Source organism: Phenylobacterium sp. SCN 70-31 (assembly GCF_001724605.1).
Taxonomy (GTDB): Bacteria; Pseudomonadota; Alphaproteobacteria; order Caulobacterales; family Caulobacteraceae; genus Phenylobacterium.
This window is the reverse complement of sequence record NZ_MEEX01000022.1, coordinates 1-55,543: the sequence shown is the minus strand read 5'-3', so window position 1 is coordinate 55,543 and position 55,543 is coordinate 1. Positions and strand designations below refer to the sequence as shown.

General features: G+C 69.2%; 56 protein-coding genes, 3 tRNA genes and 1 pseudogene (1 of these 60 cut by a window edge). 42 read left to right on the top strand and 18 right to left on the bottom strand.

The window, feature by feature from the left end:
* On the bottom strand, window positions 1-1,101 hold the 5' portion of the coding sequence (locus ABS78_RS16150) for an alpha/beta hydrolase (protein ID WP_293381501.1). Its footprint begins 729 nt before the window's first position; 1,101 of the gene's 1,830 nt are visible here — the first part of the coding sequence; its start codon is at window positions 1,099-1,101; its stop codon lies off the left edge, out of view.
* A gap of 123 nt (window positions 1,102-1,224) precedes the next feature.
* Here ABS78_RS16150 and ABS78_RS16145 point away from each other — a divergent pair, with 123 nt between their 5' ends.
* Genes ABS78_RS16145 through ABS78_RS16135 form a run of 3 tightly spaced genes read left to right on the top strand, consistent with a single transcriptional unit; the run spans window position 1,225 to window position 3,250 of the window.
* Window positions 1,225-1,494: a hypothetical protein gene (locus ABS78_RS16145; protein ID WP_293381499.1), complete on the top strand. Its 270-nt coding sequence runs from the start codon at window positions 1,225-1,227 to the stop codon at window positions 1,492-1,494.
* A gap of 10 nt (window positions 1,495-1,504) precedes the next feature.
* Complete coding sequence (locus ABS78_RS16140; protein ID WP_293381496.1) at window positions 1,505-2,413, top strand: glutathione S-transferase family protein; 909 nt, start codon at window positions 1,505-1,507, stop codon at window positions 2,411-2,413.
* Between the two features lie 12 nt (window positions 2,414-2,425).
* The gene (locus tag ABS78_RS16135; RefSeq protein ID WP_293381493.1) at window positions 2,426-3,250 is read left to right on the top strand and encodes a crotonase/enoyl-CoA hydratase family protein; all 825 of its coding nucleotides are present in this window, start codon (window positions 2,426-2,428) and stop codon (window positions 3,248-3,250) included.
* Window positions 3,251-3,428: 178 nt separating this feature from the next.
* Here ABS78_RS16135 and ABS78_RS16130 read toward each other — a convergent pair whose 3' ends face one another.
* Window positions 3,429-3,707 (bottom strand): hypothetical protein, encoded by a 279-nt coding sequence (locus ABS78_RS16130; protein WP_293381490.1) that lies wholly within the window; start codon window positions 3,705-3,707, stop codon window positions 3,429-3,431.
* A gap of 284 nt (window positions 3,708-3,991) precedes the next feature.
* The gene (locus ABS78_RS16125; protein WP_293381487.1) at window positions 3,992-4,747 is read right to left on the bottom strand and encodes an SDR family oxidoreductase; all 756 of its coding nucleotides are present in this window, start codon (window positions 4,745-4,747) and stop codon (window positions 3,992-3,994) included.
* Window positions 4,748-4,812: 65 nt separating this feature from the next.
* Between ABS78_RS16125 and ABS78_RS16120 the strand changes: the two genes are divergently transcribed.
* Window positions 4,813-6,813 carry a TonB-dependent receptor gene (locus tag ABS78_RS16120; protein ID WP_293381484.1) on the top strand — a complete coding sequence of 667 codons (2,001 nt, stop codon included), beginning with the start codon at window positions 4,813-4,815 and terminating at the stop codon, window positions 6,811-6,813.
* 72 nt (window positions 6,814-6,885) lie between these two features.
* On the opposite strand, the gene ABS78_RS16115 is transcribed toward ABS78_RS16120, so the two are convergent.
* Window positions 6,886-8,094, bottom strand: a complete 1,209-nt coding sequence (locus ABS78_RS16115; RefSeq protein ID WP_293381481.1) for an LLM class flavin-dependent oxidoreductase — start codon at window positions 8,092-8,094, stop codon at window positions 6,886-6,888.
* Window positions 8,095-8,180: 86 nt separating this feature from the next.
* Window positions 8,181-9,212: a DNA topoisomerase IB gene (locus ABS78_RS16110; RefSeq protein WP_293381478.1), complete on the bottom strand. Its 1,032-nt coding sequence runs from the start codon at window positions 9,210-9,212 to the stop codon at window positions 8,181-8,183.
* 66 nt (window positions 9,213-9,278) lie between these two features.
* Here ABS78_RS16110 and rlmJ point away from each other — a divergent pair, with 66 nt between their 5' ends.
* From rlmJ to ABS78_RS16080, 6 genes are all read left to right on the top strand, one after another.
* Window positions 9,279-10,106: a 23S rRNA (adenine(2030)-N(6))-methyltransferase RlmJ gene (gene rlmJ, locus ABS78_RS16105; protein WP_293381475.1), complete on the top strand. Its 828-nt coding sequence runs from the start codon at window positions 9,279-9,281 to the stop codon at window positions 10,104-10,106.
* Window positions 10,107-10,175: 69 nt separating this feature from the next.
* Entirely contained in the window at window positions 10,176-10,835 is a 660-nt protein-coding gene (locus tag ABS78_RS16100) for a hypothetical protein (RefSeq protein WP_293381472.1), read from the top strand.
* A gap of 40 nt (window positions 10,836-10,875) precedes the next feature.
* Complete coding sequence (locus ABS78_RS16095; protein ID WP_293381566.1) at window positions 10,876-11,436, top strand: sugar transferase; 561 nt, start codon at window positions 10,876-10,878, stop codon at window positions 11,434-11,436.
* Window positions 11,437-11,491: 55 nt separating this feature from the next.
* A complete protein-coding gene (locus ABS78_RS16090) occupies window positions 11,492-13,585 on the top strand; it encodes an AsmA family protein (RefSeq protein WP_293381469.1) in 2,094 nt (697 codons plus the stop codon).
* Window positions 13,586-13,643: 58 nt separating this feature from the next.
* Window positions 13,644-14,147 (top strand): cytochrome c, encoded by a 504-nt coding sequence (locus ABS78_RS16085; protein WP_293381466.1) that lies wholly within the window; start codon window positions 13,644-13,646, stop codon window positions 14,145-14,147.
* Between the two features lie 2 nt (window positions 14,148-14,149).
* Complete coding sequence (locus ABS78_RS16080; RefSeq protein ID WP_293381463.1) at window positions 14,150-14,836, top strand: cytochrome b/b6 domain-containing protein; 687 nt, start codon at window positions 14,150-14,152, stop codon at window positions 14,834-14,836.
* On the opposite strand, the gene ABS78_RS16075 is transcribed toward ABS78_RS16080, so the two are convergent.
* Window positions 14,833-15,165, bottom strand: coding sequence for a hypothetical protein (locus tag ABS78_RS16075; protein ID WP_293381460.1), 333 nt, complete (start codon window positions 15,163-15,165; stop codon window positions 14,833-14,835). The two genes, ABS78_RS16080 and ABS78_RS16075, sit on opposite strands and share 4 nt — an antisense overlap.
* Before the next feature lie 176 nt (window positions 15,166-15,341).
* On the opposite strand from ABS78_RS16075, the gene ABS78_RS16070 reads away from it, so the two are divergent.
* From ABS78_RS16070 to ABS78_RS16055, 4 genes are all read left to right on the top strand, one after another.
* A complete protein-coding gene (locus ABS78_RS16070; protein ID WP_293381457.1) occupies window positions 15,342-16,103 on the top strand; it encodes a hypothetical protein in 762 nt (253 codons plus the stop codon).
* A 56-nt stretch (window positions 16,104-16,159) separates the two neighbouring features.
* Window positions 16,160-17,302 carry an L-lactate dehydrogenase gene (locus ABS78_RS16065; protein ID WP_293381454.1) on the top strand — a complete coding sequence of 381 codons (1,143 nt, stop codon included), beginning with the start codon at window positions 16,160-16,162 and terminating at the stop codon, window positions 17,300-17,302.
* 182 nt (window positions 17,303-17,484) lie between these two features.
* Window positions 17,485-17,667: a hypothetical protein gene (locus tag ABS78_RS16060; RefSeq protein WP_293381451.1), complete on the top strand. Its 183-nt coding sequence runs from the start codon at window positions 17,485-17,487 to the stop codon at window positions 17,665-17,667.
* Window positions 17,668-17,708: 41 nt separating this feature from the next.
* A complete protein-coding gene (locus ABS78_RS16055) occupies window positions 17,709-18,419 on the top strand; it encodes a phosphatase PAP2 family protein (RefSeq protein ID WP_293381448.1) in 711 nt (236 codons plus the stop codon).
* Window position 18,420: 1 nt separating this feature from the next.
* Here ABS78_RS16055 and ABS78_RS16050 read toward each other — a convergent pair whose 3' ends face one another.
* Complete coding sequence (locus ABS78_RS16050) at window positions 18,421-19,716, bottom strand: amidase (RefSeq protein ID WP_293381445.1); 1,296 nt, start codon at window positions 19,714-19,716, stop codon at window positions 18,421-18,423.
* Window positions 19,717-19,756: 40 nt separating this feature from the next.
* Between ABS78_RS16050 and ABS78_RS16045 the strand changes: the two genes are divergently transcribed.
* Both ABS78_RS16045 and ABS78_RS16040 read left to right on the top strand, forming a co-directional pair.
* On the top strand, window positions 19,757-21,175 hold the full coding sequence (locus ABS78_RS16045) for an AMP-binding protein (RefSeq protein ID WP_293381442.1): 1,419 nt from the start codon (window positions 19,757-19,759) through the stop codon (window positions 21,173-21,175).
* Window positions 21,176-21,216: 41 nt separating this feature from the next.
* Window positions 21,217-21,987 carry an SDR family oxidoreductase gene (locus ABS78_RS16040; protein ID WP_293381439.1) on the top strand — a complete coding sequence of 257 codons (771 nt, stop codon included), beginning with the start codon at window positions 21,217-21,219 and terminating at the stop codon, window positions 21,985-21,987.
* 10 nt (window positions 21,988-21,997) lie between these two features.
* Here the strand turns inward: ABS78_RS16040 and ABS78_RS16035 are convergent, their stop codons facing one another.
* Complete coding sequence (locus ABS78_RS16035) at window positions 21,998-22,402, bottom strand: hypothetical protein (protein WP_293381436.1); 405 nt, start codon at window positions 22,400-22,402, stop codon at window positions 21,998-22,000.
* Between the two features lie 155 nt (window positions 22,403-22,557).
* On the opposite strand from ABS78_RS16035, the gene ABS78_RS16030 reads away from it, so the two are divergent.
* The 3 genes from ABS78_RS16030 (at window position 22,558) to ABS78_RS16020 (ending at window position 26,669) form a co-directional block, all read left to right on the top strand.
* On the top strand, window positions 22,558-23,376 hold the full coding sequence (locus tag ABS78_RS16030; RefSeq protein WP_293381433.1) for an acyl-CoA thioesterase domain-containing protein: 819 nt from the start codon (window positions 22,558-22,560) through the stop codon (window positions 23,374-23,376).
* Window positions 23,377-24,168, top strand: coding sequence for an RNA methyltransferase (locus ABS78_RS16025; RefSeq protein WP_293381431.1), 792 nt, complete (start codon window positions 23,377-23,379; stop codon window positions 24,166-24,168).
* 74 nt (window positions 24,169-24,242) lie between these two features.
* Window positions 24,243-26,669 (top strand): ATP-binding protein, encoded by a 2,427-nt coding sequence (locus ABS78_RS16020; RefSeq protein WP_293381428.1) that lies wholly within the window; start codon window positions 24,243-24,245, stop codon window positions 26,667-26,669.
* A 106-nt stretch (window positions 26,670-26,775) separates the two neighbouring features.
* On the opposite strand, the gene ABS78_RS16015 is transcribed toward ABS78_RS16020, so the two are convergent.
* Genes ABS78_RS16015 through ABS78_RS15990 form a run of 6 tightly spaced genes read right to left on the bottom strand, consistent with a single transcriptional unit; the run spans window position 26,776 to window position 34,644 of the window.
* A complete protein-coding gene (locus ABS78_RS16015) occupies window positions 26,776-27,807 on the bottom strand; it encodes an ABC transporter ATP-binding protein (RefSeq protein WP_293381425.1) in 1,032 nt (343 codons plus the stop codon).
* Window positions 27,804-29,399 (bottom strand): iron ABC transporter permease, encoded by a 1,596-nt coding sequence (locus ABS78_RS16010; protein ID WP_293381422.1) that lies wholly within the window; start codon window positions 29,397-29,399, stop codon window positions 27,804-27,806. Before ABS78_RS16010 ends, ABS78_RS16015 begins: the two co-directional genes overlap by 4 nt.
* Before the next feature lie 12 nt (window positions 29,400-29,411).
* On the bottom strand, window positions 29,412-30,458 hold the full coding sequence (locus tag ABS78_RS16005; protein WP_293381419.1) for an extracellular solute-binding protein: 1,047 nt from the start codon (window positions 30,456-30,458) through the stop codon (window positions 29,412-29,414).
* 29 nt (window positions 30,459-30,487) lie between these two features.
* On the bottom strand, window positions 30,488-31,594 hold the full coding sequence (locus ABS78_RS16000) for an alpha-hydroxy acid oxidase (RefSeq protein WP_293381416.1): 1,107 nt from the start codon (window positions 31,592-31,594) through the stop codon (window positions 30,488-30,490).
* Window positions 31,591-32,271, bottom strand: a complete 681-nt coding sequence (locus ABS78_RS15995) for a Fe2+-dependent dioxygenase (protein WP_293381413.1) — start codon at window positions 32,269-32,271, stop codon at window positions 31,591-31,593. Before ABS78_RS15995 ends, ABS78_RS16000 begins: the two co-directional genes overlap by 4 nt.
* 51 nt (window positions 32,272-32,322) lie before the next feature.
* Window positions 32,323-34,644, bottom strand: a complete 2,322-nt coding sequence (locus ABS78_RS15990; RefSeq protein ID WP_293381410.1) for a TonB-dependent siderophore receptor — start codon at window positions 34,642-34,644, stop codon at window positions 32,323-32,325.
* 94 nt (window positions 34,645-34,738) lie between these two features.
* Between ABS78_RS15990 and ABS78_RS15985 the strand changes: the two genes are divergently transcribed.
* Together ABS78_RS15985 and ABS78_RS15980 are read left to right on the top strand one after the other, a co-directional pair.
* A complete protein-coding gene (locus tag ABS78_RS15985; protein ID WP_363083424.1) occupies window positions 34,739-35,503 on the top strand; it encodes a response regulator transcription factor in 765 nt (254 codons plus the stop codon).
* Between the two features lie 3 nt (window positions 35,504-35,506).
* Window positions 35,507-36,826, top strand: coding sequence for an ATP-binding protein (locus ABS78_RS15980; RefSeq protein ID WP_293381407.1), 1,320 nt, complete (start codon window positions 35,507-35,509; stop codon window positions 36,824-36,826).
* A gap of 29 nt (window positions 36,827-36,855) precedes the next feature.
* Here ABS78_RS15980 and ABS78_RS15975 read toward each other — a convergent pair whose 3' ends face one another.
* Both ABS78_RS15975 and ABS78_RS15970 read right to left on the bottom strand, forming a co-directional pair.
* Entirely contained in the window at window positions 36,856-37,086 is a 231-nt protein-coding gene (locus ABS78_RS15975; protein WP_293381404.1) for a helix-turn-helix transcriptional regulator, read from the bottom strand.
* Between the two features lie 424 nt (window positions 37,087-37,510).
* Window positions 37,511-37,585, bottom strand: a tRNA-Thr gene (locus ABS78_RS15970).
* Window positions 37,586-37,919: 334 nt separating this feature from the next.
* On the opposite strand from ABS78_RS15970, the gene murA reads away from it, so the two are divergent.
* The 17 genes and pseudogenes from murA (at window position 37,920) to ABS78_RS15885 (ending at window position 50,909) form a co-directional block, all read left to right on the top strand.
* The gene (gene murA / locus ABS78_RS15965) at window positions 37,920-39,215 is read left to right on the top strand and encodes a UDP-N-acetylglucosamine 1-carboxyvinyltransferase (protein ID WP_293381401.1); all 1,296 of its coding nucleotides are present in this window, start codon (window positions 37,920-37,922) and stop codon (window positions 39,213-39,215) included.
* 2 nt (window positions 39,216-39,217) lie between these two features.
* Window positions 39,218-39,643 (top strand): DUF2948 family protein, encoded by a 426-nt coding sequence (locus ABS78_RS15960; protein ID WP_293381398.1) that lies wholly within the window; start codon window positions 39,218-39,220, stop codon window positions 39,641-39,643.
* A 70-nt stretch (window positions 39,644-39,713) separates the two neighbouring features.
* Window positions 39,714-41,000 carry a histidinol dehydrogenase gene (gene hisD / locus ABS78_RS15955; protein ID WP_293381395.1) on the top strand — a complete coding sequence of 429 codons (1,287 nt, stop codon included), beginning with the start codon at window positions 39,714-39,716 and terminating at the stop codon, window positions 40,998-41,000.
* 64 nt (window positions 41,001-41,064) lie between these two features.
* Entirely contained in the window at window positions 41,065-42,312 is a 1,248-nt protein-coding gene (locus ABS78_RS15950) for a mechanosensitive ion channel domain-containing protein (protein WP_293381392.1), read from the top strand.
* A gap of 93 nt (window positions 42,313-42,405) precedes the next feature.
* Complete coding sequence (locus ABS78_RS15945; RefSeq protein WP_293381390.1) at window positions 42,406-42,975, top strand: SH3 domain-containing protein; 570 nt, start codon at window positions 42,406-42,408, stop codon at window positions 42,973-42,975.
* Window positions 42,976-43,115: 140 nt separating this feature from the next.
* Window positions 43,116-43,595 carry a UPF0262 family protein gene (locus ABS78_RS15940; protein ID WP_293381387.1) on the top strand — a complete coding sequence of 160 codons (480 nt, stop codon included), beginning with the start codon at window positions 43,116-43,118 and terminating at the stop codon, window positions 43,593-43,595.
* Between the two features lie 5 nt (window positions 43,596-43,600).
* Complete coding sequence (locus tag ABS78_RS15935; protein ID WP_293381384.1) at window positions 43,601-44,068, top strand: low molecular weight phosphatase family protein; 468 nt, start codon at window positions 43,601-43,603, stop codon at window positions 44,066-44,068.
* Window positions 44,069-44,185: 117 nt separating this feature from the next.
* Window positions 44,186-44,404, top strand: a complete 219-nt coding sequence (infA, locus tag ABS78_RS15930) for a translation initiation factor IF-1 (protein ID WP_111458197.1) — start codon at window positions 44,186-44,188, stop codon at window positions 44,402-44,404.
* A gap of 18 nt (window positions 44,405-44,422) precedes the next feature.
* Window positions 44,423-45,007 carry a Maf family nucleotide pyrophosphatase gene (locus ABS78_RS15925; RefSeq protein ID WP_293381381.1) on the top strand — a complete coding sequence of 195 codons (585 nt, stop codon included), beginning with the start codon at window positions 44,423-44,425 and terminating at the stop codon, window positions 45,005-45,007.
* On the top strand, window positions 45,004-46,044 hold the full coding sequence (locus ABS78_RS15920; protein WP_293381378.1) for a ribonuclease E/G: 1,041 nt from the start codon (window positions 45,004-45,006) through the stop codon (window positions 46,042-46,044). The genes ABS78_RS15925 and ABS78_RS15920 overlap by 4 nt, the downstream gene beginning before the upstream one ends.
* Entirely contained in the window at window positions 46,041-46,220 is a 180-nt protein-coding gene (gene yacG / locus ABS78_RS15915; RefSeq protein WP_293381375.1) for a DNA gyrase inhibitor YacG, read from the top strand. The genes ABS78_RS15920 and yacG overlap by 4 nt, the downstream gene beginning before the upstream one ends.
* A 74-nt stretch (window positions 46,221-46,294) precedes the next feature.
* Window positions 46,295-46,370: transfer RNA gene (locus ABS78_RS15910), tRNA-Phe, on the top strand.
* Window positions 46,371-46,851: 481 nt separating this feature from the next.
* Complete coding sequence (locus ABS78_RS15905) at window positions 46,852-47,739, top strand: MotA/TolQ/ExbB proton channel family protein (RefSeq protein WP_293381372.1); 888 nt, start codon at window positions 46,852-46,854, stop codon at window positions 47,737-47,739.
* Window positions 47,740-47,744: 5 nt separating this feature from the next.
* Window positions 47,745-48,176 carry a biopolymer transporter ExbD gene (locus ABS78_RS15900; RefSeq protein ID WP_293381369.1) on the top strand — a complete coding sequence of 144 codons (432 nt, stop codon included), beginning with the start codon at window positions 47,745-47,747 and terminating at the stop codon, window positions 48,174-48,176.
* Window positions 48,177-48,185: 9 nt separating this feature from the next.
* Window positions 48,186-48,890 (top strand): energy transducer TonB, encoded by a 705-nt coding sequence (locus ABS78_RS15895; RefSeq protein ID WP_293381366.1) that lies wholly within the window; start codon window positions 48,186-48,188, stop codon window positions 48,888-48,890.
* A gap of 383 nt (window positions 48,891-49,273) precedes the next feature.
* Window positions 49,274-49,350, top strand: a tRNA-His gene (locus ABS78_RS15890).
* Window positions 49,351-49,970: 620 nt separating this feature from the next.
* Window positions 49,971-50,909: pseudogene (locus ABS78_RS15885) on the top strand (IS481 family transposase).
* Here ABS78_RS15885 and ABS78_RS15880 read toward each other — a convergent pair.
* The gene (locus ABS78_RS15880) at window positions 50,906-52,237 is read right to left on the bottom strand and encodes a GAF domain-containing protein (protein ID WP_293381363.1); all 1,332 of its coding nucleotides are present in this window, start codon (window positions 52,235-52,237) and stop codon (window positions 50,906-50,908) included. The pseudogene ABS78_RS15885 and the gene ABS78_RS15880 sit on opposite strands and share 4 nt — an antisense overlap.
* A complete protein-coding gene (locus ABS78_RS15875) occupies window positions 52,234-52,704 on the bottom strand; it encodes a pyridoxamine 5'-phosphate oxidase family protein (RefSeq protein WP_293381360.1) in 471 nt (156 codons plus the stop codon). Before ABS78_RS15875 ends, ABS78_RS15880 begins: the two co-directional genes overlap by 4 nt.
* 122 nt (window positions 52,705-52,826) lie before the next feature.
* On the opposite strand from ABS78_RS15875, the gene ABS78_RS15870 reads away from it, so the two are divergent.
* The 4 genes from ABS78_RS15870 to ABS78_RS15855 all read left to right on the top strand — a co-directional run bounded on the left by ABS78_RS15870 (window position 52,827) and on the right by ABS78_RS15855 (window position 55,347).
* Window positions 52,827-53,525: a hypothetical protein gene (locus ABS78_RS15870; RefSeq protein ID WP_293381357.1), complete on the top strand. Its 699-nt coding sequence runs from the start codon at window positions 52,827-52,829 to the stop codon at window positions 53,523-53,525.
* A 40-nt stretch (window positions 53,526-53,565) separates the two neighbouring features.
* Entirely contained in the window at window positions 53,566-54,132 is a 567-nt protein-coding gene (locus ABS78_RS15865) for a PEPxxWA-CTERM sorting domain-containing protein (protein ID WP_293381354.1), read from the top strand.
* A gap of 181 nt (window positions 54,133-54,313) precedes the next feature.
* Window positions 54,314-54,742: a hypothetical protein gene (locus ABS78_RS15860; RefSeq protein ID WP_293381351.1), complete on the top strand. Its 429-nt coding sequence runs from the start codon at window positions 54,314-54,316 to the stop codon at window positions 54,740-54,742.
* A gap of 158 nt (window positions 54,743-54,900) precedes the next feature.
* Complete coding sequence (locus ABS78_RS15855; protein WP_293381348.1) at window positions 54,901-55,347, top strand: carboxymuconolactone decarboxylase family protein; 447 nt, start codon at window positions 54,901-54,903, stop codon at window positions 55,345-55,347.
* The last annotated feature ends 196 nt before the right edge of the window (window positions 55,348-55,543 follow it).

Sequence of the window (55,543 nt, the reverse complement as noted above, 5' to 3'; positions counted from 1 at the left end):
CACCAGGCCCCGGTCCAGCAGACTGCCGGTCGTGGCGCTATGAAACAGGAGGACGGGATCGCCGCTGGCGGGGCCGAAATCGGAAAGGGCGATCCTGCCCGCGCCGCCGGGACGGTTGACGAAACGCAGCGGCCGCAGCGCGCCCCAGGAGGCGCCCACCGTCACGTTCGGGTTGCCGGCCAGGCCCATCAGGACCACGGCCTCGGTGGTCAGCCGGCTGAGATCGGTGGCGCTGCGCAGGTCGAAGCGGCCGAACAGGAGCTTCAGTTCGTCCTTGATCGTATGTTCGCTGATCCGCAGCGTCGCCGCCGCTTCGTTCCGGGTCAGCCCCAGGGCCATGAGGACGCAGGTCGAGGCGGCGCGTTCCGAGAGGCCCAGCGCCGAGGACAGGCCGATCGCCTGGCTGAGTTGCAGGTCGCCGCCGCCGACGGCGGCGTGCAACAGGCGCACAAGGTCTGTCTGCCGCGCCGCGCCGGCCTTGCGCAGCGCGAGCTTGAGCGCCTTTCTCGCGGTCTCGTATCCGCAACCGGCCCGCCGGGCGGCCTCGACCAGGTCTCCGCCCGAGATCAGACCCAGCATCACCCGGGCTTCAAGCGGCGTGAGACGCCAACTGTCGAGGGCGCGCCCCGCCACGTGACGATCCTCGAACGGGCGATAGCCGATCATGGCGAAGCCGCCGGGCGGTGAGGTCGCCAGGATGGCCCGGACCTCGTCGGGCAGGGGCCATGCGAGGGAGGTGTCGACCGCGGTGGCGAGGACGACGGTCGTCGCGCCGTCAGCGGCGGTCAGGGGGGCGAGTGCGGGGCCGCCGCTCCGCAGAGCCTGCGAGGCCGCTTCAGACGCCTCGTCCGCGTCGAACCAGCCGGCGAAACGTGCGTCCCGCGCCGCCAAACCGCCCCGGCGATCGAACACCCCGACGGCGAGGGCTCGCGCGGGAAGCGTGATCGGCGCCCCGCCGATCCGCGGCTGCGCGGGTTCGATGGACCGGTCGACGGCGCGGAGGAACCGTGCGGCCTCCGCGTCGTCGGATTCGAGATCCGATGCTGTCCGCGCCATGTCCGGGATATTGGAGCGACCCACGGGGTTCAGTTCAAGGAGCATCGCTCCCTGCGTGCAAGACGGGCGCCGCTGGGGCAGGCGTCTCGGTCCGTTGACGTGGCGTCGTCGTTGAACCCGGGCGCGGTTGGCCTAGGGTTGGCGGCGAACCGACAAGGGAGGATGGGCATGAGCCCCGCCGACGATCACGCGGCCCCCGCGGCCGGCGAGATGCCGCCGCCCTTCAGGACGCTGCCCCGGAAGACGCGGGACGTGTCGGTCGGGACCAGGGCCGATTGGACGCACGACATCCGCTCCAACCATCCGCCGGGCGAGAGACCGCGCTTGATCGCGCACCGGCTGGCCGAAAAGCGCTATGTGAACCAGCGCGCCAAGCTGGAGCGGCGGCAGGCCCTTGTGGACGACTCCACGCGGATCCGCCCGGACCGGGCCTGGTGATGGTGTGACGATGCCGGAGCTGATCCTACACCACTACGACACCTCGCCTTTCTCGGAGAAGGTGCGGCTGATGCTCGGGATCAAGGGGCTGGCATGGCGTTCGGTGATCCAGCCGGTGATCATGCCCAAGCCGCACCTGATCCCGCTGACGGGCGGCTATCGGCGGATACCCGTGATGCAGATCGGGGCGGACATCTACTGTGACAGTCAGGTGATCCTGGCCGAGATCGAGCGCCGGTTCCCCGATCCGCCCACGGTGCGCGGGGCCGACTGGGCGGTGAACCTCTGGGCCGACCGCCTATGGTTCCAGGCCAGTGTGGCGGTGATCTTCGCCGAGATCGGCGATGCGATCCCCAAGGCGTTCGCCGATGATCGCGAGAAACTCTCCGGGCGGCCGTTCGATGTGAACGCCATGAAGGCCGCGGCGCCCCTCATGCGGAATCAGTGGCGCGCCTACGCCGCCTGGATCGACGCGGGGCTGAAGGATGCCGACTTTCTGGGTGGGGCCGCGCCGGGGCTCTCGGATGTGGCCGCCTGGATGAACGTGTGGTGGCTGGCCGGCGCTTCGGCGCGCAGCTTCGACGATCTCACCGCCGACCTGACCCGCCTGCGGGCCTGGCGCGAGCGGGTCCGGAGCCTGGGCCACGGCCGGCGCTCGGAGCTCGATCCCGCCGAGGCGACGGAAATCGCCCGCGCCAGCGCGCCGGCAGGCAGGACAGGTGTCGATATCGACGACCCGTCGGGCTTCGTCGCCGGCGACGCCGTGGTCGTCCAGGCCGACGACTACGGTCGTGATCCCATCGAGGGTGTGCTGGCGGGCCTGACCCACGATCGCATCGTCATCGCGCGCGACGCTTCGGACGCGGGCGCCGTCCACGTGCATTTTCCGCGCGCCGGCTATGTGCTGGCCCGCCGCTAGAGGAAGACAACCATGAATGACCGGGTTCAGATCGACATCGTCGACGGTGTGGCCGACGTCCGCCTCGTGCGGGCCGACAAGATGAACGCCCTGGACAACGCCATGTTCGACGCCCTGATCCAGGCCGGCGAGCGCCTGAAGGGCGAGGCGGCGGTGCGCGCCGTGGTGCTGTCGGGCGAGGGCCGGGCGTTCTGCGCCGGGCTGGACACCTCGAATTTCGGTGCGATGGCGTCGGGAGAACGCTCAGGCGGGCAGGGGACGGCCGGTGCCCTGGTCACCGACAACCGCACGCCGGGCGGCTCGAACCGGGCGCAGCATGCGGTGATGGTCTGGCGCGAGATTCCCGTGCCCGTGATCGCGGCCGTTCACGGGGTGGCCTACGGCGGCGGCTTTCAGCTCGCCCTGGGACCGGACATGCGGTTCGTCACTCCGGATGTGAAGCTGTCGGTCTTCGAGATCCGCTGGGGCCTGGTGCCGGACATGGCGGGCCTGGTGCTGATGCGCCAGCTCGTCCGAGACGACATCGCCCGCGAACTGACCTATTCGGGCCGCATCTTCGATGGGGAAGAGGCCGTGCGCATCGGCATGGCCACCCGCGTCATGGCCGATCCGCGCGCCGAGGCCCTGGCGTTCGCCCGGGAGGCGGCCGGCCGCAACCCCCACGCGATGCGCGCCGCCAAGCGGCTGCTGAACCTGGCCGCCGAGGCCGATCAGCGCGAGATGCTGATGGAGGAGAGCCGCGAGCAGACGGCTCTCATCGGCTCGCCCAACCAGGTCGAGGCGGTGCGGGCGAACATGGAGAAGCGCGCGCCCAGCTTCAGCGAGGCTGAAATCTAAGGGGCCGTTCGCTTCGGAAAAGGCCGAAGTCCGCCCAGCACGTTGGCGGGGCGGACGACCCTGGGCCCATCGGGCGGGGCGCGATACGCCGCGTTCCCGCCCGACGCCGGATGGCGTCCCACCAAGTGGGTTTCGCCATCACGCGGGCCTCGTCATCCGGGACGTCCGGATCGGGCGTTCAGTTGGCGGCCATCTGCGAGCCGGCGACGCGGGCCAGGGCCGGGTCGTTCACCGTGTCGACGGCGGTCCTCACCGCATATTTGTAGCAGGACGCATACATTTCGCGCGGGAACGAGGCGCCGACGACGGCCCGGTTGCAGACCTTCTTTGCGGCCTTGGCGATGTCGGCGTGGAGTTGCTCGGGGGTCTTGCCCTCGGTGGAGACTTTCATCGATTGGGCAGTGGCCGGGCCGGCGATCAGCGCGGCGGCGGCGGCGATGGTGAGAAAACGGATCATGTCTGGTTTCCGGTGCAGGGGGTTTCAACAACCCCTTTCCGGCGTTCCTCTCAGGCTGCGGCCGGTGACTGACGCCCGGGCTCGCCGCTTGTGATCCCAGAGATTCCGCGATCCTCCAGCGCGCGCAAGTCCAAATTTGTGGCGTCGCAGCAAGAATGTTGCGGCGCAAAACAAATGATCAGTTATCGCCGTTCAGTCAGGTGGCGCTGGTCCCCTGGAGCTGACGCCCTGGCGCAGTGGCGGGTGCGGCCTGCCTACCTGCCGGGTCTTGTCCCCGAGCCGCGTCACCCGCGTCCGACGAACGGCATCTGGGTGGCCATGACGGTCATGAACTGGACGTTGGCCCCGAGCGGCAGGCCGGCCATGTATAGTACCGCGTCGGCCACGGCCTTCACGTCCATGACTGGCTCGGGCTTGAGCGTCCCGTCGGCTTGCGGGACGCCTCGGGCGATCTGCCGGGTCATGTCGGTCGCAGCGTTGCCGATGTCGATCTGGCCGCAGGCGATGTCGTAGGCCCGCCCGTCCAGCGACGTGGACCGGGTGAGGCCGGTGATGGCGTGCTTGGTGGCGGTGTAGGCGATGGAGCGCGGCCGAGGCGCATGCGCCGAGATCGAACCGTTGTTGATGATGCGGCCGCCGCGGGGGTCCTGGTCCTTCATCAGACGGAAGGCGGCGCGGGTGCAGAGGAAGGCGCCGGTCAGGTTCACGTCCACCACCCGCTTCCAGTGTTCGAGGCTATGATCCTCCAGGGCCGTCGCCGGCGCCCCGGTTCCGGCGTTGTTGAACAGCAGGTCCAGGCGGCCGAATCGGGCCTTCGTCGCGGCGAAGAGAGCGTCCACCGAGCTCTCGTCCGAAATGTCGGTGGCGTGGACCTGGCAGGGTGCGCCCTCGCCCAGGGCGGCGGTGGCGGCCAGTTCGGCCTCCCGGCGGCCGGCGAGCGCGACGTTCCAGCCCTCGGCCATCAGCGCCGCCGAGACGGCCCTGCCGATCCCGCTTCCGGCTCCGGTGACGATCGCAACCCTGGCGGCGACCTTTGGCATTGCGCTCTCTCCCTGCGCTGTTAAGCCCCGGCTTCCCGTTCGCCCACCAAGCTCTGCGAGGCGCCATGAGCGATTTGCCGCCCCCGCCGCCGGAAGTCGAGGTGGTCATCGTCCGAGCGCCCCGGTTGGCGCCGCTAGGCGGCGAGGCGGCGTTCAGCGCTGTGCAGATCGGCCCCGAGGCGCTGCGGACCGAATCCCGACTGGACGAGGCGCTGAAGACGGCGCCCGGGGTGTCGCTGTTCCGCCGAACGGCCAGCGGCGCCGCCAATCCGACCACCCAGGGCCTGTCGCTCCGCGCCATCGCGCCGTCGGGGGCGGGGCGTGCCCTGGTGACCCTGGACGGTGCGCCGCAGAACGATCCGTTCGGCGGCTGGGTGATCTGGAGCGGGTTGCCCGCCGAGGGGCTCGATGGCGCCACGGTAGTGCGCGGGGCCGGCGCGGGTCCGTACGGCGCCGGCGCGTTGACCGGGGTGGTGGCCTTGCAGGAGCGGGCGACGCCCGACGGGATCGCGGCCTTCGAGGTTTCGGGCGGCCAGCGCGACAGCTACCGGGCCGCCGTGGTCGCCGGAACGCCGGGTGTTCTGGCCACGGTGGCGGCGTCTCGAACCGATGGCTACCATGCCGTACGCGGGCTCCGGCAGGGTGCGGCCGACACGCGCTTGCGACTGGACGACGCCTCGGCGGCGTTGCGGGTTCAGGGCGACCTGGGCGGGATTCAGGCGGCGGCGCGGGTCGCCGCCTACCAGGTGAACCAGGAGGCCGGGCTCCGCGGAGCCCGCTCGAACGCCACCGGCCAGTCCGCGTCGGTCACGCTGGCCCAGCCGGCGATGATTGGTGTCGGCGGATGGCGGGTTCAGGGCTGGCTCCGGCGCAGCGACCTGGAAAACAGCTCGGTGGCCGTGGGCGTGGGGCGGGCGACCACGACGCCGGCCAACGACCAGTACGCCACCCCCGCGACGGGGTATGGCCTCAACGCGGCCGTGCAGGGTTTGAGCGGCGCGGTGGCCTGGGAGGCCGGCGCCGACGTGCGCCTGACCGACGGCAAGGTGCGCGAGCGCTTCCGCTTCATGAACGGCGAGTTCACCCGAGACAGGGAGGCTGGCGGCAAGACCCTGGTGGCCGGAGCGTATGTGGAAGGCGTACTGGACGACGGCCCGTGGCTTCTGACCGGTGGAGTGCGCCTGGATCGGTCGCGGGCCTACGACGCCGTCCGGCGCGAGATCGACACGACCAATGGCGCAGTGGTGCTGGACCAGGGCGGTCCGAACCGCGCCGACACCACGCCGACCGGTCGTCTGGGCGTGCGCTATGCCCTGGCCGAGGGTCTCTACCTGCGTGGAGCGGCGTATTCCGGCTTCCGGCCACCGACCCTGAACGAACTGCATCGTCCGTTCCGTGTGGGCAACGACATCACGGAGGCCAATCCCGCCCTGAAGCCGGAGACGCTCCAGGGTCTGGAGGCTGGGCTGATGGGCGAAGCGCCGTTCCGCTGGAGCGCAGGCGTGTTCTGGAACCGGCTGAAGGACCCCATCACCAACGTCACCGTCGGGATCGGGCCGGGGACCTTTCCCACCGCGGGCTTCATCCCCGTCGGCGGCGTGTTGCGCCAGCGCCAGAACGCCGGCGAGATCGAGGCCTGGGGCCTGGAGGCGGAAGCGGGCGGCGACGCCGGTCTGGCGACGGCCTGGCGGCTGGCCGCCGGCTATACCGACGCCGAGGTGGACGGCGGAACGGGCGCGCCCCAGCTCACGGGCCTGCGCCCGGCCCAGACGCCGAAGTGGACGGTGACCGGGGGCGTGACGATCCGGCCCGCGCCGCGCCTGGTCCTGAACGCCGACGCCCGCTACGAGAGCGCCCGCTGGGAGGACGACCTGAACACGCGACGGCTGTCGCCCGGTGTCCAGGTCGACCTGCGCGCCGGCTGGCGGCTGACGGCCCACGGGGAAGTGTTCGTCGCCGCCGAGAACCTGTTCGACGCGAAGCTGGAGGTCGGCGAGACGGCGGACGGGACCGAGAGCTTCGCGGCCCCCCGTACGATCCGCGTGGGCTTCGCCTGGCGACGCTGACCCGTTCCGCGCTTCCGTGCTTCTCCCCCGGTCGAGTTCGAAGGGACGCGCCCGCGTCCGCGGTGCGAGCGGCTATTGGGGCTTGGCCGCCGCGCCGCCCAGCATGGCGGCGATCTCGGGACGGATGTCCTTGGCGCCCTTCTCGGCGATGTGCTGGGCGATGCGGGCGCCCATGGCGGCCATCGTCTGGCCGGTGAACTCGGCCTTCTTGCCGCCGACCCAGGCGATGGAGGCTTCGCGGTTCTCGTTGAGCTGCTGGAACTTCGGCGCCACGTAGCGGGCGATCAGCTCGTAGCTCAGCTTCTTCTGCGCCCAGGGCGCCCAGTTGTGGTCCATGAACAGGAAGGCGCCGAAGCCGCCGCTCTCGTCCGCGAGCTGCTGGATGCGCCGCACCGCATCGTCGGGCGTGCCGATCACCGCCGTTCCGCTCTCGACCAGGGCCTTCACCGGATCGGGCCCGTCGGGCACGACCGGCAGGTTGGCGATCTCGCGGAAGTAGTAGATCCACTTCTCCAGGCCGAACCGGCAATCCTCCATCGCCTGCTCGCGCGTCGGGGCGATGTGCATGGGGCCGACCAGGCGCCAGCTCTGGCGATCCATGGCCTTGCCGTTGTCGGCGGCCAACTCGGTGGCGATGTTCCAGTTGGACGCCAGGGCGTTGAAGGCCGCCGTGCCCGTCGCGCCAAGCGACAGCAGGCTCAGGCCGTGCCGGCCCGCCGCGCGCGCGCCGGTGGGCGACACCTGATTGGCCACGGCGATTTCGACCGAGGGGCGGGAGTAGGGCGTCATCTGGAGCCGCGCCTGCCACAGCTCGAACCAGTCCGACTTGTGGGTGACCTCCTCGCCGCGCAGCAGGCGCACCAGCACCTCGAGGGCCTCGTCCATGCGGTCGCGCTGAGCCTCGGGCGGTATCCCCATCATCCGCGCGTCCGAGATCAGGGCGCCGGGTCCGACGCCGAACATGACCCGGCCGCGGGTCATGTGGTCGAGCTGGTTGATGCGGTCGGCCAGCATCAGCGGGTGGTGATAGGGCAGGGACGAGACGCCCGTTCCCAGGCGGATGTGCTTGGTCCGCTCGGCCGCGAAGGCGATGAACAGCTCGGGCGAGGCGATCAACTCGTAGCCGGCTGAGTGATGCTCGCCGATCCAGGCCTCCTCGAATCCGAGGGCGTCCAGATGCTGGACCAGCTCCAGGTCGCGTTCGAGCGCGAGCGTGGGGTTCTCCTCCACCGGGTGGAAGGGTGCGATGAAGGCGCCGAAGCGCAGGCGCGGGTTGAGCATCGGATCCTCCGGCCGCGCGGTTTGTCCGCACGTTGTCGGCGCTCACGATAGCGCCGCCGCGCATGCGCTGCGAGGCCGACCCCGCGTCAGCCGCGCCCTCTTTCCAGCTGACGCAGGACGGCAAGCTCGAAGCGGCGGCCATCGAGGTTGGAGAGGTCCAGCCGCCCCGCTTCGTACGCCTGAAGGATGGCGGGGTGGATGTAGGCGCTGCGGGCGACGGCGGCGGTGTTGCCGAGGAGTCGCGCCACGGCCTTGACGCAGGTCTGGACGTTGCGCCGTCCTTCGGCGTCGCTGGTCCCGCGGCCGCAGATCACGAGAGCCCGTGCGGCTGCGACCGTACCGGCCCAGGTGCGGAAGTCCTTGGCCGAGAAGTCCTCGCCCATCGCCTCGCGGATGTAGGCGTTGACGTCGGCGCTCTCCACCGCATGCCGGCCGCCGGTCTCGTCGACGTACTGGAACAGCCGCTGGCCGGGCAGATCCTGGCAGGCTTTCAGAACCCGGGCGAGCCGGCGGTCGCGGAAACCCGTGACGTGAACCTTGCCGCTCTTTCCGCGGAACTCGAAGACCGCCCGCTCGGCGCCGATCTTCGCGTGCCGGTCGCGGAGAGTGGTGAGCCCGAAACTGCGATTCTGGCGGGCATAGGCCTCGTTTCCCACACGGATCAGCGTGCGCTCCATAGTCCGCACGATGGCGGCCAGCACCTTCTCGCGCGGCAGGCCACGCCGCGAAAGGTCGGCTTCGACCCGTCGGCGCAGGCGAGGCAGGGCCCGGCCGAAGGCGACGAGGCGGTCGTACTTGTCGCCGTCGCGCGCCTCACGCCAGCGAGGGTGATAGCGATACTGCTTCCGGCCGCGGGCGTCGCGGCCCACAGCCTGGATGTGGCCTCGTGGACGGGGACATATCCACACGTCCGTCCAGGCCGGGGGGATGGCCAGCTTCCGTATGCGTTCCAGGGTCACGGCGTCGCGCACCCGCGCGCCGTCGGCGTCGACATAGTCGAAGCCGTCAGGGGCCGCGAGACGGCCTAGGCCGGGTTCGCTGTCGTTGCACCAGATCAGACCGGGCGGCGGCTTCCCGTCGGCGGCCCCTGACATCTCGACCGGCAAGTCTCTGGCCATCGGCCCCTCCACGCGCGGCTCGGCAACGTGGTATGCGGCGCACCGGTTCCGCCCGGGGAGATCCGCTTGAACTACCGCCACGCCTTCCATGCGGGCAATTTCGCCGACCTGGTGAAGCACGCGGCCCTGCTCGAGGTGCTGGCCGGCCTGACCGCGGGCGGTGGTCCGCTCACGGTGATCGACACCCATGCGGGAAGAGGGCTCTACGACCTGTCGGGCGAGGAGGCGAGGAAGTCCGGTGAAGCCGAGGCGGGGATCTCGCGACTGATGGCGGTCGAGGATGCGCCGGCCGTGTTCGCACCGCTGGTCCGGGCGGTGTCGATGTTGAACGGGGGCGGAGCGGTCGGGCGCTATCCGGGCTCGCCCTGGCTGATCGCCGGGGCTCTGCGTTCCGGCGACAGCTACCTGGCCTGCGAACTCCGGCCCGACGAGCATGCGGCGCTCGCCCGGACGCTGAAGGGGCGGCCCGGCGCGCGGACGCTGAACGCCGACGGCTATGAAGCGGCGGTGCGGGAATGTCCCGCGTCGGGCCGCGTCCTGGCCCTGATCGACCCGCCTTTCGAGCGCCCCGACGACTACGGACGCATCGTCGAGACCCTCGCGCGGCTTCGGCGGCGCAATCCGGCCGTCCAGGCCCTGGTCTGGCTGCCGATCAAGGACCTGGAGACTCTGGACTCGTTCCTCCGCGACATCGAGGATGAAGTCCCGGCTCCGATGCTGGTCGCCGAGGCGCGGGTCCGGCCGCTGGACGACCCGATGAAGATGAACGGCTGCGCCCTGGTGATGATGGGCGGCCCGGACCTTTCGTCTGCATTCGCCGCCATCTGCGGCTGGGTCGCACACACTCTGGGCGCCGGCGGGGCGGCGCGGACCTATCGGCTGTCGCCACAATAATTTTGCAAACGCGAAGGGTCTGGGGCGTGGTATGTTGCGATGCACAATCCGCCGCAGAGGATATCCGAAATGGCGACCTTCGACCTTCCAGACCTCCCCGAACCTCGCGTGTCTCCGGCCCTGCTCGTCGGCGCGGTCTCGCCGCTGTGGAGCTACTTCGGAGCGGTGGCCGCCGGCGGTGTGGCCTACTGGTGGATGACCCGCCTGGCTCGTCCCGTGAATCTGGAGGCGCTGTTCGCGGCCGCCGACACGCTGGCCGCGCCGGTCGAGGCCGCCCTGGAGCCGGCCGTCGAGCTGGTCGAAGCCGCCGCCGAGGCCGTGGAGACGATGTGCGAGGCTGCGACCGGTGCGCTCGTCCCGGCCACGGCCGTGGGCGGGGAGGCCGCGCCGATGAGTCCCCTGGCGGTGGCCCAGCCGCCGCCGGAGGCCGAGTTGGACGCGCCTGCCGCCCCGCCGTCGGAACCCGTCGCGCTGGCGGTTGTCCCCGAGGCGGCGACCGAGGTTCTGCCTGCGGAGTCCGCGCCGCCCAAGTCTGTCCTGCCCAAGTCCGTCCTGCCCGAGCCTGTCTTGCCCGAGCCTGTCTTGCCCGAGTCCGCACTGATCGTCAGTCCCGAGCCGGCGCCGGTCGTCGAAGCGGCGGACACGGCATCGGAGCCTACCCTCAAACCCGTCAGGACCCGGGCGAAGAAGGCCGCCGCACCGGACGAGCCCGGAGCCGGCGAAGCCTGACGTGGCGCGCCCGCGCGCCCGGCGCTAACAACAGGTGGTGCTGAAGCGGGCGTTCGACATCGTCGTCTCGACAGTGGGGCTGGCCGTGGCCTGGCCACTGCTGATGGCGCTCGCCCTGGCGGTGCGGCTCGACAGCGCCGGCCCCGCGATCCACTGGTCGCGCCGCGTGGGACAGGGGAACCGCCTCTTCGCCATGCCGAAGTTCCGCACCATGCGCATCGACACCCCCGACGTGGCCACGCATTTGCTGGAAGATCCCGGCCGTTGGGTGACGCCGCTTGGCCGCTTCCTGCGCCGGTCGAGCCTGGACGAGCTGCCTCAGCTCTGGAGCGTGCTCAGGGGTGACATGAGCCTGGTGGGACCGAGGCCGGCGCTGTTCAATCAGGACGACCTCGTGGCCCTGCGCACCGAGGCCGGTGTCCACGTCCTGCGGCCGGGCGTGACCGGCTGGGCGCAGATTAACGGACGCGACGAGCTGCCGATCCCCGACAAGGTGCGACTGGACCTGGAATACCTGGAGCGCGCGAGCATCCTGTTCGATCTGGCCATCATCGCGCGCACGGCTCGCGCCGCGCTCAGCGGGCGCGGGGTGAGCCACTAGGCTCCGCCGCAACGGACGCCCGGCCGGCGCGTTTTCCTGCGCCGGAGACGTGATCATGAGCCAGGAGCCCGTCAGACCGCTATCGCTTCGCCGGCGCCCACCCGCCATGCGCGATCTGGCGGCCCGCGCCCGCCGACGCTTCGCCCAGCGGCCGGCCCGCCACCCGCCCACGGCCACCGAACGGCCCCGCCGCCGCCTGATGTGGGCCGGGGGCGTTCTGGCGCTTCTGGCCATCGCGATCGCCGTGCTGATCGCAGTCTGGGACTGGAACTGGTTCCGCGGCCCATTGGAGCGAACCGCCTCGGCGCGGCTGGATCGCAGGGTGACGATCTCGGGCGATCTGCGCGTCGACCTGTTCTCATGGCGGCCCACGGCGACCGTCGACGGCATCACCATCGCGAACCCCGAATGGGCGGGGACGGCCCCGATGGGCACGATCGACCGCCTGCGCGTGCGCGTTCGCCTGGTTCCGCTGCTGTGGGGAAAGACCGACCTGCGCGTGCTGGCGGTGGACCGGCCGAACTTCCGCCTGCTGGCCGACGGACAGGGGCGCCGGAACTGGGACTTCTCCCCCGGCCGCCAGGATCCTCCAGCCGACTTCCCGCCGATCCAGAATTTCGTGATCCGCGAAGGGCGGCTCGAATACTCGGACGCCCAGCGAAACATCCGCTTTCTGGGCGTGATCGAAGCGCGCGAGCGCCTGGGCGTCGGGAACGCCGGCTTCCAGCTCACCGGGGATGGAACGATCAACGGCCAGCCGTTCCGCGCCGAGATCACCGGCGGGCCGCTGGTGAACATCGAGCGCGACGAGCCCTACCCCTTCGACGTCGACCTTCGCGCCGGCCGTACGCAGGTGACCGCCAACGGGGCGATCCCCCGGCCATTCGACCTGGGTCGATTCCAGATGAACGCCACGGTCCGGGGCCCGGACCTGGCCGATCTTTTCCCGATCACCGGCGTGGCGCTGCCCAATACGCCGCCCTACGCGCTGCGGGGCCGGCTCTCGCGCGACGGGTTCCTCTGGAAGGTGGACGGCCTGGCCGGCCGGGTGGGCGACAGCGACCTTTCCGGTACCCTCGCGGTGGAGACGGGGCGGGAGCGGCCGCTGCTGAAGGCGGCCCTGATGTCCCGCAGCCTCGATTTCGATGATCTGGGGGCGGTGTTCGGCGCCGCACCGAAGGCCGGCCCCGGCGAGACCGCTTCGGCCGAGCCGGCGGCGCGCCAGGTCGCCCAGCCGCGGCTCTTCCCCGACACGCCGCTCGACGTCCGCAGGATTCGGGCCATGGACGCCGACGTGACCTACCGCGCGACCTCCATCCGCGACACCCCGATCCAGCTCAGCGCCGCCTCGGTGCGGGTGCGGCTGGACGACGGCCTGCTGCGGGCCGATCCGCTGAGGCTGGACCTCCCGCACGGCCGCCTGGAGGGCCATGTCAGCCTGGACGCTCGTGGCGGAACCCCGTCGACCACCCTGGATCTGCGGCTGAGCAACGCGCGCATCGAGGGCCTGGTCCCCGTGACCTTCCAGGGTTCGACCCCGTTCGAAGGCGCGCTGGTGGGCCGGGCCCGCCTGGCCGGTCGAGGGGACAGTGTCCGCAAGACCTTCGCGACGGCGGACGGAGAGGTGGTCGTTGTCGCGCCGGGCGGCGAGATCCGCCGGTCCGTGGCCGAACTGATGGGTGTCAACGTCGTCAAGGGGCTCGGCCTCCTGCTCTCGAAGGACACCACGACCACACCGATTCGCTGCGGAGTCGCCCACTTCCAGGCTCGGAACGGTGTGATGCGAGCCGACAATATCGTGCTCGACACGGGGCCCGTCCTGGTGACGGGGCGCGGTGAGATCGATCTGCGCTCGGAGCGCATGGACCTCCGCGTGCGGGGTCAGGACAAGTCGTTCAGGCTGGTGCGCGTGCTGGTCCCCGTGACCGCGAAGGGGTCTCTGACCGCGCCCAGAATCGGTGTCGAATCCGGTCCGGCTCTGGCGCAGGGCGGTGTCGCGGCGGCGCTTGGAACCCTATTGTCACCGTTGGCGGCCATCCTGCCGTTCGTCGATCCCGGCCTGGCCAAGGACGCCAACTGCGGCGCCCTGATCGCCGAAGCGGCGCGCGATGGCGCGCCTGTGAAGGCCGCCGCGGTCGCCGCCCGTTGACGGGTGAAGCTTCCGCCGCTCAATGTCCCCACCATCCACGGTCTTGGAAGGTTCAAGCATGACGTCGACGTTCAACAGGCTGACGGCCGCGGCGGTCGCCATCGGCGTGGGGGCGGCCGTGGCCGCCGGCGGTGCGTTCGCCCACGACGACAAGATGCCGGCGAACGCCAGCGCGGCGACAAAGACCGCCTACGTCCGGCACGAGAACTTCGAGCGCCTCGGCGCGGCCTTCAAGAGCCTCAACGACGAACTGCGCAAAGGTTCGCCGGACAAGGCGGTGGTGGCCAGAAGCGCCGCGACCATGAACCAGCTCGTCACCGCCCTGCCCACATGGTTCCCTCGCGGCAGCGGCGTCGAGGCCCGGCCGATGAGCGAGGCCAAGGCCAACATCTGGACCGACGCGGCAGGGTTCACCGCCGCAGCCACGGCCAGCCGCACGGAGATCGGCAAGCTGAACGCCGCCGCCGCATCGGGCGACATCAATGCAGTGAAGGCGGCGGTGCGGCCGGTGGGCGGCTCGTGCAAGGCCTGTCACGACAAATATCGGCAGCAGAAGAGCTAGGCGTGGCCGATGCTCCCCTGTCGACGCCGGTTCGGATCTGGGACGGGCCGACGCGTGTCGTCCACTGGCTACTCGTGGCGCTGCTGCTGTTCTCTTGGTGGTCGGCCGACGACTACCTGACCTGGCATCGCTGGAGCGGGTACGCGATCATCGGCCTGCTGGTGTTCCGCCTGTATTGGGGTTTCGCCGGAGGCGAGGCTTCGCGTTTCGCCCATTTCGTAAAGGGACCAGGCGCCGTCCTGGCGTATGCCCGAACCCTGGGCCGGCGCGAGCCGTCGACCACCGTGGGCCACAACCCGCTGGGCGCGCTCAGCGTGCTGGCGATCCTGGCGTCGGTGCTGGCGCAGGTCGGCACGGGCCTGTTCGTGGTGGACATCGACGGCTTCGAGGGCGGCCCGCTCTCGTTCATGGTCAGCTTCGAGACCGGCCGGCGGATGGCCGACATCCACGAACTGAGTTTCCGGGTGCTCCAGGCGCTGGTCGCCCTGCACCTCGCGGCCATCGCATTCTATGCCGTCTGGAAGCGGACGAACCTGGTGGGCGGCATGGTCACGGGGCGACGCACGCTTCCCGGCGACCCGGGACTGGCCCGGGCGCCCCTGTTCCGGGCCCCGCTGTGGCGGCTGGTGGTTGGGATCGCGCTGGCGGCCACCGCCACCTGGGCCGTCTCGAAGGGCTTCTGGCTCTAGCTGCGGTCGGCCGCGTCGCGCAGCGAGGTGAGCCAGGCTTCCTCGCGAAGCTTTTCGGCCTCGCGCAGCTTCGTCTCGGCGTCGCGGACGCCGGCGTCATGCTTGCGCCATTCCGCCACCGCGCCTTCCCGCGCCGCGCGCGCCGACTCCAGCGTCGGATAGCGGGCCAGGATCGCACGGGTGGAGTAGGTCACGGGGGGGCCGACCGTCTCGCGGTCGGGATAGAAGCCGGTGATGGAATCGGCCGTCTCGCTGTCGATGTGGAACACGTCCGCCCAGCCCGCGTGGTGACGCATCAGGGCCCAGGGCCGTTCGATCCGGTCGCTCACCAAGTGTCTCCGTCGATGGTGTCCGATTCCGCAAGCGCGCGGTTGATCCCTTGCCTTTAGCGCGCCCGGGCGCCGCGTCCAACGCCGTGATGATGGAATCTGGCTTCCCTTGCGTGGCGTCAGCATGGGAAAGCGCCCGGATTGTTCTGTTCTTTCGACGTACGGGTTCCTTCCTTTTGAGCATTCTCCAGATCGGCCGCCGGTTCTGCGGCCCGCCCAATTCCGGCAACGGCGGCTATGTATGCGGTCTTCTCTCGCGTGAGGTGGAGGGACCGACGACGGCCGTCCTGCGCGCGCCCATCCCGCTGGACACCGACCTGAATCTTGCGCGCGCGGACGGCGGCGCCGCGCTGATGAACGCCGATGGCGGCCTGATCGCCCAGGGCGGTCCGGCGCGACAGGATCTGCCCGAGCCGCCGCTGACGCCGACGCTGGACCAGGGGCGCGCCGCGGGTGAGCGACATCTGGGCCATACCCAGCGTATCCATCCCATCTGCTTCACGTGTGGCCCGGAACGCGAGACGGGCGACGGGCTGCGCGTGTTCCCAGGCCAGGTCGAGGGCGCGGCGACGGGCGTCGTCGCCTGCACATGGACGCCGCATCCGGATTTCGCCGACGCCGATGGCACGATCGGCCCCGAAATCGTCTGGGCGGCGCTGGATTGCCCCGGCTATTTCGCCTGGGTCGAGGGCGAAGGGCGTCACGGCGCACTGCTCGGAACCATGACCGGCGAGGTCGAGGCCCCTGTGCTCGCAGGACGGGAATATGTGGTCCTGGCCTGGCCGCTCGCCCGCGAGGGCCGCAAGGAGACATCGGGCGTCGCGCTGTTCGACGGCGATGGCCGTCGTGTCGCCCGCGGACATCAGGTCTGGATCACCCTGGCGCCGGGCGGCTTCGGCCTCCGACCCCGGGCTGCGGCGGCCACGGCGGGCGGCTGAGGCTTGCACCCGGCCGCCGCGGGCTCCAAAACCTCTCGCTGACAGGGGAGGGGACGATGCGGGCGGCTTCGGTCTCGGACTATCGTGAGCTGGCGCGGCGCCGGCTGCCGAACATCTTCTTCGAATATATCGACGGCGGCTCCTATGCCGAGGTCACCCTTGGCCGGAACGTCGACGATCTGGAGGCCATCGCGCTTCGCCAGCGGGTGATGCGCGACATGACCCGCCTGGACATGACCGTCGAGACCCTGGGCCAGAGCCTGAAGATGCCGGTGGGCCTGGCTCCCGTCGGTATGGCCGGCATGTACGCCCGTCGCGGCGAAGCCCAGGCGACCCGCGCTGCGACCCGGGCCGGCGTGCCGTTCTGTCTCTCGACCGTCGGTGTCTGCTCGGTCGAGGAGGTGGCCGCCGCCGGCGCGCCCCCCTGGTTCCAACTCTACATGCTGAAGGACCGCGGCTACATGCGCGAGTTGCTGGCGCGCGCGAAGGCCGTGGGGTGCCCCGTGCTGGTGTTCACGGTCGACCTGCCCCTGCCAGGCTCCCGTTATCGCGATATCCGCTCGGGCTTCAGCGGCGCCGGCGCGCTGGAGGCGGCGCTGACCCAGGCGTGGGACGGGGTGACACATCCGGACTGGACATGGGACGTGTTCGTAAAGGGCCGGCCTCACACCCTGGGCTCGGTCCAGGCGGCCGTCACCGAGGGACGGCGGGTCAATGACTTCCTGTCCTGGATCGCGCGCAACTTCGACCGCTCGGTCACCTGGAAGGATATCGACTGGGTCCGCGAGAGCTGGGACGGCCCCATCGTCATCAAGGGCGTGCTGGACGCCGACGATGCGCGGGCGGCCGCGAAGGCCGGCGCCCAGGGGCTGGTGGTCTCGAACCACGGAGGGCGCCAACTCGACGGGGTGAAGTCGTCGGTGGCCGCCCTGCCGCGCATCGCCGACGCCGTGGGCGGCGACCTGGAGGTCTATATGGACGGCGGGGTCCGCTCGGGTCTCGACGTGCTCAAGGCGTTGGCCCTCGGCGCCAAGGCCTGCTTCGTCGGCCGCCCCTGGGCCTGGGCGCTGGGCGCCGGTGGCGAGGCGGCGGTGGCGAAGATGCTCGACACCCTGCGCGCCGAACTGGCGGTGGCGATGATCCTCACCGGATGCACGGATGTGCGCGCGGCGGGCCGGGAACTGCTCGATCTCGGTTAGGTGGTCGCGGCGGGCGCGCGGCGTACGGGCGTTCAGCCGAGGCGTCTACGGAATGCTCGAAGTCGCCCTGCGTATCTGCTCCAGATTTTGCGCATGCTCGCCCATCACGCGAATGCGATTGTGCAGTGCGAAACCAATCGGCTTTCCTTCGGGTTAAATCCGCCGAGTAACGGAGGACGGGTATGCCGCAAGGTCGCGCGCTCGCGTATTCGCTCAGTCACGACGCCGAGGTCTGGCGTTGGTGCGTCTACGACGAGGATGGCGAAACGGTCGCCGATGGAGCCCATCCCACGCAGGACGCCGCCCAGGCGGCGGTGGACCTGACCCTTCGCCGCGCGGGAGGCGATCGACGCGTTACGGCCTGAGCCGCGTTGTCCCGAGCGCCTTCAGGCCCTAGCTTCGTCACATGTCGTCGATGACCCGTGGCCCCTGGCGGCAGCTCTGGACCTATCTCCGCCGCTTCGAGGCCCGCGTCCTGATCGGGCTGGCCCTGGCGGCCGCCATCCTTTGGGGCTTCGTGGCGCTGGCCGGCGCGATGGCCGGTGGAGATACTCACGCCATCGACTCGCGCCTCATCCTGGCGCTACGCGAGTCCGGCGACCTGTCGGACCCCCTCGGCGGCCGCAACATCGAAGAGGCGGTTCGCGACATCACCGCTCTTGGCGGCACCACTCTGGTCGCGTTGACGACCCTGGTCGCAGTGCTGGCGTTCGCTTTCCACCGGCGGCCCGTCCATGCGCTGGTGATGGGGGGGGTCGTCCTGGCCGCCTGGGCGTCGAGCAGTGGGACCAAAGCGTTCTTCAGTCGGCCGCGGCCCGATCTCGTCCCGCACGAGGTGCACGTCTACACGGGCAGCTTTCCAAGCGGGCATTCGACCATGTCGACCGCGTGTTTCCTCGCCCTCGCCATGTTGATCGCCAGCCTGGAATCGCGGCGCCGCAGCAAGACGCTGGTCTATGGGCTCGCGGCCCTGGTGGTCGTGGGAGTGGGATTCAGCCGCGTCTATCTCGGGGTCCACTGGCCCAGCGACGTGCTGGCCGGCTGGTGCCTTGGCTCCGCATGGGCGCTGGTGGGGTGGGTGGCGCTACGGACGCTGGGCGGGGCCACGCGGGGCTAGTTCACCGTGGGATCGGCGCCTGAGCGGCGAACCCCGCAAGGTCGGGCGCCCGGCCGTTCCACCGCGACACACGTTCGAAAGCGGCGCCGATGGCGACCACACCCGCTTCGTCGCCCGGCCGTCCCAGGATCTGGAGGCCCACGGGCAAGCCTGGGCTTGTGAGGCCGCACGGCACGCTGATCCCCGGGAGATCGAGGTAGTTGGCGGCGCGAGTCAGGCGGCTGAGAGGCGAGACCGTCTCGTCCACATCGGCGAAGGACGCGGCGGGGATCGGGCAGGTGGGCGAGACGAGGCCGTCGAAACCAGCCATCCAGCGGTGAACGGCCGCCTGGCTGGCCTCCCGCTCGTGATGCGCGCGTTCGAGGCGCTCGTCGTTGATCTCGCGGCCCACCTCGAAGCGGCGGACGATCCAGGGGTCCATCTCGTGGGCCAGCGCCGCGATCCGCGCGCCCCAGATCCGCCAGCCCTCGCCGGCCATCAGGAGGCCGTTGGACGTGAAGGACTCGTCGAAGGCGGCGGGCGGCGGCGCTTCCACGACCTCGAAGCCGGCTTCGCCCAGTCTGTCCAGCGCCTCGCGGTATAGCCGCGCCACGTCGGGATCGAGGGGATCCAGCGCCGACCGTGGCATCGCGGCGAGCCGGAGGCCGCCAGTCGCCCGGCTCAGCGCAGCCTCCGCGTCGAACGGATCGCGCGTGGCGGCCGCGCCGTCCGGACCCGAAACGATGGCCAGGACATGGGCCGCTGTCGCGACATCCCGCGCCAGGACACCGACCGTGTCGAGCGAGGGGCTCAGGGGATGGACGCCCAGGAGGCTGACCAGGCCACGGCCGGGCTTCAGTCCCACCACGCCGCAGGTCGCCGCGGGGATGCGCACCGAGCCGCCCGTGTCGCTGCCGAGCGCCGCATCGCAGAAGCCGACGGCCACGGCCACCGCCGATCCCGAGGAGGAGCCGCCGGCCACGCGTCCGACCTTGGCGTCCCAGGGATTTCGCGGCGCGCCGACCGCCCGGTTCGTACCCCATCCGCCGTAGGCCAGTTCGACCGTCTGGGTCTTGCCCACGGCTGTCCAGCCGGCGTCGAGCAGCCGTTGCACCGCGACGGCGTGATGGTCCGGAGAGGGGGCTAGCGGGGTGCGCGCCCCGCCGCCCGTGGGAACGCCGGCCACGTCGAACAGGTCCTTGATCGCAAAGGTCGGGCCCCCGCCGCCGGCCGACAGCGGGGTATCGAACACCCGCGCGAACGCCCTCAGAGCGTCATCGTAGCGGCGAATCCGAGGCAGGACTTCGGATGGCGTCATGGGGCGACAATCGCAACGGAAAATGAGCTAGGGAAGGCCCATGACCGCTCCAATTTCCGCGAACCTCTACGATCTTCTGGCCGCCCGCTTTCCGGCCGACCGGAGAGCGTCCTGTTTCATCCTGAGCAACGGGACGACCGTCAGCTACGGCGAACTCGAGGCCGGGGCGGCCCATGTGGCGGGTCGACTCGTGACCGAGGGCGTGCGGCCGGGCGACCGCGTGGCGCTCCAGGCCGAGAAGAGCCCCGAGTCGATCATGATCTATCTGGGCGTGCTGATGGCGGGCGCCGTCTACCTGCCGCTCAACAGCGCATATACGCCCGCCGAGGTGGAGTATTTCCTGGGCGACGCCGAACCTGCCGCCTTCGTTACCGACCCACCCACCTGGGTGGACGAGGCCCGCCGCCACACGCCGCTGAGCGCCGCGGTCGCGCGAGAAGCCTCGGACCTTGCGTCCCTGATCTACACCTCGGGCACCACGGGTCGATCGAAGGGCGCGATGCTGACGCACGGCGCCCTGGCCGCCAACGCCCTGGCGTTGCATGAGGCCTGGGGTTTCACGTCCGACGACGTGCTGTTGCATGCCCTGCCGATCTTCCACGTCCACGGCCTGTTCGTCGCGTTGCACTGCGCCCTCCTGTCGGGCTGTCCGATGGTCTGGCTGCCGAAGTTTTCCGACGACGAGGTGCTGGCGGGGCTCGGGCGGGCCACGGTGATGATGGGCGTGCCGACCTTCTACACCCGCCTGCTGGCCAATCCGGCCTTCACCCGCGAACGCGCGGCGGCGGTCAGGCTGTTCATCTCGGGCTCCGCGCCCCTGCTGCCCTCGACCTTCGCCGAGTTCGAGGCGCGCACCGGCCAGCGCATCCTGGAACGCTACGGGATGAGCGAGGCGGTGATCATCACCACCAACCCGCTGGATGGCGACCGGATCGCCGGCTCGGTGGGCTATCCATTGCCGGGGGTGGAACTGCGGATCGGCGGCGGGGAGGCCGCAGGCGTCATCCAGATCCGCGGGCCGTCGGTGTTCTCCGGCTACTGGCGCATGCCCCAGAAGACGGCCGAGGAGTTCACCGCCGACGGTTTCTTCCTCACGGGCGACGTGGGCCACCGCGACCCCGATGGCCGGGTCTGGATCTCGGGCCGGGCCAAGGACCTGATCATATCGGGCGGCTACAACGTCTATCCGAAGGAGGTCGAACTGGTTCTCGACGAACTTCCAGGCGTCGTGGAGAGCGCCGTCATCGGCGTGCCGCACCCGGACTTTGGCGAAGGCGTGGTGGCGGTGGTCATGGGAACCGGCGACGAGGCGGCGATCGTCGCCGAGGCGCGGCGCCAGCTGGCTGCCTACAAGGCGCCCAAACGGGTGATCTTCGTGGACGAACTACCGCGCAACACCATGGGAAAGGTCCAGAAGAACCGGCTGCGCGAGGCGCATGCCGGCTTGTTCGGCGCCTAGGCCTTCGGGCAAGGTCCGCCCCCACAAGACAGGAGGACGGGATGGACCTGCAACTCAGGGGCAAGACGGCGGTGGTGACCGGCGCGACGCGCGGCATCGGCCGGGCCATCGCCGCGGCGTTCGCGGACGAGGGGGCCAATGTCGCCATCTGCGCCCGCAACGCAGGGCAGGTGACCGAGACGGTGCGGGCCCTGGAGGCGAAGGGCGTCAAGGCGTTCGGCCAGGTCGTGGACATTGCCGACGGCCCGGCGCTGAAAGGTTTCGTCACCGCGGCCGGAGAGGCTCTGGGCGGGGTGGACATCCTGGTCTCCAACGCCAGCGCCCTGGTGAACGGTGCGGGCGAGGACACCTGGCGCGCCATGTTCGAGATCGACATCCTGGGGGCGGTGCGAACGTTCGAGGCGGCGAAGCCGCTGCTGGAGAAGGCGGCGGCCGACAGGGGCGACGCGGCGTTCCTGATCACATCGTCCATCTCGGCGGCCGAAGCCGACCGACCCGACGCCTATGGAGCGATGAAGGCCGCGCAGATCCATTTCGCCAAGGGCCTGGCGCGGGAGAACGCCCCGAAGGGGATCCGCTGCAACGTGGTGTCGCCGGGGACGGTGTTCTTCGAGGACGGTGTCTGGGGCCGGGTGAAGGCCGGGATGCCCGCCTTTTTCGAACAGATGATTCAGAGAAATCCCACCGGCCGGATGGCGACGCCCGAGGAAGTCGCGGCGGCGACCGTCTTCCTGGCCAGCCCACGCTCGGCTTTCACGACCGGGATCAACATGGTGGTGGACGGCGCGATCAGTCGCCGAGCCAATTTCTAGGGGCGAACGCCTAGCGGCGGAGTTCCGAGGCGCGACGTCCGGCGGGCCGGACGTCGCCCTGCATCACCTGTCGCAGCCGGGCGAGATAGATCGGTCCGGTGGCCATGAGAACGCCCAGGGCGTCGGCGGTCACCTTGACCGGCGATATCAGTTCGCCGGCGACGCAGGGCGCGAGTTCGCTGACGAGAATGACCCAGGCTGCGACCAGCGGGATGTCGCCGCGGCGCACATAGGGCATCAGGGCGTAGGCCAGGGCGGTTCCGGCGTAGAACAGAAGCAGGCGCGGGACGAACACGTCGAAGAACGGCGTCATCGACAAGGCCAGCACCATCCCGCTGAGCACGAACGCCAGCGGCATGTAGAACGGCCGCCGCAGGACCGTTGCGCCGAGTTGCGAGAGCGGAGGGCTGATCATCGCAGGCGGAGACTAGGCGCACGCCTCTGACTTCACGCTTAATTTTGTTGGTTCAGGCTTGGTGAACGATTTCTCGCAAAGCGTGTGTCGGCGGCAATCTCGCGTCACCGACACGCCTCTTGCGCTGCCGTCCGCGACACGCTTTCAGATGGCGGATGCACAAGCTCTTCTTCGACCTGCGCGCCACCCACAATCCGCATCGCTGGTACTTGCCGGTCGAGCCGAACATCAGCGTCGGCCCGCCCGGAGCGATGTTCATGTTCGGGGGCGTGGGTCTGGCTTCGGCGGTCTCGGCGATGGAGCGCACCTGCGACCGGCCGGTGATCTGGGCGACGGCGCAGTATCTGTCGTACGCGCGCCCCGGAAGCGTCGTGGACCTGGACGTCTGGACGCCTGTGGAAGGCAAGTACAACACCCAGGCCCGGGTCATCGGCCATGTGGGCGACAAAGAGATCCTGACCGTCAACGCCGCCCTGGGCGCTCGCCCATCGGACCTTTCGGAGCAGTGGGTCCAGATGCCGGACGCGCCGCCGCCCGAGGACTGCGAACCCGCTGCGCATTGGCGCCACGTGCAGGAGGGCCTCCACAGCCGCTTGGAGGTCCGCCGCGCGAAAGGCCGCTATGGCGCCGATCGGGTGGGCCATCCGGAAGCCGATGGGCGCTCTATGATCTGGGTGCGCCCGCGCGAGGGCTTTCCGATCGATACGGCGATGCTGGCGATCATGGCGGACCTGGCGCCCTCGGGCCTGGGCGCCGCAATGGGGCGCAACGCCGGCGGCAACAGCCTCGACAACACCCTGCGCATCCGGCGGATCGTTCCGACCGAATGGGTGCTCTGCGACATCAGCATGTCGGGGATGCACGGCGGCTTCGCGCACGGCTCGATGCATCTCTTCGCACAGGACGGCGAACTGATGGCGATCGCCAGCCAGTCCATGATCGCGCGAATCCGCGACAACGCGACGGATCGCTGAGTGATCGTCGAGGTCGACGATCCGGAAGATCCGCGCCTGGAGCCTTATCGGCATGTCAGGGACCGCGACCTCGCGGGTCACGGCGGACGCTTTATGGCCGAAGGGCGGGTCGTACTGGAGAAGGTGGTCCGCGCCGCGCCCGACATGTTGGAGTCGGTGCTGATCGCCGCTCACCGCGTGGAGAGCCTGTCTGACCTCATCTCCGCTTTGCCGGGCGAGATTCCGATCTACGCGGCCGGGCAGGCGGCGATGGACAAGGTGGTGGGGTTCCCCATCCACCGCGGCGTCCTGGCCGTAGGGCGCCGGCCTCGACGGGACGCCGCCGCGCTGCTGACGGGTCTGCCGCCGCGGGCTCTGATCGTGGGCCTCGTCGGCGTCGCCAACCACGACAACATGGGCGGCGTCTTCCGCAACGCCGCCGCCTTTGGGGCCGATGCGGTGCTTCTGGACGACACGTGCTGCGACCCTTTTTACCGGAAAGCGATCCGCGTCAGCGTGGGCGCCGCCCTCACGACGCCGTTCGTGCGGGTGGGAAGCGGGGAGCAGATGGCGGACGCGCTCATCGAAGCCGGCTTCGAAACGGTCGCGCTCTCGCCGGCCGGCGCCGAGAACCTTCAGGACGTCCGCCTCAGGGGTCGGGTCGCCGTGTTGTTGGGCGCGGAGGGACCCGGGTTGCCCGAGACGGTGCTGGCGCGGACCAGGACCGTTCGCATCCAGATGGAAGGCGGCTTCGATTCGCTCAACATGGCGACCACGAGCGGCATCGTACTGTACACGCTCACATTGCGTTAAGCCCCCATTCAACGGCTATGGATCATAATGCTGGCGGGGGAGACGCTGCGAAGAGCGCGCCTCGGGGGAAGTCGATGTCGAACGCGCTTGGCGCAGCCGCGGAAGAGATGCCGCCCGGCCTGGAGAATTCCAGGCCTGTCTTCGACCGCGCGACCCGGCTCGCCCGCGCCCTGTTCGGCCAGGTCGAGGCCCAGATCACCCTGGTGACACCCGAAAGCGTCTGGCGCAGCCGCCGAAACGAGCGGGACCTGGGCGCCGCCGCTGGCGTCCGCGAGGTGATCCGCTCCGGCGAGTTGCTCTGGCTCGAGGACTGTCGGCTCGATCCTCGGTTCCGCGACGATCCGCTGGTCAGGGGCCTCCCGGGGCCGCTGTTCTACGCGGGCGCGCCGATCCGGCTGGAGGATGATACGACGCCGGGCGCGCTTTGGGTCGCCGGTCCGGGCGCCCGAGCCTACGATCCGGCCCTGGCGCGACGATTGCAGGACCTCGCCGACTTCGCCGCCGACGAATGGACCCGCGCCCAGGCTGCCCGTGTCAAGGCGGGCTCCGAACGGACCGTGTCGGCGATCGTGGACTCGATGCCGGTGGCCATGGTCCTGACCGATCGGGACATGCGGCTCCTCTACGCGAGCCCGCAGTGGGTCAAGGCCCGCGGTCTCGAGGGGCGCGAGGTCATCGGCAAGACGCTGTTCGAACTGCGCCCGGACATGTTCGATCAGTGGCGCGACGGCCTGGCCTGGTGCCTCGAGGGTCACCGGCATTCGATCGAGCGGCTCCAGATCCCTGCGACGGACGGAGGCAAGGCGTGGCTGCGGCTGGAACTCACCCCGTGGCGCGATCACCGAGGCGAGGTGGGTGGCCTCATCATCAGCTCCTACGACATCACCGAACTCGTCGAGGGGCTGGAGCGCGCCGAGCGCTCCGAAGAGCGCCTGAAGCTGGTCCTGGAGATTTCGGACCTGCATGTCTACGAGATGGACTATGTGCGCCAGGAACTGATCAAGGTCGGCGCCGAAGACACGTTCTTCGAGCGGCCCATGACCTACGCCGACATGGCCGAGGACATCTATCGCGGCATCGATCGTCGCGACGTCGGAGGGGTGAAGGCCGCGTGGCAGCGTCATATGCGCGAGGGCGCGCCGTACAGGCCGGAACATCGGATCGCGCGCTCGGACGGCCAGGAGATCTGGGCCTCCGGTGTGGCCCGGTTGATCGCCGACGAGACGGGGCGGCCCGTGCGGCTCGTCGGCGCGCTTCGCAACATCACCGCCCAAAAGGCGGCCGAACGTGCGCTGGTCACCGCGAAGGACGAGGCCGAGGCGGCGAACCGGGCCAAGAGCGCCTTCCTGGCCACCATGAGCCACGAGATCCGCACGCCCCTGAACGGGGTCCTCGGCATGGCCCAGGCGCTGGCCTCCGACGCGCAGCTCACCGAGGTGCAGCGCGAGCGGATCGACGTGATCCGCCAGTCGGGCGAGAGCCTGCTCGCGATCCTGAACGACGTGTTGGATCTTTCGAAGGTCGAGGCCGGGAAACTCGCGTTGGAGACGGCCCGCTTCGAGGCGGGCGCCCTCGCGAAGACCGTCCACGCCACCTTCCAGGCGATCGCCGAGGCCAAGAACGTGTCGTTCGAGCTGACCGTCGACCGCGCCGCCCAGGGTGTCTACGAGGGCGACGAGGTGCGGGTTCGTCAGATCCTCTGGAACCTCGTCTCCAACGCGCTGAAGTTCACCGAGCAAGGCGGGGTGAAGGTGCGGATCGGCTGCGAGAAGGGTGCGCTTTCGCTGACGGTCATGGACTCCGGGATCGGCATGACCCCGTTCCAGCTCGCAGGTCTCTTCCGCAAGTTCCAGCAGGCGGACGCCTCGACCACCCGTAGGTTCGGAGGCACCGGGCTGGGCTTGGCCATCTGCCGCGAACTGACCGAACTGATGGGCGGCGAGATCTCCGCCACCAGCGCGCCCGGGATGGGCTCCACCTTCACGGCGCGCTTGCCGCTGAAGAAGGTGGCTCGCGCTGCGCCGCGTCCGAGACCGACGCGTCAGAAGCCTGCACGCAAGATAACTTCCCGGCCGGCGGAGACGGTCTCCGTACGGCCGCTGCGCGTGCTGGCGGCCGAGGACAATGCGATGAACCAGCTCGTCCTCAGGACCCTGCTGGCGCAGGTGGGGGTGGAGCCGGAGGTCGTCGCCGACGGCCGTCAGGCGGTGGAGGCGTGGGAGCGCGAGGCGTGGGACGCCATCCTGATGGATGTCCAGATGCCGATCATGGACGGCCCCACAGCCACCGCTCTGATCCGGACGCGGGAGCGTTCCGAAGGCCGGGCCCGCACCCCCATCATCGCCCTGACCGCCAATGCGATGAGTCACCAGATCGCAGAGTATCTGCAATCGGGCATGGACGCCTTCGTGGCCAAGCCCATCGAAGCCGGTCGTCTCTTCGAGGCGCTACAGGCGGCGGTGAGCGACGACGCCCACGACATCGAGACCGCGGCCGCCTGAGCGAAGATCCGGCCGCCTCGACGGCCTCAAGCCCAAGCGCGACGCCTGGAAGACGGAGCCCTGGCGCACCTGCTGGCGCCAGACCAACTCACATCCGGACCGAACACTAAACGATGGGCGTCACGTGGGCTCGATCCGCGCTCAGTGCAACCGTGACCGGTGTGTCGGGCCCGGCGGCGCGATCCGTGGTGCGCAGCCGCAGCGTCAGACCGTCGACGTCCAGGACCAGTTCGCGCACGGCCCCGGCAAAGCGGGCGGCCACGACTTTCGCCGGGGCGCCCGTCGCCGCCAACTCCAGCGATTCCGGACGAACCAGGAGAACGGCTTGGCCGTCGGCGATCCCGGGCGCGGGAGTCGTGCCGAAGGGAGTCTCGGCCTGGCCGGCCCGGACCACGACAGGAACCGCATTGACGTCGCCCAGCATGCCGGCGGCCTCGCGGGAGACCGGTTTCAGGTAGCAGTCTTCGGGCGTCCCGCGCTGGATTACCGCGCCGTGGGACATCAGCGCCAGATCGTCGGCCATGAGCAGCGCGTCCTCGGCGTCATGGGTGACGATCAGGACCGCCGCGCCCGCATCGCGCAGGGCGGAGAGGACCGTGGCCCTGACCTCGGCGCGAAGATGCGGGTCGAGACCTGAAAACGGTTCGTCCATGAGGACCACGGATGGCTCCCGGGCGAGTGCGCGGGCGAGGGCGGCGCGCTGCTGTTCGCCACCGGAGAGGGTGTGGGGCCAATCGCCGGCGCGGGCGCCCAGGCGGAGTTGTTCGAGCAGGGCCAGCGCACGTCCCCGACGCTCGACCGCCGGTCGGTCGCGCAGGCCGAACATCACATTCTGAAGCACGTCGAGATGCGGAAAGAGGGCGTAGTCCTGGAAGACGAGGCCGACGCTGCGCCGTTCGGGAGGGATGAAGGTCCCCGGCCCAGCCAGCAGGGTCTCGCCGGCCAGGATCCGCCCCTCGTCCGGGACTTCAAGGCCGGCGATGAGACGCAGCAATGTGCTTTTTCCGCAACCCGACGGGCCGAGCAGGGCGGTGATGCGGCCGGGCCGGAGTTCGAGGTCGATCCGGTCCACCGCCGTGCGGTCGCCATAGCGCTTCGTCACGTTCTGCACGCGGATATCGGTGGGGCTCAGGCTCACGGTGTGTCCTCTCCGGGCCTGGAGACGGTGATGCGGCGGGTCAGCCAGACGACCACCGGCAGCGCTGCGGCTACGACCAGCAGCGCAGGCCACCCGGCGTTGGCGAGGCGTTCGTCGCGCGCGTAATTGTCGGCCATCACCGCCAGCGTGTCGAAGTTGAACGGCCGCAGGATCAGGGTCGCGGGCAGCTCTTTCAGCACGTCGATGAACACCAGGAGAAGCGCCGTCAACAAGGCTCCGCGAGCCACCGGCGCCTGGACCGCGAGAGCCGCGCCCACTTCGCTTCGCCCCAGGTTGCGGGCGGCTGCGACCATCGACGGCGTCACCCGTGAGAGACCGGCTTCGATGGGCTCCAGCGCTGCGGCCATCAACCGGGCGGCGTAGGCGAAGATGAGCAGCGTGAGGCCGACCCAAAGGCTTGCGCTGCCGCCCGGCGCGATTTTCCAGAACACGGCGGCGGGCGCCAGGAGACCGATGGCCATGACCGCGCCCGGCGTGGCGTAGCCCAGGCTCGCCAGACGCGCGGTCACCGGCAGGCGGCCGGCGCCGAGGGCCAGGAGCGCGGCCAGGAACACCGTGGCCACGGCGCCTGCCGAGGCCAGCGCGACGGAGTGGCTCGCGGCGCGCAGCAGCCGCGGCCATTCGGGCGTGACTCCCATGGCCGCCAGGCCAAGCCAGGCCGCAGGCAGGAGGAAACCGACGGTGAGGAGCGTCAGGCAGAAGCCAGTGGCGACCAGCGCCCGGGGGCCCTTGAGCGGCGAGGCTTCGAGACGTCGCCAGCGGACATTGGCGCCGTCGTGCGAGCGACCGCGCCGACCGCTGCGTTCGATCCACAGGAGCACGGCGGCGGCGGCCATCAAGGGCAGGGCGAACTGAGCCGCCGATGTAAGCGAGCCGTAGACGAACCAGGCGCGAACCACGCCGGTGGTCAGGGTCTGGACACCGAGGAACTGGACCGCCCCGTAGTCGGCCAGGGTTTCCATCACCGCCAGGGCGACGCCCGCGGCCAGGGCGGGTCGACAGAGTGGCAACGCTGCGTGAAGGACGGCTTGCCCCGGCGAGCACCCCAGCATCCGCGCCGCTTCCAGCGCCTGTACAGACTGGTTCATGAAGGCGGCCCGCATGGCCAGATAGACATAGGGATAGAAGGCGCAGGACAGCACGAAGGTCGCGCCGCCGAGGGTGCGCATGTTGAGGGGCAGGTCCGTCCCCCAGGCGCCGCGCATCCACGTCCGCAGGTCGCCCGCCACGTCCAGAAAATCGGCGTAGGCGTAGGCCACCGAGAACGCCGGGATCGCCAGCGGCAACGCCAGCGCCCACGCGAAGAGATCGCGCCCGGGAAAGCGGTGCATGGCGACCAGCCAGGCCGCTACGGTCCCCAGGACGGCCGTCGAGAGCGCCACGCCCGCGGAGAGGGCGATCGACGACAGGGCGTATCGCGACAGATCGCGCGCGGCGATGTCGGCGGTCGCCTGGCCGGAGAACGCCGCCGCTACGACCCCGGCCAGAGGCAGTATGGCCAGGGCCGCAGCCAGCAGCGCCAGGAGCCGCAGCGGCGATCCGGAGACGCCGCTGCGCCAGACTTGCGTCACGACCTTACGCGCCTAGCGCCAGCCCGCTGCGCTCATCAGGGACTGGGCTTCGGATTGCCTCGGGCCATAGGCCGACACGGACATCGGATTGGCCGTGAAGCCCGCATAGGCGTCCACCGGCGCCGGGGCCGGTACGGCCGGGTTGGCGGTGAACTCGCTGTTCTTCTCGGCGACGATCTTCTGGGCTTCGGGCGAGGCCAGGAATTCCAGGAATCTCACGGCGTTCTCGCGGTTGGGGGCGTTGGCGGCCACCCCGCCGCCCGAGATGTTCACGTGCGCGCCCTGACCATCAAGGGAAGGGAACGCCAGCTTCACCTTGTCGGTCACTGCCTTGTCCTTCACGTCGCCGCCGCCGGCCATCCGGATGTAGTAGTAGCTGTTGGTCAGCGCGATCTCGCAGACACCCGCGCCCACGGCCCGAATCTGGTCGCGGTCGCCGCCCTCGGGGGGACGGGCCATGTTGGCCACCACGCCCTTCACCCAGTCGCCGGCCTTCTGTGGCCCCCAGGCTTCGATCAGCGCGCCGACCAGCGACAGGTTGTAGACGCTGTCGGCCGAGCGCACGCAGAGCTTCTTGCGGAAACGCGGAGAGGCGATCTCCTCATAGGTGTCGATCTCCTCGGGCCGCACCTTGGCCGGGTCGTAGGCGACGATCCGCGCGCGGCGCGAGAAGCCGAACCAGCGGCCTTCGGGCTCGCGCAGATTCGCCGGGATGGCCGCCTCGAGGGCCGGCGACGAGGTGGGTTGCAGCAGATTGGCGTTCTGCGCCCGCCACAGCGCTCCGGCGTCGGCGGCGAGGAATACGTCCGCAGGGCTGGACGCGCCTTCGCTGGTCATGCGCGCGATGAGCTGATCGGGATTGCCCTCGATGCGGTTGACCTTGATGCCCGTCTCCTTGGTGAAGAGCTCGTAGAGTGCGAGATCGGCGTCATAGTGGCGCGCGGTGTAGAGATTCAGCTCGCCCGAACCGGCCGGCGCGCCGGCCTTCTCCGTATTCGATGGGCTACAGGCTGAAAGGGCCAGTACGGCGGCGGCGGCAAGAGGAATGGAACGGATCATGGGGCCTCCTTGGGGGCAGGAAGTCTGCGTCAGCATCTAACCGCAGTGCGATCGATCTCGGAGAGCCTGCGCCGGCCGGTGAGCGCCATTGTCGCTTCCAGTTCGGCGCGGAGCATATGGATGACGTGCGAGACGCCGACGGCGCCGGCGGCGGCCAGGCCCCAGATGTAGGGCCGCCCTATCAGGACGGCGCGAGCGCCCAGCGCCAGCGCCTTGAAGACATCGCCGCCGTTGCGAACGCCTCCGTCGAAGAGGACGGGAGCCCGATCGCCGACGAGGTCGTAGATCTCGGGCAGCACATCGAGACTCGCGGGCTGTCCGTCGAGCACGCGGCCGCCGTGGTTGGAGACGACGACGCCATCCGCGCCCTCATCCAACGCACGGCCGGCGTCCTCGGCGGTCATCACCCCCTTGACGAGGATCGGCAGCGACGTCTGGCTCCGGAGCCAGGCGAAGTCGCGCCAGGTCGCCGCGGCCGCCAGCAGCGGGCTGCCCAGCAGCAGGGGTTGGCCCGCGCCCGCGGTATGGGTGAGCGGCGGCGGCGCGCCGCGCAGGTTGGCCGCTTCGATCTCCGGAGGCAGGCGGAAGGCGACGCGCTGTTCGCGCGGCCGGAAGCCGCTGATCGGGGCGTCTGCGGTGACGACGAGAGCCCCGTAACCAGCGGCCTCGGCTCGGCGAACGAGGCTCAGCGTGACGTTGCGATCGGGCTGGATGTAGAGCTGGAACCAGAGCGGGGTCGCCGCCTGGTCGGCCACCGCCTCCAGCGTGATGCTGGCCTGGGTGCTGACGACCAGCCCGGCGCCGCCTGCGGTCGCGCCCAAGGCGGTCGCCAGTTCGCCGTCGGGATGCGCCAGCCGGTGAAAAGCCACGGGAGCGAGAAGGATCGGGAGGCCGAAGCTCCGACCGAAGAGCTCCAGGTTCGTGTCGCCCTCTGCGAGGTCGGCGAACACCCGGGTGCGCAGGCCCAACTGCGAGAAGGCGCGGGTGTTCCGGGCGAGTGTGACTTCATCCGAAGCGCCGCCCGACAGGTACGCCCAGGCGGATTCGCTCACCCGTTCCCGCGCGGCGATCTCGTAGTCGCCGACGGTCGCGATCGTATGGGGAATCGCCTGAAGCTTCGGCAGCGGGTTGCTCACGTCTGCGCCCACGCCCGCAGCAGGTTGTGGTAGAGACCGGTCAGCCGCACCACCGACGGGTGATCGGGCGTATCGATGCGCAGCGCGCGGATCGCGTCGTCCAGCTCCAGAAGCATCTCGCGCCGCTCGCCCTCGCGGACCAAACTCTCGATCCAGAAGAAGGCGGCCAGTCGGGCGCCCCGCGTCACGGGCGTCACCCGATGCACGGTGCGGGCCGAGTACAACGCCAAGTGTCCCGCGGGCAGCTTGATGGCGGAAACGCCGAATTCACCCTCTATCATCAGCTCGCCGCCGTCGTAGTCGTCAGGCTCGCTCAGGAAGAGCGTCGCCGACAGATCGCTGCGGAGCCGGTGCGGGGAGCCGGGAACGGAAAACACCGCAGCGTCCACATGGTCGCCGTAGGTCCCGCCGTCCGCATAGCGATTGAACCGCGGCGGCAGCACCTTCAGAGGCAGGGCGCCGGCGATGAAGCGCTCGTTGTGGGCGAGTCGCTCCAGGACCAGTCCACCCAGGCGCGCAGCGACCGGATCGTCGTCGGCCAGTTGCTGGTTGGCCTTGACCCGTTCCGCGACGGATCCGGCGGTCGCGCGTCCGTCGCGCCAGGAAGCGCCTTCGAGATCCTGGCGAAAGACGCAGACCTCTTGCGGAGAGAGGACCGCGGGGATCGCCAGAATCATCTTCAGGACACTCCTCTGCGTCGCCGCCGAATGGCGGCCGGACGCCGTCGGTCAGAAACGAAATGCGGCGGTCATCAGGAAGGCTCGGGGCGTGCCGAGAGTGGCGCGACTGCCGTTCCAGTTGGTCGACACAGCATGCTTCTCATTGGTGAGGTTGTCGATGTTCAGCCGCAGATCGATCGTCTCGTTGACCTCGTAGGACGCATAGCCGTGGAGCAGCGTGTAGCTGGGCAGCTTGCCGAACATCCCGTTCGGGATGATCCGGTTGGCGTCGTCCGGCCGCCCAAGGAAGGACGAACCGACGTGCTGGACCCCGCCGCCCAGCGTCAGGCCGAAGGGGAAGCGATAGGTCGTCCAGAGGTTGGCGGTCACGTCGGGCGTGAAGGCCAGCTTGTCCCCGCTGGCGCGGAGGAACGTCCCGTAGTCGGCCGGATTGGCCCGCCGGCGCACTTCGTCCAGATAGGCGCTGTGCTTGCGTTCGCTGTCGATCCACGCGAGGCCGCCATAGACTTCCCAGGCTTCGGTGATCCGTCCGGAGACGCCGATCTCGACCCCCTGGACGATCTGCTTGCCGTAGCCCTTCAGGCTATCGACGGTCTCTCCGACGTCGCGACCGGTGATCGGCGCGTTGCGTTTGACGGTGCGGAAGACCGCGGCCGTCGTCGAAAGCCGACCGTCGAACAGGTCCCACTTCAGGCCGACTTCGTAGTTGTCGGATCGTACGGTCTTGGCGCCGGCGACAAAGCCGGGAAACGCATTCTCGCCCGTACGCGAAATGTCGGGGTTGGAAAGGTACGAGCCCGGCGGCTGCGCCGCCGTGCCCACCGAGGCGTAGAGGCTGGCGTTGGACGCAGGTTTGTAAACCAGGCCGATCTTGCCGCCCCAGTTGGTGTCCGACAGCTTGAAGTTGCCCAAGGCCCCGGCGGGCGCGCCGGCGGCGGTCCGGCTCTGGATCGCCGCATCGTAGCTTTCGAGGCGGACGCCGCCCGTGATCTGCCATTGCTCGCCGATTTCGATGGTGTCGTAGACATAGGCCGCCACGGTATCGACCTTGACCTGGGCGCGTTCGGTGGGCGCAAGGACGGCGCCCGCCGCCCGATCCGGGTTGGGGTCGCGCAGGCTGGTGACCGGCGGATTGACGGTTCCGAGCCGGTCGGAGTCCGACTTCTCGCGCGTGAACTCCACGCCGGCGGCGATGCTGTGCGACAGGGCGCCGGACCCGAACCTTGCCGTGAGGTTGGTGAAGTTGGTGAGGGTCTCGTTCTTTCGGCGGTAGAACTGGGTCTGGGTCGGGACCACAGACGTGGCGGCGGTAAAGCCGGTGGGAACGGTGAAGCGCGCGTCCCGATCCACCTCCGAGAACCGGGTCTGATTCGTGACGCGCAGGCCCTCGGCGAACTGCCCTTCGAAGCGCAGGAGCACGGCGTCGCTCCGCGTGTCGTCGAAATCCGAGCGCAGGCCGTAGAACGCATCCCGAGGCGCATCGGCCGTCAGCGGATTGTAGGCGGCCGTCCCCTTGATCGCGGCGCCCGGCACGCCCCATTCGGGCCGGTCGTCCTGGCTGACGTGCTCATAGGCGAGGATCGCCCGGAGGTTGGGCGAAAGCGTCGCGGCCAGCGAAGGCGCAATCCCCCAGGTTTTCTTACGGGCCAGTTCGCGCCCCGGGACGCCACTGTCCTCCAGGACGGCGTTCAGACGCACCGCGAGGTTGTCGGCGAGCACGTGGTTGATATCGGCCAGCCCACGCTTGCGGGTCTTCGAGTCGTACTGGTCGAAGCCGAAGCTGACCGCGCCCGAGACGGCGTTCTCGTTCCCTGGGCTCTTGGTGACGATGTTCACGTAGCCGCCGGGGCCGCCCCGGCCGTTGTCGGCGGCCGGCCCTTTGACCACCTCGACGCGTTCGACGTTGAACACGTCACGCGCATAGCTGCCCGAATCGCGCGAGCCGTCGATGAACACCGAGCCGCTGACGTCGAACCCGCGCATGCTGAAGTTGTTGGTCGAGGTCGAGAAGCCGTTCTCGCCGGCGTTGAAGCTGATGCCCGGCGTGTTGCGCAACACCTCGGTCAGGTTGCGCGCGCCTCTCTCTTCGATGATCTGCTGAGGGATGACCGAGACGGTCTGAGGCGTATCGAGCAGCTTGGCCGTGCGTTTGGGCGCGTCCGCGTCGGTTGCGCCCAGGACTTCCACCGCGCTGACCGGGGTGCCTTGGGCGTCGTCGAAGGCCTCGGCGATGGCCGGGCTCGATGACGCCAGCGCGCCGACCAGGGCCACGAAGGCCGTTCCCGTGGGCCCCGCCACGACCTTCCAGCCAGCTTCAGCGCTCTTCGTTCTCTTGTCCACGTCGGTCACACCCATCAGAATGATAGTCACTCGCAGTCGCGCTTTGCGGAGCGCCGGGAACGAGTGTCAATGGGCGAGGCTGTCAGGGCGTTCGGGGCAACACTTTGAAATGATTCAGCGACACATTCGACATGATGCGGGGCCGAATCCGGGCCCGATCGTTCGTCAGCCATCTCCGCCCGCGACGATCCTCGTCGTCGATGACGATCCCGCGATGCGGATCCTTCTTGCCGACCTGCTGCGCAAGAACGGCTTCCACGCCCGCGGCGTGGCCAGCGGAGCCGAGGCCTGCGACGACGTGGCGACCGGCGACGTGGACCTCATCCTGCTCGACGTGATGATGCCCGGCATGAGCGGCTTCGACGTCTGCCGTGCGCTGAGACGCGATACGGACGGCGGCCCGCCGATCATCATGGTCAGCGCGCGAGGAGAAGAGGCAGATCGTGTCGCGGGGTTGGAACTGGGCGCCGACGACTACATCGCCAAGCCTTTCGCCCAGAGCGAACTTCTGGCCCGTGTCCGCGCGGTCCTTCGGCGAGGAACATCGGGGCGTGCGGCGGGGTGGGGCCGGCCCCAGCGCCTGACATTCCTGGGCTGGATCGTGGATCTGCGTCGGCGGGAGGTCTTCACGCCCTCTGGGGCGCGGGTCGATCTGTCAGGCGCAGAATTCGATCTTCTCGTGGCCCTGCTGGAACGCCCGCAGCGGGTGATCGGCCGAGCCGCGCTCCTGGAAATGTCGCGTGTCCGGTTGGGAAGCCCGTCGGATCGGAGCGTCGACGTGCTGATCAGTCGACTCAGGGGCAAGCTCGAAGGGGAAGACGCGGGCGAGTTGATCCGAACCGTGCGGGGCGCTGGCTACATGTTCGTGCCCGACGTCGAGCAGGCCTAGCGCGTGCTGAGCCGGATCTGGCCCGACAGCCTGGTGGCGCGCATCGCCGTGGTGATGTTCCTGGCGCTGTCGATCGAGTGTCTCGGAGGGGAATGGCTGTTTCAACGGGCGGAGACCGAGCGGGTCGCCGACGCCCGGTTGCGCAGGCTGGCGGAGCATCTCGCGGTCGCCGACCGTATCGCGTCGGACCTGCCGCAGGCCGCTCGCGATCCCTATCTGCGGCGCCTCTGGCCAGATGACCCGAACCTGCGGTGGACGTCGGAGATGAATGGGGGCGTGACTGGTCTCGACGCCGCCCAGATGGAAGAGGTGCGATCCGCCCTCGATCGGGTGACGCCGGCGTTGTCGTCCCGGAACATGCGGCTGTCGGCCGCGTCTCCGCAAGGCCGGCTGTCAGGCGCGATGCAGTTGCAGGACGGCTCATGGCTTCGCTTCGAGACCCGGGATGTGGCGCTCGCCCAGCCGATTCTCGAACGCTTGTGGGGGCCGCTGCTGACCCTGCTGGCGGGCGTCAGTATCGCGACCGCGGGCCTTGCCGTGATGGTCGCGCGTCCCCTCCGGCGGCTGGCCGCGGCGGCCGACCAGGTCGGACGGGCGGAAGACCCTGTCGTCGTTCCGGAGGAGGGGCCGAAGGAGGTCCGGCTGGTGGCTGGCGCTTTCAACGCCATGCGCGACAGGCTGTTGCAGCAGGTCGACGAACGCATGCAGGCCCTGGCGGCCGTCTCGCACGACCTCAGGACCCCCATCGCCCGCCTGCGCCTGCGGACATCCGAAATCCGGCCCGCGAAGGTTCGTTCGGGCGTGCAGCACGACGTCGACGACATGGATCGTTTCGTGACGTCCGTTCTCGACTATCTGCGAGGCGGCGACGCCGAGCCGCTTCAGGCCGTGGACCTTGCGACCATCGTCCAGACGATCGTGGATGAGGCTCAGGACGCGGGCGCCAATGTTTCCTACGAGGGACCTCGGCGGCTGGAAGCTTCCACACGGCCGGTCAAGTTGCAGCGCGCCGTCCTGAACCTCGTTCAGAATGCGGTTCGGCATGCGGACACGACGGTCGTGTCGTTGAGTCGTGAATGCGTGAGCGCGATCATCGTGGTCCAGGACGATGGTCCGGGAATTCCAGACGACAAGCTCGAGGACGTCTTCCAACCCTTCTACCGAATCGAGGATTCCCGGAACCGGGTGACCGGCGGCGCCGGTCTAGGGCTTTCGATCGTGCGGCGCGCCGCCGCGCGGCTACAGGGGCAGATCTCGCTTGTGAACCTGAAGGACGGCGGATTGCGGGCGACGCTGGTCATCCCTCTCGAAGCGTCGTCTTGAGGAGCGCCCCGGCGCAGGGCTCCATCCCCTTATGTGCGGCGGGTCGGAGGGGCGAATCCGACGGGCAGGTAGCCGCGCAGGAACGCTTCGACCGCCACCGAGACCGGACCGGAGATCGGCCGCTTCCCGGCCTCCATTTCGAGGATACGGCTTTCGCCGTGCTTGTCGGCGGAACTGAAACGAAGCGCGCGGGCGAGATCGGCGGGAGACCAGCCCATGGCCTCTCGCGCCTGGCGCAGATGATCGCCCGTCTCAATCACAACACGGCTCCGACGCTAAGCCAGGCCTGCGATCGCCCGCCGATCCGGCCAGAAGACACCTTCATACAGAGTTCCGTTTAAAAATATGGGATCAGCCTTCGACCCGGTCGAGCGCGGATGTTCCTAGGCCAGTCACCGTCCCAGCTCCAGGCTCTCTGACTGAATTGAGCCGGTCCGGTAGGGTCATGCCGCGACGACGGGGCTGCGGCGGGGACGCGAGGCCGCCGGGGGACATTGATATCCGCGAGGTCTCGCGGGTCCATGTGTGACCGCTCACGATGACGCCTCCGCGTGGCGGAAGGCCGAGAACGGGCGCCGAACGAGTCCCCGAGATTTCCCCGCGGTGGAGCGGAGTGCTTGCGAGCTGTTCTGGAGAATTCCCGGTGGGGAGCGGGATGATCTCATCCCGCTCCCCTAGGAAGAATGGTGCCGCCGGGCAGGATTGAACTGCCGACCTCAGCCTTACCAAGGATGCGCTCTACCACTGAGCTACGGCGGCGAAGGCGGGCGCTATAGCGGGAGCCGGGCGTCGCGTGAAGCCTAAATTGACGTCGGAGGCGCTTGACGGGGGAGACCCAGCGCCGCAGGTGGAGGGGATGGCGAAAGGCGACGACGAGGGGCGGGGGCCGTCCGATCCGCGCGAGGCGAAGCTGGCCCAGGCGCTGCGGGCGAATCTTCGTCGCCGGAAGGCTTCGGGGGCGCCTGCGCCGGCGCCGAAACCACAAGGCTCCTCCACGGATTGACCGCTTGGCGCGTCCGCAGCGCCCAGGCTAGATACCCCCGGAGAGGCGCCGCGACGGACTGCGACGCCATGTGCGTCGTAAGGATACCGATTGGATCGCATCGCCATCACGGGCGGCGCGCGGCTGCAGGGCGAGATCCCGATCAGCGGCGCCAAGAATTCGGCCATCAAGCTGATGGCCGCCAGCCTGCTCACCGAAGAGCCGTTGCGCCTGACCAACATGCCCCGCCTGGCGGACACCCGGTTTCTGGGGAATCTGCTTCGGCGCCTGGGCACGGAGGTGGTCGAGAGCGACGGGCCGGACGGACCCGAGACGCTGCTGACCACCCGCGAGATCGTCAGTGGCTTTGCGCCCTACGATCTGGTGCGCCAGATGCGGGCCTCCTTCAACGTACTGGGGCCGCTGCTGGCGCGTTCGGGGCAGGCCAAGGTCTCGATGCCCGGGGGCTGCGCCATCGGCGCGCGGCCGGTCGACCTGCACCTCAAGGCGCTCGAAGCCCTGGGCGCCGAGATCGATCTGCACGAAGGCTATGTCTACGCCCAGGCGCCCCGCGGCCTGCGGGGCGGGGAGGTGGAGTTTCCATTCGTGTCGGTCGGCGCCACCGAGCACACCCTGTTGGCCGCCGTCCTGGCCGATGGGGTCACCGTGATCCGCAACGCGGCCTGCGAGCCCGAGATCACCGACCTCGCGGACTGCCTGAACAAGATGGGCGCCAAGGTCACGGGCGCCGGAACGCCCACCATCCTGATCGAAGGTGTCGGCCGCCTGTCGGGCGCGACCCATGCGGTCCTCCCCGACCGGATCGAGACCGGCACCTATGCGCTGGCCGCCGCGATGGCAGGAGGCGAGGTGCGGCTGACCCGGACGCGGAGCGATTTCATCCAGGCCCTGATCGACAAGATGGTCGAGGCTGGGGTCGAGGTGATTCCGCACAACGACGGCCTGACGGTGCGCCGGAACGGCGGCCGGCTGCGCGCGGTCGAGGTGACGACCGACCCTTATCCGGGCTTTGCGACCGACCTCCAGGCCCAGTTCATGGCGCTGATGACGCTGGCCGATGGCGAGAGCGTGTTTCGCGAGACCATCTTCGAGAACCGCTTCATGCACGTTCCCGAACTGGCCCGCCTGGGCGCCGACATCTCGGTTCATGGCGGAGAGGCGCGGGTGCGCGGCGTGGCGGCGCTGCAAGGCGCCCAGGTCATGGCGACCGACCTCCGCGCCTCGGTCAGTCTGGTGATCGCCGGGCTGGCGGCGCGCGGCGAGACCGTCGTCAATCGCGTCTATCACCTGGACCGCGGCTTCGAGCGGCTGGAGGAAAAGCTGGGCGCCTGTGGCGCGCAGGTCCGCCGACTCAAGGGCGAAGGGGTTGCAGAGGAAATCGAGTAGGCATGTCTCAGACGGCGCCGCTGCAGCTCCTGGCTATCGATCCCGACGATCTGGCCGTGCTTTCCGCCGCGCTCCAGGATGCGGTGGCCAGGGTGGGGGACATCGCCTACGAGCCGAAGGCGCGCCGCCTTACGATCGCCTTCAACCGCTATCGGTGGGAGGCGGGGCAGCGCCAGCGGGTGCGGTCGGCCCTGCAGGTGGGCGGGGTGATGGGCGTCCAGACCCGCCGGATCCGCCGCGAACGTCGGGATGCGGTGGTGGAGCTGTTGTCCCTGGACTTCAAGGCCGGCGAGGCGCCGGGCGGCGTGCTGATGCTGACCTTCGCGGGGGGCGGCGACCTCCGGGCGCAGGTGGAATGCGTCGACGCGGTTCTGGCCGATGTCTCGGCGCCCTGGCCCACGCCCAGGACCCCACAGCACGAGCCCTGAGCGCTCGGGCCTGAGGGTGAGGGCCTGAGCGGATGGCCTTCGGGCGCCGCGACGGGTAAGAGAGCGCGCCATGCGCCGCTTCCGTTTCTCCGATCCTGGGTTCGACACCGTGTTCCCGGCCTTCGTCGCCGAGCGCCGGGGCACGCCCGAGGAGGTGGACGCCATCGTTCGCGATGTGTTGGCCGCGGTCCGGGCCGAGGGCGTGGCCGCGCTGATCCGCTACGCACGCGAATTCGACCGGTTCGAGCTGACCGAGGCGAACCTGCGGGTGCCGGCCGAGGAGATCGAGGCGGGCGCGGCCGACTGTCCGGCCGAGGTGCGCGACGCCATCGCTTTCGCCGCCCGCCGGATCCGCGCCTATCACGAGCGGCAGCGGCCGGCGGATCAGCGGTTCACCGACGAAGCCGGGGTCGAACTCGGCTGGCGCTGGACGCCGCTGGACGCCGTGGGGATCTACGTGCCCGGCGGCCGGGCCGCCTATCCGTCCACGGTGCTCATGAACGCGGTTCCGGCCGCCGCCGCGGGAGTCGGTCGCATCGCGATGGTGACGCCGCCCGGCCGCCTGCAACCCGCCGTCCTGGCCGCCGCGAAGGAAGCGGGCGTCACCGAGATCTGGCGTGTGGGCGGCGCCCAGGCGGTGGCGGCCCTCGCCTACGGCGCGGGACCTATACTGCCGGTGGACAAGATCGTCGGGCCCGGCAACGCCTTCGTCACCGCCGCCAAGCGTCGGGTCTACGGGACCGTGGGAATCGACGCCCTTGCCGGACCGTCCGAGATCGTGGTCGTGGCCGACGGCCTGAGCAATCCCGAGTGGATCGCCGCCGACCTGCTGTCCCAGGCCGAACACGATCCCGCCGCCCAGTCGATCCTCATCACGGACGACGAGGCCTTCGCGGCGCGGGTGGAAGCGGCTGTCGAGACGCAACTGGGCGCGCTGGCGACGGGCGAGGACGCCCGCGCCTCGTGGCGGGACCACGGGGCGGTGGTGATCGCTCCGTTGAACGAGGCGCCCGGGCTGGTGGATCTGATCGCGCCCGAACACGTGGAGTTCGCCACCGAGGCGCCCGAGCGCCTGGCCGACCGGGTGCGCCATGCCGGGGCGATCTTCCTCGGCCGGCATGCGCCCGAGGCCGTGGGCGACTATGTCGCCGGTTCGAACCACGTGCTGCCGACCAGCCGCGCGGCGCGGTTCTCGTCGGGCCTGTCGCTGTTCGATTTTCTCAAGCGCACCTCGATCATCCGGTGCGACGAAGCCGCCTTCGCGGCCCTTGCGCCGGCGACGATCGCGCTGGCCGAGGCGGAAGGATTGCCCGCTCACGCCCGTTCGGCCGCGATCCGGATGGGGCAGGGCGCCTGAGGCCAGGAACCCCGGGCGACGGCCAAGCGTTGCCGGCCGGGGTGTCCGAGGTTAAGCCCAGCACGTGTTCGCCAACGCAGAAACTTCCGAACAGGCGGCTGACGTCGCGACGAAGCCGGGCTTCACCGAACAGGTGATCGCTTCGACCACTGGCGCGGTCGATCACATCCTGAGTCTCGACCCGGGCGTGGCCGCCCTCAACCTGTTGGCTTCCGCGATCGTGGTCGCGCTGGCGATCGGCCTCGTCTGGGGCGTGGGTCGGGTGCTCGACTACTGGCTCGCGCGGGTGTCGGTGGCCGGCGCAGAGGCCCAGGAGGCGCGCGCGCGCGAAGAAGCGCGCACCCGGAAAGCGGCCCGCCTGACCTGGGCGCTCTTCCGCTTCAGCGTCGCCCTGGGCGTCGTCGCCGTCCTGCTGGACGTCTGGGGCATCGATGTCCGGGCGTGGTTGTCGGGGGGCGCGGGCGCCCGGCTGGTGCGTCTCGTGCTGGTGGTGCTGCTGGCGACCGCGCTGGTGGAACTCGCAGGCTTCGTCATAAAGCGGCTCATCGACGGTTTCGCGCGCCGCAGCGGCGATCCCCGCCGCGCTGCGCAACTGCGGACGCTGGGGCCGCTTCTGACGGGCAGCGCCCAGACCATTCTGGTCGTGGTCGGCGTGCTCACGGTGCTGACGGAGATCGGTCTCAAGGTCGGCCCCATCCTCGCGAGCGCCGGCGTCCTGGGCATCGCCGTGGGTTTCGGCGCCCAGACCCTGGTGAAGGACTTCCTGACCGGCGTCTTCCTCATCGCCGAGGACGTCGTCTCGGTGGGCGACAACGTCCAGATCGGGAGCTCCAGCGGCACGGTCGAGGCCATGACCCTGCGCACGATCCGTCTGCGCGACGCCAACGCCACGCTGCACATCTTCCCGTATAGCGAGGCCCAGGTGATCCATAACCGGACCAAGGTCTTCTCGTCGTACCTCGCCGAAATCCCGATCAGCTACGACAACGACGTCGACCGGGCGCTGGAGGTGGTGCGGAAGGTGGGAGAGGGCCTTCAGGCCGATCCGCAGTACGGGCGGATGATCACCCGGCCTTTCGAGGTCATGGGCGTGGATCGCCTCGCCGACAACGCCGTCTATCTGAAGGCCCGGCTCACGACTCAGCCCCGCGCGCAGTGGGAGATCGGCCGCGAGTTCAACCGACGGCTCAAGAACGCCTTCGACGCGGAGGGCGTGCTCACCCCGGTCAAGACGACGCCGGTCGCCGCCCAGCCGCTGGAGGAACAGCTCCCGGCCGCCGCCGAAACGCCGGCTATCGACGGCAAAAGCTGAACATATCCTGTCGGCGGTCGCTTCGGGGCCGTTCAGACGGCGCCGGATACAACCCGGTCATTCCACGAGATCCGTGAAGGACTGGAGATGACCATGCGGACACTGACCACAAAGACCGCCGGCGGCCTGGCGACGGCTCTGATCGCCGGAGCCTTGCTCCTGGGCGGGGGCGCGAGCGCCAACGCCGGCGTTCTCGGCTGTTCTGCTCCCGGCGGCAAGCAGGAGGCCGGGGCCGTAGTGGGGGCCCTGGTCGGCGGTTTCATCGGAAATCAGGTGGGCGGCCGCAGCGCCACCGGCGAGACCGTGGCGGGGGCTGCGCTCGGCGCCGCGGCCGGTTCCGCCATCGGCTGCGAGGCCCAGAAGGATCGCGCCAAGTCGGCTTCGACCTACACCCAGGGTGGATACCGCCTGTCGCGGAATGTCTCGCCGGCCCGCTACAGCCGAATCGATGGCCCCTTCGTGGCCCTGAGCGGCGTGAATGTTCGTTCGGCCCCGACGACGGGCTCGGCGCGAGTCGGTCGCCTTCAGAATGGCGAGCGCTTCCAGGCGTTGGCCCATGTGCGCGGAACCGACTGGATTCTGGTGGGCCGCAACGGCGTGGGCGTCGGCTATGTGCGGGGCGACTTCGTTCGGCCGCTGAGCCCGCGCTACGCCGGCCGCTGAGGCGGGTCTCCCGCCTCCCACACCCTCGCGTCCGGACGCGAGGGTGTCCTTTTTGCTCTATCCCAGCGGTCTGAGCGATCGACACCGACTGCCGGGATGACGAGGACCCCCAGTTTGCAATAAAGCTCCGCCGAGGAGCCATGGCCGAAGATCCGAGCAAGACCCACCGGCTGCAGTCCGTCGAGCTCGACGAGGAGTCGCTCGCGGCGGTTTCGCGCGACCAGGAGCAGGAGCGCCAGATCGCGATCTTCGACCTGCTGGAGGAGAACCATTTCCATCCCGAGGGCGCCGAGGGCGGCCCCTACGACCTGCGGATGGGCCTTCTGGAGAACCGCCTGGTCCTCGACGTCCGCGGCCCGGCCTACGAGCGCCGCCACATCCTGTCGCTGTCGCCGTTCCGGATGCTGATCAAGGACTATTTCATCATCTGCGACAGCTACTATCAGGCGATCCGCAATTCGACGCCTCAGCAGATCGAGGCCCTCGACATGGGTCGGCGCGGCTTGCACAACGAAGCCTCGGAGCTCCTGCGCACGCGTCTCGCCGGCAAGATCGAAACGGACCTGGACACCGCCCGCCGCCTTTTCACCCTGATCTGCGCCCTGCACTGGCGAGGCTGAGCCGGATGGCGGCGGACTCCGCGAAACGGCTGCCGGACGCCGTCCTCTTCTGCTGCAACTTCAACCAGGTGCGCTCGCCGATGGCCGAGGCGCTGCTGAAGACGTTCGCCGGGACGCGGATCTTCGTGGACAGTTGCGGGCTCAAGCGCGGCGACTTCGATCCGGACGAGGACGATATGGAAGTCGACCCGCTCGCGGCCGAGGTCATGCGGGAAGTGGGCGTCGACCTGTCGCGCCATCGCTGCAAGACGTTCGACGAACTGGAGGACGATTCCTTCGATCTCGTGGTTTCCCTCACCCCGGAGGCTCAACACAGGGCGGTGGAGCTGGCGCGGGGGCGGTCGGCCGAGATCGAGTACTGGCCCACTCTGGACCCCACTCTGACCGAAGGTTCGCGGGAGCACAGGCTCGAGGCCTACCGCCAGGTGCGCGACGGGCTCGTCGAGCGTATCCGTCGACGTTTCGGGCTGTGACGAGCCCATCGACGTTGTCATGGCCCATGCGCTATACTGGCCGCCGAAATTGCGGCTCGCGGCCCGACGGCGCGAGCCGTCGTCTTATGTAGAGCCGCTGAGGATCAAGGGAGCCGCATGGCGAAAGAAGAACTGCTGGAGTTTCCGGGCACGGTCAGCGAGGTGCTGCCGAACGCCACGTTCCGGGTGAAACTCGAAAACGATCACGAGATCATCGCCCACACGGCCGGCAAGATGCGGAAGAACCGCATCCGGGTTTCGGCTGGCGACAAGGTCCTGGTCGAGATGACGCCGTACGACCTGACGAAGGGCCGCATCACCTTCCGCGTCCGCTAGACGACCAGAGGCTGCGACTTGGCTTCTGAGCCGCGCCTCGTCCTGGCCTCCGCGAGCCCGCGCCGCCTCGAACTCCTGCGTCAGATCGGCTTCGCGCCGGACGCCGTCGAGGCCGCCGAACTGGACGAGACTCCCCAACCCAAGGAGACCCCGCGCATCCTGGCCGGCCGGCTGGCCGAGGCCAAGGCCGCGCATGTCGCCGCCCGCCGGTTGGGCGAGTATGTGCTGGCGGCCGACACCGTCGTGGCCGTGGGGCGGCGGATCCTTCCCAAGGTCGAGGACCGCCGGGAGGTGGCGGCGTGCCTGAACCTGCTCTCGGGGCGCGCCCACAAGGTGCTGACCGGCGTCTGCGCGCGTGCGCCGGATGGCCGGGCCGCCAGCCGCGTGGTGGAGAGCCGCGTGCGCTTCAAGCGTCTGTCGCCGGCCGAGATCGACGCCTACCTTTCCAGCGGCGAGGGGGTGGGCAAGGCTGGCGGGTACGCCATCCAGGGCCTTGCCGGGGCGTTCGTCATGTCGCTCCAGGGATCCTATTCCGGCGTGGTCGGCCTGCCGTTGTACGAAACCGCCGGCCTTCTCGCCGGTCTCGGCTATCGGCGCCCATGAGCGAGCGCCGCGCCTACCTCGACCCCGGCCTCGGAGAAGATCGCGGCGTGGTCACCCTGGATGGGCGCCCCGAGCGGTTCTTCCTGCGCCGCGAGGGCGACGATCCGCGCCTGCAGCTGGGCGCCCGGCTGATTGCGCGGGTCGAACACGTCGAGCCGGTCCTGGCGAGCGCCTTCCTCGACCTGGGAGGCGTGCAGGCGCTTCTGCCGTTCAAGCCCGAGGCGCGGCCGGTGCGCGGCGCCGCCGTGACCGTGGAAATTCGCAGCGAGCCCCGCGAGGGCAAGCTGGCGACGCTCAGGGCCCTGGGAGCAGGGGAGGGGGCGCCCCGACTGCTTGAGCCGGCCCCGACGCTCGCGGACGTGTTGCAGACGCTCGTTCGTGACGGGCCCGTGGCGACCGGACCGGAAGCCCGCCGCGTGGCCGATGAGGCCGAGGACGAGGCGTTGCAGACCATCCACGCCCTGCCCGGCGGCGGGACCCTCGCCATCGAACCCACGCGTGCGCTCACGGCCGTGGACGTGGACCTGGGCGAGCGCAAGGGGGCGGACGGCAAGCGCGCCGCGCGCCAGGCGAACCTCGCCGCCCTTTCGGAGGCCGCGCGCCTTCTGCGGCTGAAAGGCCTGGGCGGTCTGGTGGTGGTGGATCTCGTGGGCCGCGGGCACGACGGCGCCGCGCTGCTCGCGGCGGCCCGCCATGCCTTCGGGCCGGACAACCCCGGGGTCGCCATCGGGCCGGTCGGTCGGTTCGGGACGATGGAACTGTCGATACCGCGCCGCGCTGCGCCTGTCCTGGAACGGCTGCGACGGCCCGAAGGCGGACTCACCGATGCGGCCCTGGCCCATCGCCTCGTCCGGAGGCTGGAGGCCGAAGGCGTGGCTCAACCGGGAGCCCGGCTGGAAGCGCGGTGCGCGCCCGACGTGGCCGCGGCGGCCGAATCCCTCGGTGTCCGGCTTGCCGAACGGATCGGCGCCCGCTTCGCGATCGTGGGTGAGCCAGGGCGGCGGCGCGCCGATTTCGACGTGGGGTCGGCGGGATGAGCGGAGCGTGCCCCATCTGCGGCAAACCACCTCTGTCGGCGTATCGTCCATTCTGTTCCAAGCGCTGCGCCAACGTGGATCTTCATCGCTGGCTGACGGGCGCGTACGCCGTACCGGCGCAAGAGGACGAGAGCGGTCCGTCCGACGACTTCGCCGGGGATTTCGGGGACGATTGAGGCGGTCTCACCGGCCCGCTGGACTTACGGGAACGCCTCTTCTATAGACGCGGCTCCCGCGCGCCGGGACCCAGGCCTGGGTAGCTCAGTTGGTAGAGCAGCGGATTGAAAATCCGCGTGTCGGTGGTTCGAATCCGCCCCCAGGCACCATCCCCCCTATCGATTTCATCAGCCTGATTTTCTCATCCGATTTGGGTGACCCTGGATCGCCGAGATTGCTGCGTTGCAGCAATCTCGGCGCCGCTTTCGATGGTGAAACGCAGGGCGTGCAGCGCTTCTTGCGTGTGCAGCGCACAATCCGTGCGGATGCGTCAGTATTTTGACTGCGGCGGGCAAGCTTCTGCCCCTTGACGCTTCGACAAGGGGTTGCCAAAGGGTCATGCCGCTCTCTTACAAAGCGGTAAGACTTTGGGTTCCTCTCGTGGGAGTTCAAGGCCGTCCGCACCGTTAGAAACGCCAATCCTGCCTCAGTCGGGAGTCCGCGTTTTGGGTCGGGCGCAGCGACAGCGCCTCTGGTGTTTCGGTTCGCGTAGGCGGGCTGGGCGCCAGGGTTGTTTCAACTAGGGTGGAGACGCTCTCGCGCGACGACCCTCCGGCCAATCGTGCTAGACCAACCAGGAACTGGCGACAGATGCTCGACAACAAACTCAAGACCACGTTTTCCGCTCTCTTCGGCGCCGCGGCGCTGATGATGAGCGCGCCGGCGTTCGCTCAGGACGCCGCTCCGGCCGCGCCTGCCGCCGCTGACGCGGCTGCCGCTCCGGCCGCCGACGCCGCCCCCGCGGCCCCCGCGGCCGAAGAATCCGCCGATCCGCCCACCATGAAGAACGCCGGCAAGCTGAATGTCGGCACCATGTTCATGGACTCCGACCCGGTCGTGAAGGTGATCATGATCGGCCTGGCTCTGGCCTCGGTGTTCAGCTGGGCTCTGCTGATCGTGAAGATCCTCGAGTTCAACGCCCTCAACAAGGCGTCGGACGGCTTCGTGGAGAACTTCCGCAGCGCCAAGTCGATCAACGACATGAGCCGCATCGCGCTGTCCGAAGAGTATGACGGCAACCCGCTGGCCGACATGGCGGCCGCCGCCGCTCAGGAGATCGAACTCTCCAAGCAGGCGGGCCTGGCCATCACCGGCGAACATCGCGACACCACCATCGATCGCGCCCAGCACGCCGTGAGCGCCGTTCAGGCCACGCTTGCCCGCCGCTTGTCGGGCGGCATGCAGTACCTCGCATCGGTCGGTTCGAACGGTCCGTTCATCGGCCTGTTCGGTACGGTGTACGGGATCATGAACTCGTTCATCGGGATCGCGAACACCAACACGACCAACCTGGCCGTCGTGGCGCCCGGCATCGCCGAGGCCCTCCTGGCCACGGGTCTGGGCCTCTTCGCGGCGATCCCCTCGGTTATCTTCTACAACTACTTCCAGACCCGCATTTCCGCCTACGGCGCGCGGTCGGAAGGGTTCGTGGCCGAGCTGATGAACGCCATCTCCCGGCAGCTCGACAAGGGGGCCTAAGCTAGATGGCCGCCAAGATCTCCAGTTCCGGAGGCGGGCGCTACCAAGAGGATCAGAACGCCGAAATCAACGTGACGCCTTTCGTCGACGTGATGCTGGTTCTTCTGATCATCTTCATGGTTGCGGCGCCGATGGCGGCCGTGACGGTCAAGGTGAATTTGCCACCGGCCGTCGCCCCGCTCGGCACGAACCCCCCGAAGCCGGTCTACATCTCGATCCAGCCGGGTGGAGGCCTGTACATCCAGGACTTCCGCACCGACCTTCCGATGCTGGGCGACGACCTCCGCAAACAGCTGGGCGAGTCGCGCAATCCCGAGAAGGAGCGGATCTTCATTCGCGCGGACAAGGACGTGCTCTACGGCGACTTCATGGGCGTGATGAACATGCTGCAGGACAACGGGTTCTACAGCGTGGCCCTCGTCGGCGAAGACAAGTAGGTGGCGCCCATGTCTGAGACATCACCTGACCACGCCATCGTCCGGCACAATCCGTTCGACGATCCGAAGCCGCCGCGTCGCCCGGGGTTGATCATCGCCCTGGTGGTGGCGGTCGCCGTGCACGCCGCGCTTGGGGTGTATCTGTGGAAAGCGCGCTTCGATCCGAAGTACAAAGAGTACTCGGACGAGGTGACGGACGTGTCGATCATCAAGCCCGTCCCGCCACCACCTCCGCCGCCGCCACCTCCGCCGCCGCCCAACACGCCGCCGCCGCCGCCGCCCAAGCTGCAGCCGCGGCCGCCGGTGGCGGTGCCCGACGTGCCGTCGATCCCGCCGCTGCCGGTTCCGCCGGTCGAGCGTCGGATCGAGGAGCCTCGGCCTCCGGCGGCCCCGCCGCCCGAACCGCCGCGGCCGTCGGTCATCACCAACCCCGACTGGCGTCGTCGCCCCTCAGGTGAGGACATCGCTCGCTTCTACCCCGACCGCGCTTCGCGGATGGAGGTGGAAGGCCGTGCGACCCTCAGCTGCTCGGTGACCGCCCGTGGCACGCTGGAGAACTGCTCGGTCGTCGAGGAGTCACCCGACAACATGGGCTTTGGCGACTCCGCCATGCGCATGAGCCGGCTGTTCCAGATGCGGCCGCAGACCCGGGACGGCCAGCCTGTCGATGGTGGGACTGTGCGGATTCCGATCCGCTTCACCCTGCCGAAGTAAGCCGGTCGGACTACGAAAGTCAGGGCCCCGGTCGCGCAAGCAACCGGGGCCTTTCTTTTTCACCGGATTGGGAAGCTGTCCCGACGGACGCGTTGTCGCGAGGCGCCCGGGCTCCGGCGGACTTTCCCAGGCGTACGGTTCGGCCCCGAGAACGGCGCGCGGTCCCCTCTTCGCGGGCCTGGAGCTCAAGAGGTGTCGGGACGGTCTCGATTCGCCGCGGGCGGTGGCGCGGGTGGATTCTTGCCCGTCGGGCGACTTCGTCGTCACCCTCTCCGATGGCCGCCAGCTTGCGGGGTCACGCCGCTGCGGACGGCCGTTGCTGTAGTCCCGAGCATAAGCTTGATCCGAGGCCGCCCCGCGACTAGAAAGCGCGCTCACGACACGCCGCCTTAGCTCAGTTGGTTAGAGCGCCAGATTGTGGCTCTGGAGGTCCCCCGTTCGAACCGGGGAGGCGGTACCATCGTAGAGTGTTGAGAATACAGCAATTTGCTTCGGTTCCCTTTTGTTCCGAACGCTGTTCTTTCCACCCCGTTTTACACTCCCGGTTTTCTGCCTGTTCCCGAGGGCGCACGACGCGTGCCGCCGCGGCGTCTGAAAGCCGGATCCCGTCGGCCTGCCGGCGGTATTGAACGAAGCTCGATGCGCTCTCCCGTGTCCCATCATCGCGGCGCCTTCGGCGTCGCTGCAGCCCGCTTGTTGGCGGGCCGCCGGCGTAAGCCCACAACGGCATGTCCACATGGAAGCCGCTGCTGAACCAATCCCGCTATGGTTGCGTTTCGTGCTCCATAGCGTGTCCCATGTCTCTTTCCTTTGTTCCCCCGTCGCGAAGAGTTCGCACAGCAGCGCCGCCCCGCCGGCGCGAGGCGCGGACGCTGCCCGCGGGGATCGGCCTTCTTGTTGGCGCCGCAGCTTCTCTCGGCCTCTGGGTGATGATCGCGCTCCTCTTGTGGAGCCTGTTCGCTCCGTAACGCCCGTCCGCCCTGGCGGGGCTAAGTGTCGAAGCTATGAAGGTTGTTCTCCCGGGGTCGGGTTGGGAGAGTGGGGTTGCGAAGCTCCAGCCTCTAACCGGGAGGGCCCCGGATGAACGTCCATGAGAATGCCCGCCTGACGCCGGCGGGTCGAGCGTTGCTGGCGCGGCCTGTGTCTGAGGGCTGGACGGCGAAGGCGGCCGCGGAAGCTGCGGGTGTGTCGCTCCGTACGGCGCGCAAGTGGATCGGCCGGCATCGTCGGGGTGGCGAGCGAAGGCATCACGACCGCAGCTCGGCGCCCCGACGATGTCCGCGCAGGGTGGCTGAGGCGCGGATCGGTGAGATCGAGCGGCTGCGTCGTGGGCGGATGACGGGGCCGGCGATCGCAGCGGCGCTGGGCATGGCGCGCTCCACGGTGGGGGCGGTGCTTCGCCGGCTGGGCCTGGGCAGGCTCTCGGCCCTGTAGCCGAAGCCGGCGGTGATCCGCTACGACCGCGCCGCGCCCGGCGAGATGATCCATCTCGACATCAAGAAGCTGGGCCGCTTCGAACGCATCGGCCACAGGATCACGGGAAACCGCCAGAAGGGAACCTCGCGCCACGCCGGCTGGGATTTCCTGCATGTCTGCGTCGATGACGCCTCGCGGCTGGCCTACACCGAGATCCTGCCCAGCGAGCGCAAGGAGGACACCACCGCGTTCCTTGAGCGGGCGATAGCCTGGCTGGGCCGACACGGCGTCACCGTCGAGCGCGTGATGACCGACAACGGCTCGGCCTATCGCTCCAAGCTCTTCCGCCAGGCCCTGCTGAAGGCCCGGGCCCGCCATGTCCGAACCCGACCCTACACGCCCAGGACCAACGGAAAGGCCGAACGCTTCATACAGACCAGCCTGCGCGAATGGGCCTACGCCAAGCCCTACGCCTCATCGACCGAACGCTCCCACGCCATCGGTCCATGGACTGACGCCTACAACCTAACCCGACCCCACGCCGGCATCGGCGGCCTCACACCCTGGGCCAGGGTGAACAACCTTCTTGGAAACGACACCTAGGCCACTACCTCCAGGACCGGTCGGGCAACCAAATCCAGCCTGATGCGCCCGCGCCCTGGACGGCTGAGGCGCACGGGCGCCCCGCGCTCGTCCAGCCGACGCCGCAACAGGATCAGCCGTGTCTCGAGGTTGTCCTTGAGCTCCGGCAATCGGAGCGTGCCGTCCAACCGAATCTCGCGATTGGTGAAGTCCTGCCGACCTGTCTCTGCGGCGATGGTGAGAAAGTGGAACAGGAGTCGGCCTGGGACACCCTTGATGATGTAGGCGTCGTCGATGAACAGACTGTCGTCATGGGTGTGATAGCGAACCTGGAATCGGCGGTCGGGACTGCGCTCGGGCGGCGGGACAACGCGGCCCGAAGGCTCGCGCGCCTCGAGCTCGGCGAGGCGCAGGCTGGCCGCGAGCTGGACCCCCACGAGACTGAGCGCGTCCTCGTCTTCAGGGGTGAAGGCGAAGCGCTTTGCGGACTCGGCGAACAGCACGCCGAAGAGCTCTCCTCGCGAGACGATGGGCGCGGCAAGCTGGCTCTGCGCGGCAGCGAGTTCCGGCAGTGGGATGAGGCGGGCCGTGTCTAGGTCCGCCACGTTGCTCACCGCCACTGCGAGTCGGTGACCGCGGCTGACGTCGTTGAAGCGGATCGCCTGCCGGTGGGCGGCGGCGATCCCGATCGCGCCGTCGCCCAGCGTGACCTCGGCGCCAGCGCCTTCCCGGGCGTAGCCGCGGCTGCCCAGTGTGTTCAGGGTCTGCGTCGCCGGGTCGAAGACCAGCGCCATTACGGCCTCGAACCCCAGCTCTCGGACGAGGCCGTCCAGGGCGCTGTCGAGGACAGCGTCCGCTTCCGGCCGGGCCGCGATCCGCGCCGTGAGCCGCGCCGCGCGCGCCAGGCTGACGCCGGCCGGCATCGGGGCGCGGGTGGCCTCCGGCGGCTTCGGCGCGTGCACCGCGCGGCGGCCGGTCACGCGATAGACCTCCGCGCTTCTCAGCCGCATCACCTGGGGAAGGCCATGCTGGCTGCTGATCGCCGCCAGTTGCGCGTTCATGCGATCAAAAACATCGCCGTGGGCCAGCGAGCCGACGTGCACGACGTCCAGGACATGCTGCGCCCCGGTCCGGCCGCTGACCACCATGACCGTGGCGAGGCCCGTCGCTTGCACGTTCGCTGCCGTCTTCGAAAAGAACTGGTTCGAGAGCGCGATGTGCTGCTCATCCACCATGTGCACCTGCGACAGGTAGGAGACGTTGGGGACGCCATCGGCGTCCAGCGTGGCGACCGCTGCCGGGATCACGCCTTCGAAGCAGTCCTGCAGATCGCCGAGCTCGACGGTCATGCGTCGGCCCGCGCGAGGACACGCCCTGCGCCGTCTCCCGGGGTCTGGTCGAAGACAGTCGAAGGAAGGACCCGCAGCTCGGCCAGAGGCTCCGGGTCGATCCACTGGTCGATCTGGGACGGCAGGATGCCCAGGCGACCGAGCTCTGCCGCCATCTCGGCGCGATAGGCGGCTGCGCGCGCGTCGGCAGCATCGTCGCCCGCCGACAGGCTCAACAGCGGTCCCTTGACCTGCACGGCGCGGTAGTCGGACGGGCTTACAAAGGTCAGGGCCACGGTGTCACCTGGAGACAACCCGCCCAGCGCCTCGGCCCATTGGCGCACTCCGAAGACCATGTGAAGTTCGCCGTTGTCTTGCACCGAGCATCCGAGCCCGCGCGCGATGGCGGGGCGCCCCTCGGCGCTTCGCGATCCCATGAGGATCATCACGGGACCCTGGAGAAACCGCACCAATTCGGGGTCGAACACGCCGCGCACTCCGCCTGGGCGATATTTTAGGAAACGTGGCTCCGCTTAGGAAGGTTTTAGGATGAGGCGTCCCGCGATGGCGCCTAGTGAACGGGTCCTCCACGCCATGCAGAGGACCATCGATGCCCACCCCGCATTTCATCGCCGCCGCCGAGAGCGGCCGCTGGGACATCTACGGTCCCATCCACAAGGGTCTGCGCCTTGCCCACGGCGAGCTGCTCCACCGGCTCGGAGCCGCGGACTTCGTATCCGCCGCGCCGCGTCAGCTGCTGGCGGACCTTCGCGCGCATCTGGCGTTGGCCGCGGCGCACCTAGAGCATGAAGACACGGTGATTCATCCGGCGCTCGCCGGCCGCGCTGCGAACGCCACGGCGGGGCTCGAGGACGACCACCTGCACCACAGGGCCCGGTTGGCGATGCTCGAGAGCGCCCTTCTCGCGACAGAGCATGCTGCGCCGTCCGACCGGCCCGCTCTCGGCCGCAGCCTCTACCTCGCCTTCTCCACGTTCGTCGCCGAGGACCTCGCCCACATGGGTCGCGAGGAGACGGAGATCTGGCCGCGTCTTTGCGCGCTGTTCGCCGACGAGGAGTTGGCGGCTCTGGAGATGAGCATCGTTTCGAGCCTGAGCCCGGCCGAAAACATCGCGTTCATGCGGATCATGCTGCCGGCGATGAACCGCGCCGAGCGCAGCGCCCTGCTGAGCGCCATGAAGTCCAGCGCGCCTGCAGACGCCTACGCTGAAGTGATCGAGCGGGCCGCCCGTCCGACCCTGGCGCCCGACGACATGAGCCACCTGAGCGAGCTCGGCCTCGCGGCCTGAGCGAACGCGACTTCACACGCAACGAGTTGGAGAAGACTGAATGACCCGATCGATCCTGACCCCGGTTGTGGGCGCAATCCTGGCGGCCGTTCTCGGCGGCTCGGCCGCAGCCGCAACCCGCATCGTGAACTTCACGCTGGGCGCCGACGTGGCGTCGGGCGAATTCTCGTACGACGCCGCTCTAACGGGCGTGATCGGCTACGACGACCTCGCAACCTTCTCCCTGACCTTCTTCGAGACCGGAAACGCGTACGATCTGTCCTTCGTGCGGTCGGGCGACTTCTCCGCCTATCGGGGCTTCAGCTTCGACACCGCGTCGTTGACCTTCATCACCACGGCTCCGGGCGGCGCTACGCAGATCATGAGCGCCATCAAGAATGGCTTCGGCGAGGGCTTCTTCGTTCGCGACGATGCGGGAGGCCGTGGGGCGACGGACTATGCCGATGGACGCGAGCTGGCCTTCGACAGCCTCGAGATCACCTCGCGGGTAGTCGGCGCCGGGGTCCCGGAGCCGGCGACGTGGGCCCTCATGATCGCAGGCTTTGGGCTTGCCGGAGCGAGCCTCCGACGTCGCGTTTCTCCAGGCTCCGTCGTTGGCGCCGCGTAGTCGTCCGCTGCACGCGCCCGACCGCTGCGTCTGTCGCGAGGCGCGGCGGTGGCGGCCTACAAGCCTGCCCCAATCAACTCCAACCTGAGAGCCGACATTGCGTCTATTGCCGCTCGCCTTCGCCCTTAGCCTGTCCGCTGCGCCGGCGCTGGCACAAGACACCCCCCAGAAGATGTTGAATATGGCCAGCCAAATCCGCGCCCAGGCCGCGCAGATGAAAGAGATGCTGTCGCCCACGGACTATGCTGACATGCTCAGCCAAGCGGCGCAGATCGAGCAGGACGTGCGCGACGGAGGCTTCGCGATCCCGGTGGCGAAGGAGCCGCTCACGCTCTCCAAGCGCATCGCCGATGCCCATCAAGGCCGGCTCGACTGGCTGGACGGCGAGGCGGCCTGCGTCGGCTACGGTTGGGAGAACCACAGGACGTTCGTCTCGAACTACGGCGACCCCGAACGCGACCGTCTCTGCCGCAAGGCTTTCGCCCATTTCGAGCGGTACTTCCTCATCACGCGCGACGGCGGCGGCAGCGCGGCCGCCGAACCGCACCTGGAGGCCTATGACCGTACGGCGCAGGCGGCGACGGACTACTATGCAAACAGGCGGCGCTAGCCAGGCAGTTGTGCACGCCGTGAAGGTTCGTCTTCGGCGCCGACCCCTGTTCTGCTTCTGGCGCACGACTGCCCTTGGGCTGACAGCAAATGTCTGACTTTCATGTCACACAAGCGGTGGCCCGGACGTCCTCTGGTCAGTCTACGACAGGAGATTCCATGGCACGCTTGAACTGGTCCGAAATTGCTCCCGAGGGCGCGAAGGCGCTTTTCGGGGTTCACCACTACGTCGTGGCCCGCACCGGCCTTCCTGCGGAACTTATCCACCTCGTCTTCCTGCGCGTGTCTCAGATCAATGGCTGCGCTCATTGCATCGATCTGCACAACCGCGATCTCCGAAAAACGATGTCGATCGAAAAGATCACCCTCATACCGGTCTGGGATGAGGTCCCGCATCTATTCTCCGACCTTGAACGGGGTGCATTGGCTTGGGCTGAGGAGGTGACACGCGTTAGTGAAACCCACGCGTCGGACGAAGCATATGCTGCGGCCTCAGCGGCGTTCGAGCCAAAAGACCTGGTTGATCTAACGATCGCAATCGCGGTGATGAACGCGTTCAACCGCCTGGGCGCACCCTTCCGTCTTCCGGTCGCGGCGACGGCCTAGGAGGGAGCTTGCGGCGAGTTGACTCGCGTCCGACGAAATCCCGATGAGTGGACTGGGCGCAATGTCAGCTTTCCGCGGGCGATCCAACTTCTCCTTCTGTTGAGGGTTTCGGATGCCGGCCCTCACGCGAGGTGGGCCTGGCCTGGGGCCGGCGTTCGGAAGCCTTCAGGGGAGGAAGCCGCGGTCAGCCGGCGGG

Excerpts from the sequence above, each read along its gene's own strand:
- ABS78_RS15870 (WP_293381357.1), top strand. The coding sequence starts at position 52,827 with ATGCCCACCCCGCATTTCATCGCCGCCGCCGAGAGCGGCCGCTGGGAC.
- ABS78_RS16005 (WP_293381419.1), bottom strand. The coding sequence starts at position 30,458 with ATGATCCGTTCCATTCCTCTTGCCGCCGCCGCCGTACTGGCCCTTTCA.
- ABS78_RS15995 (WP_293381413.1), bottom strand. The coding sequence starts at position 32,271 with ATGATTCTGGCGATCCCCGCGGTCCTCTCTCCGCAAGAGGTCTGCGTC.
- ABS78_RS15855 (WP_293381348.1), top strand. The coding sequence starts at position 54,901 with ATGGCACGCTTGAACTGGTCCGAAATTGCTCCCGAGGGCGCGAAGGCG.
- ABS78_RS16055 (WP_293381448.1), top strand. The coding sequence starts at position 17,709 with ATGTCGTCGATGACCCGTGGCCCCTGGCGGCAGCTCTGGACCTATCTC.
- ABS78_RS16110 (WP_293381478.1), bottom strand. The coding sequence starts at position 9,212 with ATGGCCAGAGACTTGCCGGTCGAGATGTCAGGGGCCGCCGACGGGAAG.
- ABS78_RS15900 (WP_293381369.1), top strand. The coding sequence starts at position 47,745 with ATGGCCGCCAAGATCTCCAGTTCCGGAGGCGGGCGCTACCAAGAGGAT.
- ABS78_RS15940 (WP_293381387.1), top strand. The coding sequence starts at position 43,116 with ATGGCCGAAGATCCGAGCAAGACCCACCGGCTGCAGTCCGTCGAGCTC.
- ABS78_RS16125 (WP_293381487.1), bottom strand. The coding sequence starts at position 4,747 with ATGCCAAAGGTCGCCGCCAGGGTTGCGATCGTCACCGGAGCCGGAAGC.
- ABS78_RS15945 (WP_293381390.1), top strand. The coding sequence starts at position 42,406 with ATGCGGACACTGACCACAAAGACCGCCGGCGGCCTGGCGACGGCTCTG.
- hisD (WP_293381395.1), top strand. The coding sequence starts at position 39,714 with ATGCGCCGCTTCCGTTTCTCCGATCCTGGGTTCGACACCGTGTTCCCG.
- ABS78_RS16065 (WP_293381454.1), top strand. The coding sequence starts at position 16,160 with ATGCGGGCGGCTTCGGTCTCGGACTATCGTGAGCTGGCGCGGCGCCGG.
- ABS78_RS16035 (WP_293381436.1), bottom strand. The coding sequence starts at position 22,402 with ATGATCAGCCCTCCGCTCTCGCAACTCGGCGCAACGGTCCTGCGGCGG.
- ABS78_RS16020 (WP_293381428.1), top strand. The coding sequence starts at position 24,243 with ATGTCGAACGCGCTTGGCGCAGCCGCGGAAGAGATGCCGCCCGGCCTG.
- ABS78_RS15865 (WP_293381354.1), top strand. The coding sequence starts at position 53,566 with ATGACCCGATCGATCCTGACCCCGGTTGTGGGCGCAATCCTGGCGGCC.
- ABS78_RS16030 (WP_293381433.1), top strand. The coding sequence starts at position 22,558 with ATGCACAAGCTCTTCTTCGACCTGCGCGCCACCCACAATCCGCATCGC.
- ABS78_RS16120 (WP_293381484.1), top strand. The coding sequence starts at position 4,813 with ATGAGCGATTTGCCGCCCCCGCCGCCGGAAGTCGAGGTGGTCATCGTC.
- infA (WP_111458197.1), top strand. The coding sequence starts at position 44,186 with ATGGCGAAAGAAGAACTGCTGGAGTTTCCGGGCACGGTCAGCGAGGTG.
- ABS78_RS16090 (WP_293381469.1), top strand. The coding sequence starts at position 11,492 with ATGAGCCAGGAGCCCGTCAGACCGCTATCGCTTCGCCGGCGCCCACCC.
- yacG (WP_293381375.1), top strand. The coding sequence starts at position 46,041 with ATGAGCGGAGCGTGCCCCATCTGCGGCAAACCACCTCTGTCGGCGTAT.
- ABS78_RS16130 (WP_293381490.1), bottom strand. The coding sequence starts at position 3,707 with ATGATCCGTTTTCTCACCATCGCCGCCGCCGCCGCGCTGATCGCCGGC.
- ABS78_RS16085 (WP_293381466.1), top strand. The coding sequence starts at position 13,644 with ATGACGTCGACGTTCAACAGGCTGACGGCCGCGGCGGTCGCCATCGGC.
- ABS78_RS15895 (WP_293381366.1), top strand. The coding sequence starts at position 48,186 with ATGTCTGAGACATCACCTGACCACGCCATCGTCCGGCACAATCCGTTC.
- ABS78_RS16050 (WP_293381445.1), bottom strand. The coding sequence starts at position 19,716 with ATGACGCCATCCGAAGTCCTGCCTCGGATTCGCCGCTACGATGACGCT.
- ABS78_RS16060 (WP_293381451.1), top strand. The coding sequence starts at position 17,485 with ATGCCGCAAGGTCGCGCGCTCGCGTATTCGCTCAGTCACGACGCCGAG.
- ABS78_RS15960 (WP_293381398.1), top strand. The coding sequence starts at position 39,218 with ATGTCTCAGACGGCGCCGCTGCAGCTCCTGGCTATCGATCCCGACGAT.
- ABS78_RS16135 (WP_293381493.1), top strand. The coding sequence starts at position 2,426 with ATGAATGACCGGGTTCAGATCGACATCGTCGACGGTGTGGCCGACGTC.
- ABS78_RS16115 (WP_293381481.1), bottom strand. The coding sequence starts at position 8,094 with ATGCTCAACCCGCGCCTGCGCTTCGGCGCCTTCATCGCACCCTTCCAC.
- ABS78_RS16140 (WP_293381496.1), top strand. The coding sequence starts at position 1,505 with ATGCCGGAGCTGATCCTACACCACTACGACACCTCGCCTTTCTCGGAG.
- ABS78_RS16145 (WP_293381499.1), top strand. The coding sequence starts at position 1,225 with ATGAGCCCCGCCGACGATCACGCGGCCCCCGCGGCCGGCGAGATGCCG.
- ABS78_RS16100 (WP_293381472.1), top strand. The coding sequence starts at position 10,176 with ATGGCGACCTTCGACCTTCCAGACCTCCCCGAACCTCGCGTGTCTCCG.
- ABS78_RS15920 (WP_293381378.1), top strand. The coding sequence starts at position 45,004 with ATGAGCGAGCGCCGCGCCTACCTCGACCCCGGCCTCGGAGAAGATCGC.
- ABS78_RS16045 (WP_293381442.1), top strand. The coding sequence starts at position 19,757 with ATGACCGCTCCAATTTCCGCGAACCTCTACGATCTTCTGGCCGCCCGC.
- ABS78_RS15935 (WP_293381384.1), top strand. The coding sequence starts at position 43,601 with ATGGCGGCGGACTCCGCGAAACGGCTGCCGGACGCCGTCCTCTTCTGC.
- ABS78_RS15880 (WP_293381363.1), bottom strand. The coding sequence starts at position 52,237 with ATGACCGTCGAGCTCGGCGATCTGCAGGACTGCTTCGAAGGCGTGATC.
- ABS78_RS16040 (WP_293381439.1), top strand. The coding sequence starts at position 21,217 with ATGGACCTGCAACTCAGGGGCAAGACGGCGGTGGTGACCGGCGCGACG.
- ABS78_RS15905 (WP_293381372.1), top strand. The coding sequence starts at position 46,852 with ATGCTCGACAACAAACTCAAGACCACGTTTTCCGCTCTCTTCGGCGCC.
- ABS78_RS15860 (WP_293381351.1), top strand. The coding sequence starts at position 54,314 with ATGGCCAGCCAAATCCGCGCCCAGGCCGCGCAGATGAAAGAGATGCTG.